This is a genomic window from Roseibium album, assembly GCF_965233825.1.
GTDB lineage: Bacteria > Pseudomonadota > Alphaproteobacteria > Rhizobiales > Stappiaceae > Roseibium > Roseibium album.
This window is the reverse complement of sequence record NZ_OZ247583.1, coordinates 3,249,788-3,307,458: the sequence shown is the minus strand read 5'-3', so window position 1 is coordinate 3,307,458 and position 57,671 is coordinate 3,249,788. Positions and strand designations below refer to the sequence as shown.

Below are 57,671 nucleotides of genomic sequence, written 5' to 3'. Positions count from 1 at the left end.
GTGTCTGCAACCTCGGGCATTTCCGGAGGTTTCAGTTTCAGATCATGCCGGCCGATCAGATGGTACGTAAGCGCTTCTAAATGTTCACATTCGAAGAATACCGCCGGTGAAACCTCGATGCCGTAGGCCTGGCTGATGTCGTTTGCGAAACGCGCGAGGGAAATGGAATCGAAACCCAGGTCATGGAAGGTCTCGCGCGCTCCAATATCGGCGGCTGAAAACTTCAGGATTGCGGCGGCCTTTTCCCGTAAATCCCGTTGAAGCGTATCTGCGTGAGTTTCCGAAGGTCCCGCGTCAACATCAACATATGTTTGACCTGCCGCAGCCTGCTTTCGCGCGCCCAGGCGGATATCGGAGATGATCCCGACGACTGATCCGTCCGCGTTCAGAAAGTGAATATTTGGGAGGCCTGTGCGCCCGAGGCGGCAAAGTATGTATGCTATTTCACCAGCCGCTAGAAAGACATGTCCAAGGCCTCGCAATAGTGATTCAGCTTCAGCGGGAACCACAATGCGGAGCAACTCAAAAGCGGCGGCAAGCGCTGGAGCTGGACAGCAAATGTTTTTCTTGAAGAAATCCTGTTGCAGCGGCTCGTCCTTCAGGCGGCACAAGGCCCCGCCACCGGATAGTTCCCAAAGACCCTCCACACTCTCCAGATAGGGTGCAAAAGAGAGGCGCTGCTCTTTCAAGCGACCATAGAAATCTTTGACGTCGAGAAGGCGGGTGGAAGCATATTTCAAGGCCTCCAGGTCGAACCTGCTGTCACCTGTCGTGCCTCCACGCGCAGCGCTCGCTTCGGCCCACTTGACGCGTTTGCCATCCACCGTCGCCACGGTGATCTCGATAATGCAGCCGTCCGCTGATTGAGGCCTGACCTCAATCTGGAGTTCCTCTACTTCCGGCCACACCGGAGTGAACAGGAATTCGAGATTTGACAGTGTCGGCTCTTCGGCAACGCCAGAGATCTTTGCCACCGAGCAGGCGATCTCCGCGGCGGCGATTGGCAGGACCGTCTCCCGGCCCGCGTCGAGATAAACATAGTCCCGCAATTCTTTGAGGTGAAGCACTGTGCGGTAGCGCAATCCGGTCACATCCGACTGGTTTTCGCCAATAAAAGGGTGCAGTTTGAAGCGTGACCCGAGCGGATTGACGACCGACGGAGCATCGGCGTCCTGCTGATACCAGCACCGGACCTTTTCGAACGGATAGGCAGGCAGGGATATTCGGCGCACGTCTCTGCCGAGATTGAAGAGGTCCCAATCCATGGGTGCGCCATGGCACCAGGCTTTTGCGACCGTCTGCAAATGCCGCTCCGCGCAAGCTGTAGCCACATCCTCAAGATCGTCGGGCAGATCGGTTTCAAGAATATTCGGGACATACGTCATGCCCGATACGGGCGTATCCGATGTCAGAAAACTCTCAATGAGGGTGCGCGCATCTGAAATGCTTGTGGCGGCCACTGCCATCCGGCAGGAAAGTTCGTTTTTGCCGGTCTGCAGCGTATAGGCCACATCGGAAAGGCGGCAATCCGGCGTGCGTTCCAGAAAGGCGGCAAAGCGCTTCAAAACTTCTTTCAGTCTCTCCGGTGCCAGCGCCGAGAACACCAGAAGGTCAGGTTCACCCTGGTCTGCCGCGCGGACCGCCGCGCGGTGTTCTTCCAAAACAATATGGGAGTTCATCCCCCCGGCACCGATGGAGGTAACACCCGCCCGGCGCGGCAGCTCGACGCCGTTTTCATCAATCAGCCGGCGCCAGGGGGTCAATGCACGCTGGACAAAAAACGGGGTAGTCTGAAAGGGAATGTCCGGGTTCAGCGTCTCGGCGTGAAGCGAAGGCGCAAGCTGACCATGTCTGAACTGGGCCAGCACTTTGACCAGGCCGGCAAGTCCGGATGCGCCAAGAAGGTGAGCCACATTGCTCTTGACCGTTCCGATGGGGCAGGTTTGCACCGCATCGGTGTGTTTGCGGAACACATGCGTCAGGGCCTTTACCTCAATCGGATCCCCGAGAGCGGTTCCCGACCCGTGCCCTTCGATATAGCCAATCGTCTGCGGTCCGATACCGGCGTCCTCAAGCGCCCGCTCTATTGCTACCGCCTGCTGGTTGGGATTGGGTACGGTGAAACCGTTGCGGACACCTGCATTGCTTATGCCTGTGCCGGTGACGACGCCATAGACATGATCTCCATCGCGTTCGGCATCTGCAAGCGGCTTCAGAACCAGCGCACCGACGCCTTCGCCAAGGATCGTACCCTCCGCGCCGAGACCGTAGCCCCGAATGACATCGGCGGACTTGGTAGTGAAGTGCTCCTGCGACGTCGCGATCAGCTTTTGTGGATGAAGAAGCAGGCTGACGCCACCAGCCAGCGCCATTTTACACCGCCCTGCCCGCAGCATGTGAACGGCTTCATGGACACAGGTGGACGAGGCCGAGCACATTGTGTCCAGGAAATAAGAGGGACCGGTGAAACCGTAAAAATAGGACACCATATTTGGAACGGTCCCGGTGTAGCTGCCACTGGCGAGGGAGCCACGCATCAGCATGTTCTGAAAACCGTAGAGGTCGTATTCATTGGTCATCGAACCAACGATCACGGCAACGTCGCCATCATAGCGCCTGGCCATGGTTTCGCGCGAATAACCGGCATCTTCGAAGGCTTCGACGCTGGCCTGAAGGAAGAGCCGAACCTCTGGCGACATCAACTCCGCCTCCGCCTTTGAGATGCGGAAGTAACGCGGATCAAACTTGTCGATATCCTTGAGAAACGCACCGGTCTTGACGACGGTCTTGCCCAGAACATCCCGCTCTGCGTGATGAAGGGCGCCATTGTTCCAACGGTCCTTTGGAACCGGTTCAAACCCGTCGATGCCTTCCGAAAGCAATTTCCAGAAAGCGTCCTGATCGTCGGCTTTCGAAACATGCAGCGACAGGCCGACAATGGCAATGTCATGGCTGCCGGCCCGGGCGGGTTCCGGCCCGGCAGGATCGGTTTTGACCGGGATCGGCTGCGAACCAATCTGGTCACCGACACTGCTCCGTGCGGCAGCGGATTGTCTCGCCGGTGTCTCCTCTCCAAGAGCCTGTTGAAGCGCCGCGGCATGTTCTTCGATGAGATGGCTTGCAACGCCATCCACGTCTACAAATTCAAAGAAGAGCGTTTTCGACAAAGGGCCGATCGCCTCTTCCAAACGACTGGTGCTTTCAACAATCGCAATCGAATCCAGACCGTATTCTTCCAGCTTGCGGTTGGCTTTGATCCGGGAAACATCCATTTCCAGAACATCAGCGAGAATTCCGCACACGAACTCGATGGTTTTTCGTTTGAGGGCCTCCGTGTCGGTGACTGGTTCTGCAATTGTCGGCGCGCGCGCATTCTTGGCTATGCTTGCGTCAACATCCTCCGGTGTCTGGCCATACTCGGCCAGAACATCGTCGATCCGCTCCAGATCGCCGTGTAGAACGGTGCAACGTGGTGTGCCCTGCCCCGAGAGGATCGTTTCAAGCGCTTTTAGCCCGGCTTCGCGAGGCAATGGCGTCAGGCCAAGGCGTTTTTTCACAGCGCCCAGCGTTGCCTTGTCGACGGACATGCCACCATCGGCCCAAAGAGGCCAGGCGATTGCGACCACCTTGCCTTTCCGCCCGCCTGCCAGAACATCATTTGCGCGACGTTCTGCAAAGGCATCCAGAAAGGCATTCGCTGCACCATAGGCGGCTTGACCGGCATTTCCGAAAACCGACGCAATGGAGGAGCACAAGACAAAGAAGTCCAGGTCGATGTCTTTTGTGACCTTGTCCATGTTGACGGTCCCGGTGACCTTGGGTGCAAAGACGTCCTCAGCCGCCTTCGGATCCTGAAGCCGGATAAACCCGTCATTCAGGACACCGGCCGCTTGAATGATCCCTTTCAAAGGACCTATTTCCCGGTCAGCGCGTATGGAGATACGTTCCACATCCGACAAATCGGAAATGTCACAAGGCCAGTAATGTACTTGTGCGCCTTTCTTGCGGAGACCTGACATCCACAGTTCTGCATGACCGGGCGGCGTGTCGCTGCGACCGGTCAGGAGCAGCTTCCGCGCTCCCCTGGAAAACAGCCAGTCGGCAAAAATGCGCCCCAAACCACCCAATCCGCCCGTGATCCAGTATACGCCTTTCGAATTGGCGTGAAAGGGTTCAGATTCTCCAAGGACGGCGTTTGATACCGGAAGCCAGGCGCTTCGGTTCCCGCTCGCGTCGTGCCGTATTTCAGCCAATTCGTCGCTAGCGGCGTGTTCTGCTCCCGCAATGGCGCGCAACCGGCCAATGGAGATGTCTCCAGCTATTGAAACAAGACGTCCCCGGACCCTGGGGCTTTCGATCATCGCGGTTTTCAAAAGACCAACGAGCGGCGCAGTTACAACCGCCGGAACGTCTTCCGCCGCCAGCACGAGAATGTCGACAAGTTTTTCGGCTCGATTTTCAAGGCACTGCCGAACAGCCGAAAAGCCTGCGGCATAAAGGACTTGAACTGCTTCCGCATCTTCAAGTCCCCCCACATCCGGCAGACTCTCAACGCTCCAACCCGTCGCATTGACAAGCTCGGCTGCAACGACCTCATCAATCCCGATCAAAAGGAGCCGAAGCCGCCGGTCACCGACATCGCTAGCGCGGACTTCTAACGGAAGACTTTGCCATCCACCGTCAGTCACGATCAGCGGCAAGTCCTCATCTGCGCCGGAAACCGGCTCCAGCAGATGGTCGTGATCGATGACCCGCAACACCAGACCCTTGAATTTGACTTTGCGCGCGCCGCTGCGATCTAGCAAATCGATATCCAGTTGCCGAACCGGTGCGTCCTGCGCGCCATCACGCATCCGAACATGCGCCCACATCACCATCTCGCAGGCACCATGGACTTCAATCTGCTGACATGAAAACGGGACACCGGCTCCCGTTGGCGGCGCGTTTCCGGAAGCAACCCACGCCTGTATTGCAGCATCCAGCAATACCGGGTGCAGCGGCATCGCCTCAAGAGAAGCCATCAGACGACGGGGCAACTTTATCTGGGCGAGAACTTCCTGATCACTTCGGTTTACCCTGGACAACGCTCGGAATGCAGGTCCGTGATCAACGCCGCTCTGGCGAAGCCAGTCGTAACAGACGTCCGTCTCAACAGGATCCGCAATGCGGCGTATCAATTCTTCGAGGTCCTCGACCTCCTGATCTGCAAAGTCACGAATGCAAAGGGTGCCGGTTACATTGGCCTCGTTCTTTGCGCTCCCCGGTGCGGCTATCTGAAAATTGATTTTCTCCTGATCTTGCCGTTCCAGACGTGTTTCAATGGTTAGTGCCTGCCTGTTCTCAAGTTGGACTGGACGGCGCCAAATCACATCTTGAATTAGACACCCCCCGGAATTCAACACGCCAGCCAGATCCGAAGCCCCTCTGGCCATTTCGAGAGCCGCGACGCCGGGCAGAATCTGCTTGCCGCCGACATGATGGTCCTCAAGAACAAATTCACTGCCTGTCAAACAGGTTTCATAGCTGCATCTGTCAAAGCCGGATGTGTTGGTGTGCAGCAGCGGATGAAGCGGTCCCTGTTGGCTTTTCGCTCCCAGGGACAGATCCATCCAGTGCCGCTTTCTGTCGAAGGGATAACCTGGCGCGTGCGTTCGCCGCCCTTTGCCGATCCTCCTCGCCGACGCCCAATCGACAGATTGGCCTTGCAACCACTCGTTCGCAAGGCGCCTGATTTTGGATGATTTTTCGGAAGTCTTGCCGGAACTGTCTTTCGGCAGGACAATTTGCCCGTCAGCACCCAAGACCAGAAACTCCCGCAAGGCACAGGCAAGTTCAGTTAAATCCGAAACAAGAAAGACACAGCGGACATCCATTGGTTCGCGGGCCATCTGGTAGGTGCGCGCGATGTCGGCGAGCGTAACAGTGTCTGGATTGATCTCTTCAACAAACCCTAGCAGCCGTGCCGCGTATTCTGCCAAACGCTCGGTACTTGTTGCAGACAAGGGAACAGCGGCGATCGATCTTCGCATCTGCCTGACGCTTTGACCCGGGGCCTCTTCCAGCAAGACATGCCCGTTGCTGCCGCCAAATCCGAACGAACTGACACACGCCCTGCGTGGACGGTCTCCACCTTCCGGCCACTCGGTTTGCTCCTTTTGAATCCGGAAGGAGGATCCGCCAAGATCAATCAGGCGGTTTTCCTCCCTGAAACCGGAATTTGCCGGTAACCGACCATGTTTGAGCGCGGCCAGCACCTTGACGACACCGGCCACACCGGCAGCTCCCTCCAGATGACCGATGTTTGTCTTGACGGATCCTATGCCGCATGCCCCAGCCGTCAGGCTCACCTTGTTTTCGGCAGCCAACTCGGAAAAAGCTGCTTTCAGCCCGGCAATTTCAATCGGGTCACCAAGTGGCGTGCCTGGGCCGTGAGCTTCGACAAAATCGACGGTATCAGGTGAAACACCCGCCTCGCGATGCACCTGCTTGATCAGCTCTGCTTGCGCGTCCGGACTGGTGACGGTCAGCGAGTTTGTCCGACCGCCATGGTTTATTCCAATGCCCTTGATGACACCATGAATTGGATCTGCATCTGCAAGCGCATGTGACAAGGGTTTGAGCAGCAGAACGGCACCGCCTTCCCCGCGCACATAGCCATTCGCGGCATCATCAAACGCCTTGCTCTTGCCGTCTTTGGACAACATGCCCGCTTTGGAAAAGGCTACGAAATGATTGGGGGACCAAATCAAATTGACCCCGCCGGCGAGAGCCAGATCACATGTTCCGTCCTGGAGCGCCCGCACGGCCTCATATATGGATGTCATGGAGGCCGCGCACGCCGTATCGTTGGTGATGCTGGGGCCATGAAAATCGAAAAAATGAGAAACCCGGTTGGCTATGATCGAAAATGCAATGCCTGTCGGTAGATAGGCATCGACAACCGTCAGGTGTTTTTCCAGAAGTTCCGCGTAGTCCCAGTGGCACACGCCCATGAACACGCCCGTACGGCTGCCTGCCAGGTCAGACGCCCGGTATCCGCCGTCTTCGATGGCCTGCCACGACATTTCCAAGGCAAAACGCTGCTGCGGATCCATCCACGCCGCTTCACGAGGCGAAATTCCGAAAAATTCCGCATCGAAACAATCCGCGTCTTCGACAAAACCACCCCAGATGCTATTGGTCTTGTTGCCCTTTGCCGGATTTCCATAGACCGCCTTTGCATCCCATCGTTCCGCAGGCACTTCCGTGATCAAAGAGCGCTCAGCAGTCAAATGCTCCCAGAAGCCGTCCAAGGTCTCAGCACCGGGCAAACGCAAACCCAGCCCAATGATCGCGACCGGTTCTTTCTGACTGTTTCCCCCCATAACAGCCCCTATCCAGTAAATACCGACAAGCGGCGGTTCAACAGATCCGCTGTCTGCTCCAGCAAATGAAGCCCGATGGCATCTGCATGCCGGTTTTGCCAAGCCTCAAGGGATGACCCTGCCACCCATTGATTGAAGGCCCCCTGCGCAGGTCCGCAATGAACCTGGAAGTCAACCTTGCGCTCGGTCATCCCCTTCAGAGCCCAATCTGTCGTATCGCGGTAATAACGTTTGAAAACCAGCGCCATCTTGTGCTTGGGCATACGTTGCGCCCGCTCGATTTCTTCTGCCGGATAGGCTTTTGCAATCTGTTCAAAAACCTCACCGAAACTGCGGCCCAAATACCTGTCCTCGATCTGACTGCGCAGTTTTGTCTCGATGGTTTCGAGACTGTCATGCTGGCGGTAGGTCGCAACCAGCTTTTCTGCGCGCGAGGGAAAAAAGACCCCTTTCTTCAGCACCTGTATCTTTGAACCCAATTCAAACATTTCTCCGGACGGTGCATAGGCGGTGTCATAGACATTCACATCTGCAAGCATGTCCTTCACGGCAGCGCTGGTACCGGCCTCGACGGTGCATTGATTAATCGATCCGGTGATGATGAAATCGGCACCCAGGATCAGGACCGCCGCGGCCGCCTCCGGAGTTCCAATTCCTCCGGCTGCTCCGACAAAAATTCTTCCCGAAAGATCAAACGCCTCTTCCGCAGCCTCTCTCAGTTTCAGCACAGGCGGGATCAGGGCAAACGGCATACCCTGATCAGTATGTCCGCCGGAGTCGGCCTCTACACAAATCGCATCAGCCATAGGCACGCGCCGAAGCAGGTCCGCTTCTTCTTCGGTGATCGCTTTTTCGTGCAAGAGATTTTTGATTATTGGTTCGGGAGCCGAGCGGAGAAACTGGCTGGCAACGTCGGGACGCGAGACTTTGGCTATTACCCTGTTATCAGCCTGAACTCTGCCACTTTCTGATCGCAGGCCCTTGGCCCGGTACCGGACAAGCGCCTGCGTTACGTCCATAAAAGCGGACGCTTCAATCACGGAAACGCCTTCGGCAAGAAGCAGGTCCGTCAACTCGTCTTCAAGGTGAGGTCGATTGAGATGGGCAATGAAGTTGACGCCAAACGGCCGGCCCGCAGGAATGTTCGACCGGATCCTGGCAATCGCTGCCTTGATCTGCGGGATCGGCAGTCCTGCAGCCCCGAAGATCCCGAGCAAACCGGCATTTGCCATTCGAATGACGAGGTCAGCGGACGCGATGCCCTGATACATGGCGCCGCTGCCATAAGGATACCGGACCCCAAAGGCCTCACAGAACGCTCGAGAACCGATGTTTTCCATCGAAAAATGACTGAATTTGACGGCCGAGCCGTTCATTTCAATCGGCTTGCCCAAGCCTCGGGTGTGGCTGTCGCCCTGTTTTTCAATCTTGGGACGCTCCATCAGCGGAGGAAGTTCCGCCGCCAGTTCCGCACTATCCAAAGGGCCGGCCTCAAGTTCGGTTCGTTTGAACATTGGCCGGACGATTGGTGGGCCTTCCGGACCGACTTCATGAATATCAGAAAATGAAACTCCCTTTGCGAGCAAATAGCGAAGACTATCGCTCCAGCGGACCGGCGAAGTCACCTGCTCGATCATGCGCGCGGCAATATCAGCATCCACATGCGGCCTGGCGGTAACATTCGAGATGACGGGGATATTCTGACTTTCGAATTCGAAACAGGATATGAATTCAGCAAACCTCCGGCACGCCTTCTCCATGAAAGGTGTGTGAAATGCACCGCTGACCTGCAGGACCTTGTAGTGCGACGCGCCCGCATCGACGAACTGCCGTTCGGCGCCGATTACTGACTGTTTTATGCCCGACAAAACGATCTGTTTGGGCGTGTTGTAATTCGCGGCAAAAACGTCGTGGATACCCTCGGATCTGAGGATCTCTTCAATCTCATTTGCTTTCAGGCCAAGAACCGCAGCCATCCCGCCGCCTTGCGCCTCCGACATGAGTTCACCGCGCTTCACAACGATTTTCAAACCCGTTGCGAAATCCAGTACGCCAGCTGCAAACAGGGCGGCATATTCCGACACGCTATGCCCGAGCAAATATTCCGGCGTGCGACCGCCGTCTTCCAGATATTTCAGATATTGCAGGCTGTTAACGGCGTATAGCGCCGGTTGAGTATATTCGGTCTGGCTGAGTTTTTCGATCGGCCCATCTTTGCAAAGTCTGGCCAGATCATAACCAAGAATATCGTCCGCCTGTTCTTTCAAGTCCTTGAAACGGACGAAGATGTCTTGCCCCATTCCCAGGCGCTGAGCGCCTTGTCCGGGAAACATGCAGACGCTCATTCTGCCTCCAACTCGGCCTTACTCTTTACCCACTCGATTTTGCCTAGATCCAGTTTGACCACTCGGTCTGCGACTTTCCAGTACTTTTCATCATGGGTTGTGACTATGACAGTTTTCCCCTGCCTGCGAAGCTCGGGAAGAATGCCATTGTAAAAATGGTCGCGGAACTGGACATCCTGTTCAGCCGACCATTCGTCGAACACATAAACCGGCCTGTTTTCGAGAATGGCCGCGATCAACGCCAGGCGCTTTCTCTGTCCCGTCGACAACTGAAGCCGATTGAAACGCCCATCTTCAAATGTAACCTTCCCGGAAAGCTCCATCTCGGCAAGCAATTGATTGACCTGTCCCGGATCGATGCCTTCCAGACCATACAGCCGGTCGAAAAGATGAAAGTCGACAAAGACCGAAGAGAAAAGTTCGCGATATCCGGCGACCGCCTTGCCCGTGACTGTCTTGTCGTCGACACCGATCCAGCCCGACTGCAAGGGAAGGAGACCGGTCATCATTCGCAATGCGGTCGACTTGCCGCTCCCATTGCCGCCAACCAGAAAGATGATTTCTGCCCGTGACACGGTGAGGTTCAACGGACCAACGACATATGCCTCCTCATCCATGGGATCGTAGCTGAAACGGATGCCGTTGAACGTTATCTTTGAAAAATCGAGATATTCCTTGCCGAGCGAGCGGGCCTGCTCCGGCGAAATGCTGGAACCGGACGAAAGTTCCCGGTCAATGGACAGGATCGACTGCAAACCGACTTCCGCGCGGATAAACATGGGCGACTGAGTAACGGTCTTTGCCAAGGTTCCCATGCAGAAAAGCAGGACCGGAACCAATTGAAAGATCGTCGCGTTGTGCCCTGCTATGTATTTTGGAAATGCAAAAGCGACGACGCCCAGCATCGTGAACATGGTCACGCTACCGAGCATGATCAAGGATACCCAATGCTCGACTGAACGGACCAGCAGGCGCTCCAGAAGCGTGGAGCGTTTGCGGTAGGCCTTGCCAAGCGCATCGCTCCGATCAGCGCTGAGCCGCAGCTCCTTGCTGCCGCTGATAGTGTCGAGGATGGCATCAAGCATTTCTGCCTGCATCCGCTCCACCAACTTCAAGATCTGACGGTACCGGCTGTCGATCACCTTGAAACCGATAACGCCGGCCCCGACGGTCGCCCCAAAGACAAAAAAGGCGGCAGGTGAGAGGTAAAGAAGATAAAGCACCGCCACGAACAGCAGGACGACCTGCTGGACCGCATCAACGATAAGCGGGAACGTTACCGAAAGATGGTTGGTTTCCTTCGCCACCAGATTGTAAAGCCGCCCCCGATCAAGCCGGTCGACGACAGGCAGCTCTGACTTCCGCAATTTGTCGGCAACCTTCAGCCTCAACTGGTTCAGCAGATCTTCAATGATCGCCATGGACCGAACAAGCGCGAACTGATTGGCCAGGTAGTAGAGCCCGAAAGCACCGAGAAAGGACATCCAGGCGACCAGATCGGGACGCTCCGCGTTGGCAACGGATTTTGCAACATTTGTTATGACCACAATGAGGGCGGCATTGGCGCAGCCGGCGATGACGGTCAGCAGGATCATCCATCTGAGCTGATTGCGGTTCGCCCCTTTTACAAAATCAATCAGGACCATGACCTAACGCTCTCCATCCGGAAGGATCATGCCGAGATCCAGAACAATGCGTCGGTCGCAAAGGTGCCAATAGTGGTCGTCGTGGGTAACGGCCAGAACCGTCTTTCCGCGCGCTTTGAAATCGGGAAGAATTTCGGAATAGAACTTTTCCCGGAAATGGGCGTCCTGATCAGCAGCCCATTCATCAAAGATGTAGACTTCCCGATCTTCCAGCATGCCGACGATCATGGCCAGACGCTTGCGCTGACCGGTCGACAGGTCCCGCGTCGTAAAGCGGTCATTTTCAAATCCGACCTTGCCGCCAAGCTGCATACGCTCGATCAAGCGCTCCACTTCTTCCGGTTCAACATCTCCGATCCCGTAAAGACGGTCGAACAAGTGGAAGTCCGTGAAGACGCATGAGAAGATCTCCCGATATTCCTGCCGGTTGGCATCTTCGACAGGGATGCCGTCACACAGGATTTGGCCGGCATCCGGCGTGTACAGCCCCGTCAGCAATTTCAGCGCCGTGGATTTTCCGGATCCGTTCCCGCCTGTCAGAAAAACGACTTCTCCGCGATTCAGAGTCAAATCGAGAGGTCCCGCCTTGAAGGACACGCTTCCATCCAGATCTGCATATTTGAACTCGACGCCTGCCAGTTCAATCTTGGAAAAGCCACGGAAGGCGGACCGTTGCCTCGGCCTGGGCTCGATTGGCAGTGATGCCCCATGATCAAGCTTCTTTTCAAGCGCGTAGACATGCCCCAACCCTGCCTCCGCACGGCCTATGAGACGGACAACCGAAAAGATTGCCGCTATAGGGCCCAATGCAAACACGGAGGCTGCCGTGATCTTGTAGATGCTATCGTCGTAGCCGTCGAAAAAAACAGGGAGGACAAAGACGACGATGCCGACCAGCAGGAAGATAAAGGCGTTGCTGAATTGCAGGAGCGTTACCCAACGGCCCCCGAGCTCGGTGACCACATCTTTGAGCCGGTCCGTAACGCCGGAGAAATGATTGAATAACGCTTCATTCTTGTCTGCGTTCAGCCGGATTTCCTGAAACCCAAGCGTAAAATGCATCAGGCTGTCGAGCATTTCAGCTTCCCGATGATGGACTTCCGCCAGGGACGCCGTCAAAGCCCGTTGCCGCGCCATAAAGACTCGCGCGCCAAAGAACGAAAAGGCTGCAATGACAAAGAAAGAAATCAGCGAAATCGACGCAATATAGAAAAACAGGAACAGGACCAGCAGAGCACTTTGAGCCGCGCCAATCAACAAAGGCAGCGTTTGCGAAAGATGGTCGGTTTCCTGAGCGACCGTGACGTAGATGTCGCCTTTTCCAAGCCGCTCCAGTGTCCGGAGATCCGCCATCCGGATTTTGCGAACGATCCGACGCCGGGTGGCCTCCAGACGCGATTGCACGAACCGGTTCGCCTGTTTCAGCGCAGAACGATTGGAGATAAGGAAAAACAGCAGTGTCAGGACATAAACGACAAGCAGGCGTGGTTCGACATCGAGGCCGAAGAGCGACTGCTCGGCCGCCTCGTTGACGAGACCGACCAGACCGGCATTTCCAAGCCCGGTCAAACCGGCAAAAACAAAGATCATTCGGCGGCTGGCGGGTGGGCCATCCCTGAGCAGGCGGAAGATATTCATACCAAACCTGCCATGATGGTTTGCCCCTCTCACACCCGGGCTCGCCGGACATTTTGATTCGGCTCGCTGCCATTGAAACCGGCAGGATCGCCGTACCCCTGCAAAAGTCAGTATTCACAACTAGCGTTGCGTTGCCTAGAGGGCAAAAGCACAATTTTTTCAATCTCTAATGCTCTTTTCCCCAAGGAGAAGCGCCGTAGCTGCAGCACCGATTGAGGGCGACCCGGCGAAAGACACAGCGAACTCCGCCCGCATTTGGGCACATAACATCCGGTTTCCTGACATTGGGCGTGGATGAAGTACGCTTCTGCAAGTTTTTCCGGCTTTATTTCTTGTCGGTTTTCAATTTACTGTAGCTGATGATTGCTGTTGTTATCTGGTCGCTCTGCCGATCCATTTCGAACAGAATCCACTGTGCAACAAAGCCGAAACGGCCCAAGACTGCTGTTTGCGACCCTCTTTGAAGGCGTACACTCAACATGCAACAAATTCGCGACTTTATTGAAGATCAATTTTTAATTGAGTTCGACGAATCTTTCCCTGAAACCTCGGATCTTTTTAAAGAAGGTGTGATGGATTCGTTTGGATACATCCAGCTCATCCGCTTTTTGGAAAAGGAATTCGACATCAAGTTCTCCGAGCAGGAGATGACAGCGAATGTTATGGTCAGTTTGAGCCTGATCGAGAAAACTGTCAGTCGAAAATTGTCAGAATCAATCACTGATTGACCTTGGACAGGCGGAAGTTTCATGTGCGGTATTGCCGGTATTATCGACCCCTCTCGCGTCGCCGACACGCTTGTCAATGATGTCCAGAATATGCTCGCCCAGATCGGGCACCGGGGACCGGACGGAGCAGGCTGTGTGGTCGATAACGGTTTTGCCCTGGGCAGCGTCCGGCTGGCCATTTTGGATCCCGCTGCCGGACAGCAACCGTTTTCAGATCCTTCGAACCGCTATTGGCTCAGTTACAACGGTGAAATCTACAATTACCTGGAGCTGAAATCCGAGCTGGAAGCCATGGGCTGCCGATTTCAGACCAACTGCGATACCGAAGTCGTTCTGAACGCCTGGATAACCTGGGGGCCTGATTGCCTGCGCCGCTTCAATGGCTGTTTCTCATTTGCTGTTTACGACTGCAAGACAGAAAGCCTGTATCTCGCACGTGATCGCTTCGGCAAACGGCCGCTTTTCTATGTCCGCCAAGGAAATGCTTTCTATTTTGCCTCCGAAATGAAGGCGTTCCTGGCTATTCCGTCTATCTCTTTTGAACAGGATGCCGGTCAGCTTGCGTCGATCCTGTGTGTCTGGACGCCCCTTCCCGACCAAACGGGCTTTAAGGAGATCAAGAGCCTTCCGATGGGCCAATGGCTCACATTGAAAAACGGTGATTTGACAACTGAAAGCTATGCCGAACTTCGTTTCGACGAAGAGCCTCAGCCCGATGACGAACATGCGGCTCAAGAACTCATTCGGGAGCGAATGAACCGCAGCGTTGAGCTGCGTCTGCGCAGCGATGTTGAAGTCGGGGTATATCTCAGCGGTGGCATCGACTCCTCGATCGTCGCGCTGCTTGCGAAAGACTTCTCGGCAAAACCCCTGTCAACGTTTTCCGTCGAATTTGATGACGCGGAATTCGATGAATCATCTGATCAGCAGCTGATCTCTGAATATCTCGGAACTCGGCACTGTGCTGAACGAATCTCTTATCAGGACATTTGCGATCAAACCCCTGCAGCCGTGTATCACGCTGAAGTTCCGGCATTTCGAAGCGCATTTGTTCCAATGTATATTCTCTCCGACCGGACCCGCCGCGAGGGTGTCAAGGTTGTGCTGAGCGGTGAAGGAGCCGACGAAGCGTTCCTTGGCTACGACCTTTTCAAGGAAACACTGTTACGCACCTCCTGGAACCAGCTTTCCGGGGAGGTGCGCCGGTCCCGGATCCAGGAACTTTACCCGCATCTCGCGCATTATGGCCCCGAAGACACAGCTGCGATGACAGGCCTTTATCAGCAATTTTCCAAGGAACGCATGCCGGGCCTGTTTTCGCACGAGCTGCGATTTCAGAACGGGCAGTTTTCAACGCGGCTTTTGAAGGACAAGAACACTCCGCTTGCAGCGATAACTGACCTGATATCGTCCACTCCGGACTACGATGCACTCTCTCCGGTCGAGAAAGCCCAGTGGCTGGAATACAAAACCTTGTTGCCCGGCTACCTGCTTTCGACACAGGGCGAAAGGATGAGCCTTGCGCATGGTGTGGAGAACCGCTGTCCGTTTCTGGATCCGGGCGTTTTTTCCCTGGCAACGGCCATCAATCTGAAGTTCGACGACGGTTTACGGGAAAAACGGCTTTTGCGGGAGGCTTTCCGCAACCGCCTTCCAGACAAGATCATCGAAAAGCGCAAGTTCCCCTATCGGGCTCCGGACGCGGCCGCCTTTGCAAAGCACCAACCCGACTACCTGGATCTTGTCTTGAGTGATGCGGAGCTTGCCAAACTGCCATTCCTGAATGCCGCATTTGCCAAACGTCTTGCCAACAAGGTGCTGACCAAACCAGCCAGCGACATCAGCACAAAGGAAAACCAGACGTTTCTTTATCTGCTTTCAATCAGTCTGTTGCATCGCTCATTTGTGCGCCGGGAAACCCTGCCGCTCGCAACATTGCCTCCGCTGGAAAAGGTTATCAATCTCCAGCGGGAAACTGCCGCATAGGAACGGCCTTACCTTTCCCACGGGAATTTAAGCTCGCTGACATAGCGCCGAATTCCAGCCAGCACGCCCGGATCTGAAAACATATCCCGGTTTGCAACCAAGGCGGCCGCCTTGTCCTCCTCCGGGTTTCCGCTGCAGGCAGCCAAATAGGCTTTGTAGCGAGCGATCGCAGGCTTCTGAAGGTGGGCCAATCGCACGAGATGTTGCCTGAGCGCGGCCTCGGTATTTTCGGTCAGGACATCCACAAGTCCAACCTCACGGGCTTTTTGCGCATCGACCGGCTTTGTCATCAACGTCATGTAATGTGCAGCTTGACGGCCAACGCGCCTGATCAGGAACGGAAGAACACACGCCGGAAACAGTCCAAACAACAACTCAGAAAGCGCGAAACTCGCACTCTTGTCGGCAATGACGACATCCGATGCAGCCACGAAACCAACACCTCCGGCGTTAACCCTCCCCCGCACCAGGCAGATAGACACATAAGGACCGCGGGACAGTTTCGACCACACATCATAGAGAGGTTCCGGATCGCCGGCAGACCCTGTGTTCGAAATTGCCTCGAAATCGCCCCCGGCGCAAAACACATCACCCTGGCCCTCTAGCACCACCACGGTTACCGGCTCTGAGGCAGGCCCCTGCTCTTCCGTGCACCTGGTCAAGACCTCAGACATCTCTTCGACCATGCGGGCATTAATCGCATTTCCGGCCTCCGGCCGATTCAAGCAAATGCGGCATATGTTTTGTTGAAAGGTAACGTTCAACGTGTCGTAAGCCATGCGGGCCTCCAGAAGGTTACGGCGCCGCGATTACCAATGCCGTATTGATGCCGCCAAAACCGAAAGAGAACTTCAGGGCGTGACGGATTTCGTGCGAAACCGGTTCTGCCTTGATCCAATCAAAGCTTTCATCGATTGGATTTTCCAGGTTCCGTGTGGGGTGAAGCCGACCTTCCTTTATCTGCAACAAGACGGCCGCCAATTCCAGTGCGCCGGCAGCGCTCATGCCGTGACCAACGATGGATTTGGTTGCGTTGATCCGTGCATGGTGCAGTTCGAGAGAGTGATAGGTCCTGCACTCTTCTAAGTCTCCCTGCGGAGTTCCCGTTGCGTGCCCATTTACGAAATCAATCTGTTTGGCGGTCAAGCCGGCTTGCGCCAGAGCATTCAAAGCCGCGCGCACTTGTCCCTCGGAATTCGGTTCCGGGCCTCGGCTTCCATCGGCAATATGTCCGGCACCGATGAGATCACCATAGGATTTGTGAGACATGGAAAGGTCCTTGCGCATCAAAACCAGCGCAGCACTGGCTTCGCCATAGATAAAACCGTTGTGCGCAAGGTCCATCGGGCGGCAGGCTTCTCCGGGCCGTGCCGCATGATCAGCACCGCCCATGACACCCAGTGACCGCATGGCATGCAGATCATAGCCTGAAAGATCCTGAAGCGCTCCAAGTGCGATACAGACATCCACCCTGCCGGAACGCACAGCGTCCATCGCCTGAATCACCGCCACCGATCCGCTGGCTGATGCCGCATCCACGCTCTGGGAAAAACCGCGGATTGGGAGGACGGAGGTGCAAAGACCGGCAATATCAGAGTTCAGAAACATGTGGCCGTGGCGCGGCGGTACAAATTCCAGCTTGTCTGCATATCTTTGTGCGGCCAGCGCCTGTTCGCGCGACATGGGGCTGCTGCTTCCGACTACAAGTCCGATCCGCTCGGGATCGACCTGATCAAGTCCCGCATCATGCCAGGCTTCCTGTAACACGGCCATGGCAACACGGCTGCTCAGCGTGGCGGTACGGGCCAAACGTGCAGGTAGTACATTTGGCGGCTCGTCCAACTCGACACCAACAAAGGGCTGTTCTCCGCCGGCCGGTTCACGCCCGTGCCGGGTCAATTCGGAAAATACACCGCGAGCTTCAAACAGTCCTTGCAGAAATGCGGCCTTACCGTATCCAAGGCCGCTGGCAACACCTATCCCCGTTACCGCAATCCTCACCCTGTCATCCGGCGCTTTTGACAAGGAGCAAATCCGCCAGTTCCTGAATGTCTTTGGGCCCATGTAACTGAACCATCGGAATTTTCAGGTCCAACCGTTCCATTGCCGCCAAAATGACTTCGCTGCGCTCGATGGAGTTTACGCCCAGGTCCACCATGGAATCGCTTGCGGAAATCGGTTGACCTTCCAACTCGGGAACAGTCTCCCGAATTTCTTCAATCAGGATATTGATGATTTCGGTGTTATCCAATGGGCTCCCCATCCTCCGGTTAGATCCATTTGTAGTTCCGCTGGTAGTTCACCAGATTATCGAGAACAAGCAAATCCCCGTTGCCGGACACAGGCCAGGCAGACGGGATGATCTGATGATCCAACTCGGCATCTTTCGTACCAAACCTGACAACTGACTTTCCCGAAAGCAACATTTCATATTCTTCGATCGAAAGCCGGTATCGTCTGTCCAGTTTTTCCGCGATCCGCATTTCCTTTAGCAAACTCTGGCTCTTTGATGTCGCCACACCGCTGAAAAATTCCGAGCAACAACCTGAGCCATAGGAAAACAGGCCAATGCGGATGGGCTCATTGACCTCACCGGCATCCAGCGTTCCGGCAAGGGCAACAAATACAGAGCCGCCCGCCGTGTTTCCAACCCTTTGTCCAAATGTCAGGCTCGGGCTCAGCCTCTGTTCAAAATCCTCCTGGATTTCCTCAGGTTTCGCCTTATGGAGTTTTCGCATCAACTGCCTGTGCGCCCCTTTGACCATGCCGCCAAAAGGTGTGTGAAAGCAAAGCTGCGAAAAGGTCGATTTGAAATCAGCGCCCTGAACCCGATCGGAATAGTCCTTGAATGCTCCTGCACAGCAATCGAGATAAGCCATTAGAGAGAGATCTGCATCCCCTGCTTCCGTATCCGGACCAGGCCGGCAGGTATCCATGACCTCGAAGGCGTAATTGCCATAAGCGCCGACATCGAGTTGCAGGATTTCCGGCATGTCCGAGACCAGCATCGCAACAGCACCGGCGCCTGAACTGGGCTCAGAGTAAGCCCATTCCTGCACGGCGTTGGCATCGGCCAGCGCAAAGCGGGAAATGTCGGTGGTTATCACCAGTGCCAGCGCGCCGGGAGACGTCTGCGACAATATGAAATTCACCGCCATCTGCAGGCCAGCAGCACCTGAGTAACAGGCTTGTTTTATCTCAAACAGGCGACAATTTGGCTGCAAATCCAGAAGTTTGTGAACATGAGTACTGAGCGATTTTCCGAAATCCAGACCGGATTCGGTGCAGGTAATAACCATCTCAATGCGCGAGCGTTCCTGCTCACTGAGTTGATCGACTATCGGTTTGGCCGCATTTACGGCGAATGTGACCGGGTCCTCATAGGGTAACGCTACGGTCTTCTCCTGCATGAGCAGATTCTCGAACCGGGGAGTATCGAGACCCCGGTGAATGCAAAGCTCCCGAACATCCAGACACGCCATGCCGCCGAAGACGTTGATGGCTTGAATTCCGGCAAGTCCGCTCATGCCGCGGCTTTTACTTTGACCGGCAAGCGGCCCAGGCCGCGCGCATTCATCCGGTCCAGCCGCCACTCCGGTTCTCCGGCCAGCTCAATCTGTGGATATTTTTCCAAGAATCTGGAAAAGGCGATCTGTGCTTCCAGCCGGGCCAATGGTGCGCCGATGCAGAAATGCGCCCCTCCGCCAAAAGTGAACTGTGCGTTCGCCGGGCGGGCAATATCAAGCACGTCCGCGTTTTCAAAGCGGCCCGGATCCCTGTTGATTGCACCGATCAACCCGATGACCGGCGCGCCCTTCGGGATGGTCACTCCTTCGACGTCGAAATCCTCGCGCGCGACCCGCAAGATCATGTTCCCCCCCGGTTCCATGCGCAAAAACTCCTCGATCGCGGTTCTTGTCAATCCGGGATCTGATCGCAATCTGGCCAATTCGTCCGGATTGGACAAGAGGAGCAGCATGCCATTGCCGATCAAAGTCACTGTTGTTTCGTGCCCTGCCACCAGCATAGACACCAGATTGGTCAGAGTTTCCTCCTCATCAAGCGTACCGTTCTTTTGTGCCTGAATGGCAAGGCCCATAAGATTGTCTTCGTTGTTGTTTTCCCGCTCCTTGATCTGCTGACGCAAAAAATCCTTGAACTCCGCCAGAGCTTCCATCGCCTCCGATTTCTGTTCCGGCGTCATCAGGATATCTCCTATCCGGATAAGAGACGCGCTCCAGCGGCTGATCGTGTCATCAAGGCTTTCCGGAATATCAAAAAGCTCGCACAGCACACGAAGCGGCAGAGGGGCCGCAAATGCCTCGATGAAATCAATTTCTCCCTTGTCAGGCATTGCCGCCAACAGCCTGGATGCCTGATCAGCAATCAACGGTTCCAGCCGGGACATGGCCTGCGCTCGAAACGCCGGTTCATAGACCTTGCGCATGCGCTTGTGTTCTTCGCCGTCGGAATTGATCATCTGGGGCTGAAATTCACTGAACAGCATGTAGCCGACCGGGTCATGTTGCCGGTAGTCCTCGGAGTTCCAACCTCCGGTCCAGTTCCGCGTGTCGCGCCCCATAGCCGAGGATTTCGAAACACGCGCGAACGCCTTGTGACCGAGTACGAAATATATGCCGTTCTTCCGATCAAAATGCACTGGACCTTTGGCCTGCAAGCGGCGAAGTTCCGAATATGGATTTTCCAAGAACGTCTTGTCCGAGAGGATCGACCACCAATCAATGGCATCATCGCAATTGCTGTCGCTTTCCGTCTCCGGAAGGATCCCATCCAACGGGCTATCTTCAGCCATTCCTGCTCTCTGCTGGGAGTAATAAGAAGACGGGTTTTTGTGTCTTATGCGGGAAGTGTTTCGTATTTGCACCTAATCGTCAAGGAAGTAAGAGACTATCTCAGACAACATGAAACTCAGAGCAATAAGCGACCTCCATCTGGCAAGTCCGTCCAATCGCGAGGCGCTCGATGAACTGCAGACGGCGCCCGACGACTGGCTTATCGTTGCGGGCGACATCGCGGAACGGTTTGAACACATCAAATTCGCATTTGAGGTTTTTGAACGGAAATTTGCCAAGGTATTCTGGGTTCCCGGCAATCACGATCTTTGGGCGATCCCGGAAGAGAAAGACCAGCCTGCGCTTGCAGGAGAAGCAAGATATCTGGCGCTGGTCGAGCTCGCGCGCCAATATGGCATCCATACGCCTGAAGACCCTTATGAGACTTGGAATGGCCCGGGAGGTGCGCATGTGGTCGCGCCGCTGTTTCTCCTGTACGACTACAGTTTCCGGCCACAGGATATCAAGCGGGACGATGTTGTCGCCTGGGCGCGCGCGCAAAACTCGGTGTGTGCGGACGAAACTTTTCTCGATCCGGCCCCCTGGGACAGCCGGGAGGATTGGTGCGCCAGCCGGTGTAGGGAAACCGAATTGCGCCTTCAGGAAGTCCCCGACGGGATGCCGACAATTCTGATCAACCACTATCCGCTCCGCCGGGACCTGATCCATATTCCCCGGATACCGCGGTTTACACCCTGGTGCGGGACTGTCAGAACGGAAGACTGGCATCAGCGGTTTAATGCCAAAGTGGTCGTTTCGGGCCATTTGCATACACGTCGGACAGATTGGCGTGACGACACCCGCTTTGAAGAGGTTTCGCTCGGCTATCCGAAACAATGGGACAGACGGCTCGGTATCGAAGCCTATTTGCGTGATATTCTGCCTGTTGATTAGTCAGGCTTGAGCGAGGTTCCGAAGAAACTCCATCGGAGCCGGTCCTGCTTCTACCCTGAGATTTGCCTTTGCAGGGTGGCGGATCGCCAGAGCCATCAAATGATCCGGACCGGGCTGGTAGCGCTCAAAGTGCCAATGGTCCGGATCGTCTGCCGACCGGTCCAAAAAGGTGATATTGAGGCCATTCAGATCAAACTCAAACGCATCAAGCGGTTGAGAAAGGCCTTTTCCGATCGCTTTCACGTAGGCTTCTTTCAGCGTCCAGTAGGCCAAAAAAATGTCGAGCTTTTTCTCCTTGCACGCGCGCTGAACGTCCCGGCGTTCGCTTTCTGCAAACATGCGTTGCGCAAGTTCATCAACCATGGCATCGCGATGGCGCCATTCAACGTCGACGCCGATATCGTGTTCGCTGGTCAATGCGACTGCTGCCAGCCCTCTCGTGTGAGATATGTTAACGCGGATCCTCGGGCCACCTGCCGGGGATATCAGCTCCGGCTTGCCGTGATCTTCAATGGAAAAGCGCCAGTTCTTGGCGGGTTGACCCAGATGGTAGCTCAGGAGACCGCGGCAAATCCCGTGAGCGGCGATGTAGATTTGCCGATCCCGTTCGAAATGAAACCGTTCGGCCCTGGCCAACTCTTCATCGACCAGCAATGCCTCCAGCATTTCCAGATCGCCCTCGGTGAGGTGTTCCAGCAGCAACCACCATGCGGCGACCCCGTCTTTGCTCACCAGTGCATTGCCATCTCTCACAGCACCATGCGACAAGAAGCCTTCGCTAGGTTGTCTGCCTCCCAGGGTCTTCCGCATGCTCTCAAGTTCCTCTTCCTTGCCCGTCGCATTCTGTTTTGCCGGGCAAGGTTCTCAATACTTCCATATGGCGGCGGCCTTCCTGAAGACCTATCCGGTCTTCAGGCAGTGGATGGATATCGGTGACCGGATCGTCCAAAATGCGCAAGGGTTTTCTGTTCTGGATATCATCTATTCCGACGAACACGGCATCAGCGATCCCTTTGACCGTCTGGAACATTCCCATCCCGCGCTCTTTATCACCCAGTTTGCAGTGGCAAAACTTTTGCAGAACCAGGGCATCAGGCCCGATCTTCTGCTTGGGGCCAGCCTGGGCGAATTTGTTGCCATGAGCGTTTCCGGCATGTTGCCGTTTGAAACGGCCTTGAGAGCTGTAGCATGCCAACCTGCGCTCTTTGAAAAGTCCGCTCCCAAAGGCGCCCTGATCGGAACCCTGGCATCGGCAAGTGTACGATCGCAGTCAAAGATATTGGCAGAAAGCACAGAGATTGCCGGCAAAAACGGCGCCAGCCACTGTGTTCTGGCGTGCCGGAAAGCTGATCTGGAAACGGTTCTTGGAGAGCTGCGGAGGTTGGACATCTCCTTTCAGACACTTCCCGTCCCTTTTGCCTTTCATTCGCGCTGGATCGAACCAGCCAAACAGGACTTCCTGAATACGGTCTCCGGCTTGCACTTTGAAACGCCCTTTTGGCCGGTCTGGTCTTCCTGTCTTTGCCGCGACGTGCAACAGGCCGACGGCAGGCAGCTCTGGGATATTGTCAGGCAGCCCATGCAGTTGCAGGCAACGCTGCATGCCATCGAGGCCAGGGGCGGTGCCCGATACATCGACCTCAGTCCCACAGGAACGCTGGCGGCCGTATTCCGACAAGAGTTGTCTGAAAAAAGTGCATCAGAGGTGGTGCCGCTCATGTCGCCCTATGGGGGAGATCTGAAACGCATCGAGGCCCTCTTTCCCGCCAGTCCGTAGCGGCCGGAACGCTGCCTAGCTGCGACTGAACCGCAGCGGCAGGGTCTGCAATCCGCGCTGATTGGTCCGGTCCGTCCACCAGACCGGTTCTCCTGCCAATTCGATTTTTGAGAAATTTCGTATCAATTCGCTGAATGCCACTTCGACCTCGAGCCGCGCCAATGCTGCACCGATGCAAACATGCGGCCCGCCGCCAAAAATGGATTGCGCATTTGGCCGCCGCGCAACGTCAAATGTTTCAGCCTTGGCAAAGCGGGCTGGATCCCTGTTAATCGCACCAACCAGGCCAAGCACCAGGGATCCTGACGGTATTGACACACCGTGACTTTCGAAATCCTCGATTGCCACGCGCAGGATGAAATTTATAGCCGGTTCAAAGCGGAGGATTTCCTCAATCGCCGTTCGCATCAGATCCGGTTGTGTGCGCAGGCGGTCGAATTGATCCGGGTGGTTCAAGAGCGTCAATAGACCGTTGCCGAGAACGTTGACCGTTGTCTCATTGCCAGACACGAGCCCCTTGAGATTGTTCAGGGTTTCGTCCTGATCCATGACTCCGGCATCCCATGCTTCGATCGCCAGGCTGATCAACCGATTGTCCGGGTTGTCGCGCTGATCCTCCAAATGAGACTTCAGGAACCGCTTGTAGCCCTTAAGCGCTTTCAAGGCGTCTTGCTTTTGATCCTGTGACATCATGATGTCACCGATCTTGATCAGCGAGGCATTCCACTCCGCGAGCTGGGGGTCCATTTCCGGTGAGATATGAAACAGATTGCGGACCACCCGAAGCGGAAAAAGGTTCGCAAAGACCGTCATGAAATCGACCGGAGTTTCCTCGGGGATGTCCTCGAGCAGCAAACACGCTTCCTTTTCGATCATGGGCCGAAGCGGCGGAATGTCAGCAGGGCGGAACGCTTTTTCATATACATCGCGCATCCGCCGGTGATCCGGCTGGTCCGAATTCACCATCTGGCGCTGAAATTCACTGAAGAGTTCGTAGCTCAGCGGATCTCGCTGCTTGCTTTCCGGTCTGCTCCAACCGTTTTTCCAAAGCCTCGTATCGCGGCCCATTCTTGATGAGCGGACCATGGAATTGAATTCTTCATGTCCGAGAACGAAATAGATATCCGACGGCGCATCATAGTGAATCGGCCCGAGTTCCCGAATGCGCCGCAAATGCGGATGCGGATCAACGAGATATCCCGGATCGGTTAGCATGCCCCACCAGTCAATCTGCTCGCTCGCGTCCTGATACATCAAGCGTTTCCCAAGGTTATCGGCAAGGCATCCAGCCCATGCTGGTCGGCCCTGTGCTTCCACCACTCGGGCTCCCCGGCCAGCTCGATCCTGCCGAAGCGATCCATCAAAGCGTTGAACAGCACCCGGGCAGTCAAACGGACAAGTGCCTTGCCGATGCAAATATGTGCTCCGACTCCAAAAACGACGTGCGGGTTCGGGTACCGTGTCACATCGAAACGATCAGGATCCTTGTAGGTTCTGGGGTCCCGTCCGATTGCTGTGACCAGGCCGATCGCCAACGCTCCTTGCGGTATCAAAACATCACCACACTGGTAGTCGTCAATGGCCACGCGCAGGATGAAACTGCACCCGGGTTCAAAGCGCAGCATTTCCTCGATGGCCGTTTCCATCAGCTCGGGATTGCGACGCAGCAGTTCGAATTGGTCCGGGTGACGCAAAAGGGTCAAAAGCCCGTTTCCAAGCAGTGTGGCCGTTGCGATACCGCCTGAAATCAGTGTCATGAGGTTGTTGAGGCACTCATCTTCATCCATGACGCCGTCGGAGTACGCTTTGATCGTTGCACCAAAAAATCCGTCATTCGGGTCGTCAATTCCGGAAGCCATTCGCTCCCTGACGTAATTCCTGAACTCGGTAAGTGCTTTCAGGGCATCCTGTTTTTGCTGCGGAGTGATGATTACGTTGCCGATCACGCTCAGAGCATCGACCCAGCGCGCAAGATCCGCATCCATGGATTTTGGAATATTGAAGATACGTTTTGAGATGTTCCGTGACAACGGATCTGCAACCGTCTGCATGAAGTTGAATGATTGCTCAAACGGCAAGGTGTCCAGGATTTTGCGGCATTCATCCTCGATCATCGGGATCAAGGCCTGAATATCTGTCCTTCGAAAGGCTTTTTCGTAAACATCCCGCATGCGGCGATGGTGCGGTGCATTCGCATTGGTCATCTGGGGCTGGATTGTGTTGTACAATTCGTAACCGACCGGATCGGCTTTCTTGTTTTCCGGATTGTACCAGCCGCCTGTCCACAAACGCGTGTCACGGCCCATATCCGTAGACAGGGCCATTTTCTTGTATTCCGGGTAGCCTAAAACAAAATAGATCCCTGAAACGGGATCAAATTGCACCGGCGCTTTTTCACGAATTACACTCAGTTTTTCATAAGGACTGGCCAGAAATGCATCGTCTGCAAACATTTCCCACCAGTCGATATCGGGGCTATTCAGAGCAGCGATGCCATCAGCACTGATTTCCAGATTAGAACCGTCGGACACACACCCCACCCCCAATGATTGATAGAATTCTCACTACACCATAGAAGCGAATTCTTTTCCAACGAATATGCTTGTCAGGCCGGCGTCAATTTCAGGGGCAGTGAACTCAATCCGCGTTGATCACTCCGGTCAGTCCACCATGTTGCATCGCCCGCCAGCTCAATCCTGCTGTAGCGGTCCATCAGAGCATTAAATGCCACTTCCGTCGTCATGCGCGCCAACGCCTTGCCGATGCAGATATGAGGGCCACCGCCAAAAGCGGAGTGATGGTTCGGCTTGCGCGTGATGTTGAACGTGTCCGGATCGTCAAAGCGCGCCGGATCGCGATTGATAGCCCCAACAAGGCCAATCGCCAGCGCCCCGGCAGGAATGCACACATCTCCACACTGGAAATCTTCCACCCCGGCCCTCGGAATGATGCTGCTTCCCGATTCATAACGCAGCATTTCCTCGATTGCCCTTGGCATCAAGCTCCGGTCCGCCCGTAATTTCTCCATCTGGTCAGGGTGCTTCAAAAGCGTCAGCAAACCATTTCCCAGGAGCGTGAGCGAGGTTTTGCTACCGGCAATCAACATCACCACGTTGTTGAGGGTTTCCTCCTCATCCATGGTACCGTCGTCCGCAGCTGCCAGGGCCATTCCGACGAAACCATCGCCGGGATTCTTCCTCAGGCCTTCCAAGTGCTCCTTGACGAACTGCTTGAATTCCTGATTTGACTTCTTGACGTTCCGCTTCTGCTCCGGTGTCATCACGATGTTGCCCAACCAGCTCAGGTCGGAAATCCACTTACCGATCTGAGCTTCCATTTCCTCTGGAATATCGAACAGTTTCAAAGAGATCCGGTTCGGCAGCGGGTTGCCGAACAGATCCATGTATTCGAACGCCTCGCTTTCCGGCAATCCGTCCAGAAGCTTGCAGCACTCGTCCTTGATCATCGGCAGATAGCGCATCATGTCGCGCGGACGGAACGCCTTGTCGAACACACCCCGCATCCTGCGGTGATCGGGCTGGTTCGCATTGATCATCTGCGGCTGAAAATCAACAAACAGCTCGTAGGTTTCCGGGTCATTCTGCCGGTTTTCAGGACTGCTCCAGCCATTTCTCCAGTAGGTCGTGTCCCGGCCCATACTGGAGGTCTTGGCCATCAGGCCAAATTCCTTGTGCCCGAGAACGAAATATATCCCCGACTGGGGGTCGAACTGGACAGGCGCCAGCTCGCGTATCCGCTTCAACTCAGGGTAGGGATTTTTTAAAAACTCCGGGTCGGTCAACATCGTCCACCAGTCGATGTCGAAACATGGAGCCGTCGAAGCCCCGGCCCCTTTGTCGTCACCGGCATCGGGTGAAGGACTGTTTTCCACGTGGACTTCAGACATTTAATTGGCTCCGGCACTCACTCGAACGAAGGGTGTTAAGGCGTGCAATCACTCACAGACCGGGCCACTAACGTTCGGCTCGATACTGCCTGCGGTCCCGACAGGGCGCAAGACTGAACCGGACGGTCCGGCAGCCCGTTCACTAAAGAAATCCGGTTGAGAACCGCTCTGGGAACAGAAGACCGGTTTTGGATCCAGGTCATGAACGACGCGCATAAATGTGGAACACCGGCGCTCCGCCCTGGGCCATCGGGTGATCCTCGACTGTTGTTTTGTAACCGCGTTCTTCAAGCTCGCCCCTGATCGTCGTCAGTTCGTCCGCGCCCCGGTGCACTTCGACGAGAAGCTGGCGTATCCTCGGCCACAGAACTTCGCCGATTCCGTCAAGCACAGGGCGTTCCTGCCCCTCCGTGTCGATCTTGAGCAAGTCAATCCGGTCCAGCCCGAACCGGGTGGCGACGCTGTCCAGCGTGTCGACTTCCACGGTCACTGTTTCCTTCTTGAACAGCCTTTCGATGAAGGCGTCGTCATCCAGGCGCTCATGCGCTCCCGTGCTGTCGATGATCGCGCGAATATCTTCGCTCGCGCCTTGGCCGAACAACAGCTTCTTCAGTCCATCAGCCAGCTTTTCACCGACGGAGGAATCGCCCGTGGAAAGTGCGGAAAGCGCGGGGTAATGATCGAATTGAGCGGTTCCGGTCTTGTCCCCTAAAGCCAGGCATGACGCCTGGATGGCACCACCGATTTTTTCGGTGTTGCTCCTCAGTGCGCCAAAGGCGGCGGGCATTGGTTCGAAGGCAAATATCCTGGCATCGGGACACAGGTCCCTGAGGCGCAAGCAGAACAATCCGATATTGGCGCCAACATCCAGATAGGTTCCGTCGGCTGGCAGATCCAACCCGCGTTCGATCAGATCGTCCGAGACAATTTCATGCCAACCGAAACCAACTTCATAATCGTTCACGCAATGAATTTCACGGCCATCCGGAAGCTCTGCCATTGAAAGGCTCATGATACTCTTCCCGCCACTTTTGCACTTCATCCACTTCACAAGCATGAAGCGGTAACAGCCGCACTTCAACAACTTTAACGTACTCTGGCAGCTCGCCGCGCAGCCGTAAACCCCGCTCACGAAAATCGGCCTGGACAGTGCGATCCCGCTCAAAAAAACCGCCACGATCGGCTTTCCCTCGTTGCAGACGAGGGGAGCGGAGCTTCGAATCATCTCACTCCGGCCAATTTCCTTCTCTTTGACCAAATTGATTTCAAAGCGTTTTTCGCGTTGGCGAGGATCATGCCGTGCATCTGGAATGATTGGGCCAATGCTTCAGGTTGGTTTTTTCGGCAAAGGCCGTTCCGGTTGTCAAGACGACGGTTCAGGCATCTGAGTGTCAGATGTCCGCTTGTGCCCTCAAACTGGTCGTTCGACTGGTCTCCGCTTGCACCCGAATGCCGACATTCGTTGCAGGTGCAGTGAGCTTGCAGGTCAGGCGGAAAGCAGACTTTTGTTGCGGCCAAAACGAACGGAAGCAACGCGGACAAAGCCACCTTAAGTATTGTCCCTAAACATCACGTCACTGCGCAACACATATTTTTCGCCGCTATTGATTGGATCACCTCTGTGGGAAAGTGGGTGGTGGAATATCAGTGCCTTTCCTGTAGCTGGTTCGATTGTGAAGTCTGCGAACACATGCGGCGAAAACACATCTGCAAAAGAGGTTCCTCCCCCGTCCGCTCCGTCATTGAGATAGATCATCAGCGTGAACTTGCTGACAGCCCCGTCAGGTCGGATGTATTCACCGTCCTGATGCCAATCAAAGAACTGCCCCGGCACGTATCGGTAAACACGGAAGCGTTCATTTATGCCGATCGCTGTCCAGCCTTTGAATGGGTGCCGGAAGTTAGGAGAGACGCGAATCCATAATTCGTTAGCAAATTCAACATCATCAAATATCACACGGTCGTTGTTTCTAATTTCTGGCGTAACCGAAGTTCCGCTTTCAGAGGTGATGGTAGCGGGCTGAAACCCGAGATCATTTGCTCGATCAATAACCCGATTGCAAAAACCTGCATCGGCAAACTCAGAAATTTCGAAAACAAGGTGCTCAAGCACCGAGGGAATAGGCATGCTTCATCTCCAGCAAACATTTCAACACGTAAGTAATCAGGCCGAGTGCAGAGCGCTCAGCGATACCACGCCCGAAGGAGTGTCGAATGGTTTGTCAACTAAGATGAGAAGGACTGTGTAGCCATGGATGTTTAATGTTCCATGATGTGGGCGAAATCAAGACTGCTACATCCGAAAAGGTATGTTGCGAAATCGTTAACAAGGGCTCGTTCCAGTCATTCGCTGCAATCGACACGAACGACAGTTCAGGGCCGGGAGTGCCAAGTGGGCCGTTGTTCACAACGCGTAATCCGGGCGGAATGCAGACTTTCACGGCGGACAGGAGGCAGTTGCGGAAATTCGGCAAAAGCGGACCTTGATCGTCTGCATGGCGTCAAACTCGCGAGTTCCGGTCCAATAGCGGGAATCGGAAGTTCGCAGCAAGTGCCGGGTTACAACCAATGCCGTTGACCGTCCTGCATAGTCTTGCCTTTCGCTTCGATATGCACAGGTCATTGTGAGTTTGTACCTTGATCGCCAAATATCAGAATCGTGCATAGGGTGACAGGCGATACCGGGCGGATTGCAATCCGGTTTCAGCAACATCCGCGCACGGAAATTTTGCTCTATGGAAGCGTCGTTGTCAGGGTTGCGCAGTCCACCAATGTAGTGCCTGCGCCCAGGATATCCGCCATCAGGTTTCGACCAGGATTTATGACAAACCCGGTATCCGCTGAAAGACCACGAGCCAAATACAGGTCTGTCGCCTTATCTGCGGAATTGGATGTGACGCGCACCCTGTCGCTGACCAGATCACGCCCTGCCAGCAGGTCGCGCATGACCTTCGGGGCGGTGATGACAATTCGGATCGAGCCTGTTCGCCCCACATCAATGCGTTGGCCGGAAAAGTCGCCCGCGACAAAACGGACAGGCATGGTTTGACATGTCCTGTTGACCCGAAACGTGGCGGTGCCATTCCCTGCAAGGCCACGCAGCATCAGCAGGTTTCCTTCCCGTGGATGCGGAATATCGATAACAGCGACATCCTGTTTTGTGTCCGTATTCGATTCAGCCTGTGCGGCGTCGACAGAAGAAACTGCGATCAACGTCGTAAAGAGGGCCAAACCAATGACCGCCAGCTGATCTCCAAGGTCTTCGATGTTCACGACATTTCCTTTCTCGGTTGCTTTCCCGTGCATGCGGGTTCTGCAAGCATGAAAGGCGAGAAGCGCTTGAGCCGCGCCCAGATCTACGTATTTGAACGTTTGAGATCGCGATTGCGGACGTTCTTGTTGCCGGAACCTTGCCGTCTTTGACAGGACGGCGTTTGACCGGTGAGGCGGCGAAACTCGGTGTTAAAGCTGGATTTGCTTTGGAATCCAGCCTCCAACATGATGTCCGTCACAGGCAAATCGGTGGTTTTCAGAAGCATCGCGGCATGGCGCACGCGAAACCCATTGATGTAGCGCGAGATATTCTCGCCATGGATGCGATTGACCGCTTTCGACACACTTCGTGCGGGGCAGTGCAGCCTCCGACCCAACCGCGCGAGCGTCAGGTCCGGGTCAGTGAACATCTTGTGTTCGATCATCAGCCTGTCAAGCTTGCGCAACAGGTCCTGATCCTCTTCAAGCGTTTCCTGCCTCGGCGCTTCTCGGGAAACGTCTCGCGTCCGGGGTCCAAGAACAAGTGGCAGGCCAACAAGCGCGCAGAGCAGGACCACCGCAACAACCACGCCGGATGCGCCGGTCAGGAGACGCATTACCCCTGCATTGCCCGCAGAGAGCATCGCAGCAAGGATCGTGGCATCGGCTGCAACGATCAGGGCGATAAAGAGGATTGCGAATAGCAATGCAATTCTGACCAAGCGAAATTTGTTTGGTGCGACCTGAACAAATGCGTCCGGCGGCTGGCGCAGCATCGCCGTCAGCAAAATGGCATAGACGGCATTTGTTCCGATCACGATCACATCAGCGGACCAGGCCGTCGGTACGAGAAGCGCGAGTTCCGCCAAGGTCAGTCCCGTGGCTGCGATCTGAAGCGCCTGACGTGTCGGGGACCCGGTCGTTGACGCTAGTGATTGAAAACCTAGCCAGAGCGTCGGGGCAATCAGTATCGCGATATGAGGCTGTACCCTGCCAAGCACCTCAAAACCATATTCCACTCTTAGCCCCACAAACGCGGTGACCACCGCAATGAGGCCAAGTCCAAGGCCAAACAGAACGCGCGCTGCAATCGGTAGAAGCGGTCTGCTTACAACCGCCGCTGCAATGAACACAGCGAGAATCGAAATGATCCAGGACGTTGGAACCGTGTTCACAGTCGTATTCCTCAAGCCAGGTTCCCAAGCGCGCAACCGCATAGATGTCCCGCAACGATTCAGGAACCGCGCAAATGCGATGCCCGACATGCAAGACTATGATGGCACGGAACTTGATGCCACACGGATCAGCACTCTGGTTGCGGTCTGCAGTTCTAGATCGCGTTTCAGAACTATTTTCAGCCTGAAAAGTGTTCTGTGTCCCGCGCCGTGTGAATTCGCAGAGTGGCATGTCCGGTCCGGGCATGCATCTGACCAGGCGCTTGCTGGCAGACCCCAATATTGTTGGCGATGTCATCGGTAGACCACGCAAGACTTCACGAAACCGCTTCAGGGTCGCTATTTTTAAAAGCAGGGAGTTACTGACAGAGCTCAGATGACATATATTGGTTTGGCAAAGTGAGTGACCTAAACAGATACCGGAGACTGATGTGTCACCAAGTAAGGGCCGCGTCGAAAGACTGATTGATACGATTGCTTCAGAGTTCCAGTCTCATCTCATCGACTTGTGGAACACCTCCACAGTCCTCGATATCCAGGACGGCGCCGTTCAAAAAATGATCTCAAGCGAAGCACCATTTGGTGTCATCGGGATCAAGATCCTGATGCGCAATCCGGGAGACGCAGATCGTCTTTTTGAGCATCAGTGGAATTTCAGCATCGGGATCACCGGATGTGAATTCACGCTTTTGGATGTCGATTACCAGAACGACGTTTGGATCGGTGATGCGAATTCCGCCGCATTCGCTGGGCACGAACACATTGCCTACAAATCGGTTGAACACATGATTGCCTTTCATGGCGACGATTTCGGCGTCGGAAAGGTCTTCATCGAAAAAATTGGAGCTCTCTGCCCCAGCCTGCTTGAAAAGCCACCATTGTTCTTTCGACTGCCGCGCAGGGCGCCACCCGCCTACAGATTTACGGCAGCCCCCCAGGCCATTCGCGAGGAGATAGGCCTTTCATCTGATGACCGCGTGGTTCTGATTGAGACGATGATCAAAGAACACGGGATTGACCCATACAAGATCCTTCTGTCCTTCCATTCTGATGAAAACTTCTGGCTGGTTGATCTCCCCGAAGCGCTTGTCGACCGTTACCAGCATGGCCTGATTGATCCAAGCCTTGGTGAACACCATTCAAATCTTGAGGTCGGGGTATCCATTACGGCAGAGGCTCTGAGGAACAGAATCCGGCAGAAGTCAAACAGCGCTGAGCGCGATAACGACGTCTTTTTCTCCATGTCTGGAAGCGGTTCCGCGTCAGGTTATTTGAACCGATTGAATTGAGTTTACGTTGGCTGGTGTCATTTTTTTGCTGCGAGAAAGCGCGCAATTCCTGACCGTCTCCTCCCGGATTCAAAACCGACCTTCGCTGCGAGCGTATTGAGTTACAACAATGCGCCTCAGGGTCGGACGTTTGCGGATTTTCGGCCAGGTTTGAAAAGTTGCCATTCACGGTAAGGCAACCGAAAGTGTATTGAGGGCGGAGAACGGACGTTCGCTGCATAATGCATCAAGGTCGGCAATGCAGACGAAGCGTTCATTTGCTTCCAGCGGTTAGAAATGATTTACCTTCTCGCGAGGTCCGCGACACGCGCGGCCCTTAAAAACCAGCGTGAGCAGGTGTCTGGAGCCCAGTGGATGGGCGGCATGACGGCCAGGATAAACCTGCAAAACTGGGGAGAAAAACGATGTTCAAGCGTATCATGGCGCCGGTTGATCTGGCACATGTTGAAAAACTGAGGGCCGCACTCGAATGCGCCGCAGATCTTGCCAAACACTACAGCGCACCTGTTGTGTATGTGGGCGTCACCTCATCCCAACCCAGCGAATTGGCACATAATCCAGAAGAATTCGCACAAAAACTTGGCATATTTGCAGCGGCAGAAGCTGCCAGGTTCGGCATAGAAACTGTGGCATATGCCACTATCGCGCACGATCCGACGATCGAGGTTGACGATGCACTGATGCGCGCAATCAAAGAAACTGGCGCCGATCTCGTCGTCATGGCAAGCCATGTGCCGAATGTCATGGACCATATCTGGCCGTCTAACGGGGGAAAACTTGCCGCGTACGCGAAATGCTCAGTGATGGTTGTGCGCACTTAGACACCACAAGACAACGCACGAGTAGCCCACAGATGGTCGACGAAACTACAGTTGAGCCCAAGGGTGAAAAATCTCGAGGCCCATAGTTGGCAGACGCTCGACAGGGCCGGGGCAAGTTGAGAGCCGGCATTGCCTTTCCACGTGTAAAAACCGGCAGTCCTCAAACGACCCCAATTCAGTTGCTACTCGACCAACACCAACCTTATTGCCTCATCCGCAACAACTCCGCATTCGCCCCGAAGACAAATTCCATCACAGCCCCTGCCCTCCAGCTTATGTCGCTTCATTCTCGAAAATGGTTCACATCCGTTGCCGAAGAGATTGTTCATGATTTCTGGCGCTCGATTGACTTTATGCCTAAGCATCCCGCCGGTGCCGTGAGGTCCAGACTTTCAGGTCTGCGAAGGCTTTCAGGAATGCCGCAAGTACCAGCCCGCAGAGCGCCACCTTTGTCACAGTTTCCATCGTGCCTTCGATCAGAAGAGCATGAATCACGCTACCTGCGACAATCACGAGGGCAAGCGAAGTGTGTGCCAGACGCCATGTGCGCAGTCTCAGTTGCAGGCGGCGGCGAATCGCAGCCAGCAGCGCTGCGGCAAAGACGGCCCACATGGCAATCACGCCCCATACGGAAAACGGTGTCGGCGAGCGGAACAGAAGCGCATCAATCACATCCGGCGGACTGGTGATCCAGAGCCCCGCGACGTGAACGATCACGGCCAGAACGAGAACACCGCCAACCCATCGATGATGCCTGCGTCCGCGTTGCCTCGCCAGTCCGGGCAGATAACCACCGGCCAGCAAAGGCTGAACGAGAAGGAGTGCCATCGCGATGATCCCCGCGAAGCCGGCCGCGATGTAAACCGGTTGGCGCCATTGCAACAAGGGACTGGCTGCGGCGGCTGCAACCGGAATCAGTAAAACAGCCGCAAGGAAACCCCAGATCAGGATCGCTCGTGTCCTGCCCATTTAATTACGAACCGGCCCGGTCAAGCAGGTTGAAGAACGAAATGCACCTCCAGGGTGGTGTCCCTGGCGCTGCTCATGACCGGACGCAGGAACACGGTTTCGAATTCTCCGCTGTCATAGGCAAGGTGGCCATGCGGCTGTCCGAAGGCCGGTACAATTTGCGGCATCTCCAGCCGGAACACTCCGTTGGCGTCGGTGAGCGTTGCACCGTGACTGCGCTCGTCGCGTTCGTGTCCTTCGGTCGTATGTGCCCAGACCTGGATGCGCTGACCTTCGAGGGGAGCGCCGTCGCCCGCGCGGCGGACGGTTCCCGTCATCCAGAAGCCGCCGCCGCCGATGCGGTCGACGATCGGGGCACCGGGACGGTAATTGTTGGATCCACCGCGCATCGAACGCGTCGGTGCCAGATCCTGTGCACGGGCAGGAACAAGCAGCCCGGACATCCCGGCTACCGCAACGGCGCCACCGGCAGCCAGAAGATTTCGGCGGGTGAACAGGTCGGTCGTCATTCAAAATTCTCCTATCGGACAAGGCGCATCCGGCCTTCTGTCTGGCCAATGTAACTGCCGATCTGAAATTATAGGGCGATTGTGTCGATTTCCGAGTTTTCGAGGACGGTACAATCGCCGATTTTGCTCACGGTTTCGTGAACTCGCCTGGTCCGGGTTTGCCGGCGACAGTCTTTCCCGTTGTTTCGGTTCTCGTGACAGACCAGCTTCATCCAGTTTGAGATCACGACGTCAGATCCAGGTCGCTGATGACTGTTTGAACGGCAAGCAGGAAGATCTGGACCTCGGCACTTTGCTGGGTGTCCGGCCGCGTCATGAGGCCGACTGGCCCCTTGGTGATGTCGCTGTCAAATGGCAGCCGAACCAGGGTGCCGTCCTCGGTCTCGGTCTGAACAACGCCCGATGATATGATCCAGACTGCGTCGGTCTGGCGGGTATAGAGCCGTCCGAACGCACCTGAAACGCTTTCAATGCGGTGGGGGATCTCGCCGACGCCATTGGCAATCATGAAACGCTCGACCAGCGGCCTGATCGCCGACCCTTCCGGCGGATAAATGACGGGCCAGTCGACGATGCGTTTGACATCCGGGTCCTTCAGCAACGGATGTCCCCTTCGTACGACCAGGTCGACGCGCTCTGAGTAAAGCTGCGTGAAGGAAACACCTTCCATGGAATCCGGGCGTCCGAGCCGACCGATCACAAGATCGAGCTCTCCCAGTTTCAGGCGCTCGATCAGATAGCCATGCGGTCCATCCATGATTTTGACAAGGACACTGGGTGACAGTTCGGCAAACTCCCTCACCACCGGCGGAATGAAGCTTGCCGCGACGCTCGGAAGCGCGCCGACCTTGAGTGTCGCCCGGGCATGGTCGCCTTCCTTTTCAACGCCGTCCAGGCCCTGCTGCAGGCTGGCAAGCGAAATCTGGGCGAAGTGCAGGAAGACCTTGCCCTGTTTCGTCAGGGCGATCCCTGCCCTGTTGCGGGTCATCAGGGTCGCACCGATGATGTCCTCGAGTTCCTTCAGCGTCTTGGAAATCGCCGGTTGGGTGAGTGACAGCTTATCGGCGGCAAGTTTGAGGCTGCGCTCGTGTGCGATTTCAACAAAACACTGGATGTGGCGGAATTTGATACGGCGGTCGATCATTTAGTTTCCCATTCCAGCAACAAAAAAGCTCATTATCTCATTTTACTTCTCATTTTTGGACATTCAATATAGTGCCAACAGAGGAGGAAAACATGCGTACTCAGGTTGTCATTGTGGGCGGCGGGCCTTCGGGACTGTTGCTGGGGCAACTGCTTCACCGCAAGGGCATCGAGACGATCATTCTCGAACGCAAGACGCGTGACTATGTACTCGGACGGATCCGCGCCGGCATTCTGGAAACAGGTCTTGTCGACATGATGCGCGAAGCCGGTGTCTCGGACCGGATGGACAAGGAATGCTTCATCCACCACGGCACCTGTATCTCCTATGAAAACGAGATGTTCGACATCAATTTTCAGGAGCTGATCGGTCAGAACGTGATCGTCTACGGCCAGACGGAAGTCACCCGCGATCTCTACGACGCAAGGGACGCTTGCGGTGGCAGGACACTCTTCGAAGTCGAAGACGTCGAAATCCGCGATGCGGAAACAGACAGCCCCCATGTCACCTTCACAATCGATGGCAGTGCAAAGCGCATAGACTGCGATTTTGTCGCTGGATGCGACGGTTTTCACGGCGTCAGCCGCAAGACGATCCCCGACACGGTGCGCAAGGATTACGAAAAGGTCTTCCCGTTCGGCTGGCTCGGGGTCCTGTCCGAAACACCGCCTGTGCATGACGAGCTTGTCTATGCCAATTCAGCGCGTGGATTTGCGTTGTGTTCCATGCGCAATGAACATCTTTCGCGGTACTATGTGCAGTGTGATCTCGACGACGATGTCTTCGAATGGAGCGACGACAGGTTCTGGGACGAGCTGAAACGCCGGCTGTCCGAGTCCGTCGCCGACAAACTCGTCACGGGTCCTTCCATCGAAAAATCGATTGCCCCACTTCGGTCTTTCGTCTGTGAGCCGATGCGTTGGGGCAGGCTGTTCCTGTGCGGTGACGCGGCCCATATCGTTCCGCCGACCGGCGCCAAGGGCCTGAACACCGCCGCATCCGACGTCCATTACCTGTTCGAAGGCCTGGTTCAATATTACCAGGACAACGACACAAACGGCATCGACCGTTACTCGGAGCGCGCGCTGGCGCGGATCTGGAAAGCGGAACGCTTCAGTTGGGCCACCACGAACATGCTGCATCGTTTCCCTGACCAATCGGAGTTCGACCTGAAGATGCAGCGCGCTGAAATCGAATCCCTTCACTACAATGAAATCGCGCAGAAGTGGTTTGCGCAGAATTATGTGGGGTTGCCGTACTGATGCAGATCGCACGCCTCAAAACCGTCGACCTTCACTGGAGCGAGGATGGTGACCGGGACGGCATCGCGGTCGTCTTTGCCAATTCCCTTGGTACTGATCTCCGTCTCTGGGACAAGGTCATTCCACTCCTGCCGCAAAAGGGATTACGCCTGATCCGTTTCGACAAGAGGGGCCACGGCCTATCATCGTGTCCCTCTTCGCCTTACACGATCGACGCACTGACGGATGACACAGAACAGCTTTTGGACCGGCTCCGGGTCAAGACCTGTATATTTGTCGGACTTTCGATCGGCGGCATTATCGCTCAACTTCTGGCCAGTCGCCGGCCGGAACTGGTCAAGGGTCTGGTTCTTTCGAACACGGCTGCCAAACTCGGCACAGCAGACATGTGGCAGGAAAGAATTGACCGCATCCGGAAAGACGGCATCGAGGCGATGGCCGATGCCATCCTGGAGCGCTGGTTCGGTGAAGAATTCCGCCGAAGCGACGAGGCCGTGGCCTGGCGCAACATGCTGACGCGGACACCGGTAGAGGGATATATCGGCTGCAGCGAAGCCATAGCGGCAAACGACCTGACAGCTTCGACATCGAAACTGAAGCTGCCGGTGCTCGGAATTGGCGGCGAACACGACCTGGCCAGCCCTCCGGATCTTGTCCGGGCGACGACGGATCTGATTGACGGCAGCCGGTATGTCGAAATCGGGAATGCAGGCCACCTGCCCTGTGTCGAGCAGCCGGACATCTATGCCGGCCATCTCGTTAGATTTTTCAAGGAGGACCTCAATGTCGGAGCGATATGAGCGCGGCATGGCCGTTCGCCGGGCGGTGCTCGGCGACGATCACGTAGACCGGGCCGAGAATGGCAAGACGGATCTCGACGGACCGTTCCAGACTCTGATCACCGAGGGCGCCTGGGGAACGGTCTGGTCGTCGGAGGGCATCAGCGCGCGCGAGCGGTCAATGCTGACACTTGCGCTGCTGGCAGCACTCGGTAACTTCGAGGAAATCGCGATGCACATCCGGGCAACGGCCCGCACCGGCGCCAGCAAGCAGGACGTGCTGGAAGCGTTCCAGCATGTCGCGGTTTATGCCGGCGTTCCGCGCGCCAACCAGGCCTTGAAGATCGCCAGGGAAACCTACGCCGAGATGGAACAGGGTAATCAGCAGGCATGAGCTGACCGGGCTGCCAGAGGGAGAAAACAACGATGAAACCAGGTCCGTATTATCAACGCGACCGGCAGTGGCAACCAGCGGCGCTGACGCCGGACTACAAGACCAGCGTGTCCCGCTCGCCGCAATATTCGATGATCAGTCTGGAAACGACGGTCAGCGAGGTCACGGGCCCCGTTTTCGGTCACAATGACATTGATCCGCTCGACAGGGATCTCTTGAACAACTTTGCCAAGCCCGGTGAAAGCCCGATCGGAGAACGCATCATCTTGCATGGGCGCGTGCTCGATGAAAATGCGAAACCGGTTCCCAACACGCTGGTCGAGATCTGGCAGGCCAACGCAGGCGGCCGCTACCGGCACAGGAAAGACACTTACCTCGCCCCGATCGACCCCAATTTCGGCGGTTGCGGCCGAACACTCACGGACGAGGACGGCCACTACCACTTCAGGACGGTCAAACCCGGTGCGTATCCCTGGCGCAACTGGGTCAACAGCTGGCGTCCGGCCCATGTTCACATATCGGTTTTCGGTTCAGCATTTGCACAGCGCCTGATTACACAATGCTACTTCGAGGGTGATCCGCTTATCGCAAAATGTCCCATCGTCAATACGATCCCCGACAAAGACGCGATCGAACAGTTGATTGCCCGGCTCGATCTCAACGCAACCCTTCCGCTGGACACGATCGCATACAAACTCGACATCGTGCTGCGGGGGCGCCGGTCGACCCTTTTCGAAAACCGGCCGGAGGGCAACTGACATGCGCCAGCATCTTGACTACCTGAAGGAAACCCCGTCACAGACAGCAGGTCCCTACGTTCATATCGGCCTTGCGCCTGGTGCGGCGGGATTTGAAATCTACAATCAGGAACTCGGCTGGGACATTGCCGGACCCAATGCAGCCGGTGAGCGCATCCGCGTCGAAGGACGGGTCATCGACGGGATGGGTTCTCCGATCAAGGACGTGCTTCTGGAAGCATGGCAGGCCAATGCAAACGGCATTTACGCGCATCCGGAGAGCGAAGGTGATGTTGAAGACGGTTTCCGCGGCTGGGGGCGTGTGATCACGAATTTCGAGACCGGCGAATGGGGGTTCGACACGGTCAAGCCCGGCAGCGTGACAGACGGCAACTCACGCGTGATGGCACCCCATATCAGCCTCTGGATCGTGGCGCGCGGTATCAATATCGGCTTGCACACGAGACTATACTTCGAAGACGAAAGGGATGCGAATGCCGGGGATCCGGTGCTGAATCTGATCGAATGGGAGCACCGCCGGGCAACATTGTATGCGAAAAGAGGTGAACGGGACGGCAAAACCGTCTACCGGTTTGACATAAAGTTACAAGGGGAAGATGAGACCGTCTTTTTCGACATCTGAGTGAAACACATGACAAAACCCTGCATCATCTGCGTCGCAATCACAGGTTCGGTGGCGACCAAGCAAAACAATCCGGCGGTGCCGATCACGGTCGCCGAACAGCTTGAAAGCACCCAAGAAGCCTTCGAAGCAGGCGCTGCCATCGTGCATGCCCACGTGAGAAACGACGACCAGTCGCCGACGTCGGATCCGGAAAGGTTCGCCCGTCTTAAGGAAGGCCTTGAGAAACACTGCCCGGGAATGATCATCCAGTTTTCAACCGGTGGGCGTTCCGGAGCCGGTGAAGCGCGCGGCGGCATGTTGCCGCTGAAGCCGGACATGGCCTCGCTTTCCGTCGGCTCCAACAACTTCCCGACACGGGTCTATGAAAACCCGCCCGACCTGGTCAACTGGCTGGCCGGTGAGATGCGGACCTATGCCGTCAAACCCGAAATCGAAGCCTTCGACCTGAGCCATATCCACCAGGCCGCCGCGATGAACAAGGACGGGCGCATCCCGGGCAGGCTCTACGTTCAATTCGTCATGGGTGTCAAAAACGCCATGCCGGTCGATCGGGATGTATTCGACTATTACATCAAGACCGTTCAGAGGCTTGTGCCGGATGCGGAATGGTGTGCAGCCGGTATCGGCAGGTATCAGCTGACCGTCAACGAGTGGTGCATTGCGGCCGGCGGGCACACAAGGACCGGCCTTGAAGACAATGTGCGCTTTGACAGGGAAACGCTTGCGCCTTCCAATGCTGCACTGGTGAGGCGAGCCGCGGAGCTTTGTGAAAAACACGAGCGCCCGGTTGCGACCTGGCAGCAAGCCCGCGATATCCTGGAGCTTCCACTCGAAGCGGCTTGACGTTGATGAATGCCTGGCTCTCAATTGAGGGCGAAACCCGATAGTTGAGAGCCATGCCTGTTTCCCTGTTTTCCAGCCAAGTCCACGCCGGGCTCTTCGCCGACGACAGCCTTCTGCCGATACTTGACGATGCAGGAGACGTACGGCACATGGTTCGTTTCGAACAGGCGCTGGCTGTTGTTCAGGGGCGTCTCGGCATTATCCCCGCGGAAGCCGCCAGGACGATTGAGCAAGGCCTTGAAGACACCTTGCCGGATCCGGCGAGCCTGAGCAGGGGAACGGCATCGGCAGGTGTTCCTGTACCGGCACTTGTCGCCGCCTTGCGAAAAATGGTCGGTGAAGAAGCGGGAAAATGGCTGCATTGGGGGGCAACCAGTCAGGATGTGATGGATACGGCGCAAATGCTGCAATCCAAAGCCTGCCTGGAAATCCTGGAACCCCGCCTGTTCCGGCTGATCGATACCCTTGAAACACGAAGCAACGAGACTGCCGAACAGCTTCTGGCCGGGCGGACACGCAGTCAGGTTTCGACGCCGGTCACGCTCGGGTACCGGGTCGCCCAATGGGCGCATCCCCTGATCGATGCCGGAAACGATCTGGCGGCACTGAGAGCCTCGGCACTCAGGGTGCAGTTCGGCGGCGCTTCCGGTGTCAACAGCGCGATTGCGCCGGACGGAACGGGGATCGCTGATGCTCTTGCAGTCGAACTAGATCTGCAGAACGCTCCCTCCTGGCACGTGAACAGGACACCTTTGCTGGCGTTGTCTGCCTGGCTGCAACGGATCTGTGCGGCCCTTGCCAAGATGGCCGGTGATCTCATCGTGATGGGCAGGACGGATATCGCAGAACTCGCCAGTGGAACGGGTGGCGGCTCATCGACAATGCCGCAGAAATCAAACCCGGTTCAGGCGGAGACGATCCAGGTTCTTTTCCAGATCGCCAATCACTCCCATGGAGTACTGGCGAGCGCCGCAGATCCTCTGGAAGAGCGGGACGGTGCGAAGTGGCCTCTTGAGTGGATGATGCTGCCGCAGATGTTTCTGGCGGCAGGATCTGCGCTACGTCATGCGCAGGCTCTTGCAGACAATCTGAGACCCGACGCTGCTCGCCTGGATGCGGTGCTTGCTTCCAATCCGGAAGTCATGGCCGAAACCGCCAGCTTCGTGCTTGCGAAAGCCGGGGTTCCGCGAGCTGACGCAAAGGACCTCGTCGCTCGTGCAGTCTCCGACAAGGCGCCCTTTGCCGACGCTCTGGCAAATCTCAGTCCAGTACAGATCAACTGGCAGACGGCGCTTGATCCCCAACTTGTCATCGAACCCTGCCGGCAAATGTCCGGGAGGATCTTTGCACGCCGGGTTCGCAAATAGGCCTTTTCATCGGAGGATTTCCGGCAGCCAGAGCGCAATCGCCGGGAAGCTTACCAGCAGGATTACGCGGATGACCTCGGCCCCGAAGAAGGGCGCAACACCCTTGAATGTCTCAATCATCGGCGTGTCGCGGGCAAGCGAGGAAATCACGAAGACATTCATCCCGACCGGTGGCGTGATCAGGCCGAGTTCCACGACAATCAGCGCCAGGATCCCGAACCAGATCTTGAGGTCCTCTGTGCTCATGCCGAAACCGGCCCCGTCAGCCCCCTGATAGATGCCGCCATTGATGTCGACCAGCACCGGCCAGAAAAACGGAATGACAAGGAGGATCATGGAGAGACTGTCCATCAGGCAGCCGAGAATGATGAGGGCGACAAGCAGGATGATCAGGACTGTCATCGGCTCCAGGCCGGAATTCGAAATCCAGGCAGCGGTTTCCTGAGGCAACCCAACGCGAGACATGAAGATCTTCAGGAGTTCCGCACCGAGGATAATCAGGTAGATCATCCCGGACGTCGCGGCTGTTTCCTTGAGCGCAGAGACAAAGTCGGAGCGCGACAGGTTCTTCTGGACGACACCGAAAAACAGCACCAGGAACACACCGACAGCCGCGGCTGGTGTCGGATTGTATAGGCCGCCATAAATTCCGCCGATAACCAGTCCGAAGATGACGAGGACCGGGATCATGCCGATCGTCGCCTCGACAAACTCGCCTCGATCCGCCACGCCGCCCTTCGGGCCCGAAGAAGGATTGATGGCGACATAGATCGCGATCGTCAGAAGAAACAGGATAACCGCCAGGAGACCGGGCAGAAACGCGGCCATGAACATGGTGACGATATTCGCCTCGACGATGACGGCGTAGATGATCAGGACCACAGAAGGTGGAATGAGAATGCCCAGAACACCCCCGGCCGCGAGTGTCCCGGTGGCGAGCGCTCCCGAGTAGTTGTAGCGGCGCAGTTCGGGAAGCGCGACCTTGCCCATCGTTGAAGCTGTTGCAAGCGATGATCCGCAAACGGCTCCAAACCCGGCGCATCCGGCAATCGCGGCCATGGCTGTGCCGCCGCGCATCCAACCAAGCCAGGCATTGGCGCCCCGGAACAAGGCCTGACTGAGGCCTGTTTTGGAGGCAATTGCGCCCATCAGGACGAACATGGGAACGACCGACAGATCGTAGATCGAGAATTGCCCATAAGCCAGGGTCTTGAGCTGGCTGAGAACCAGCGCGGGACCGTTCAGCATCATTGTGCCGACGCCGCCCACAAGGATCATGGCATAGGCGATCGGTATGCGGATTGCGATCAGGAAGACCAGCACGGCGAGAGCGCCCAGGCCGAGCACGAGTGCATCTGTCATGTGCAGGTTATCCTTTCGACAGAATGCTTGCGTCGTGCAGCAGCGTAAGCAACGCTGCAACTGCCAGCAGCGCCAACGAAATCAGAATCGGGATGAACGCGATCCAATGCGGTATCTGAAGGATCGTCGTCGTGTAGTCGTATTCTTTCTGATCGAGCATGCCGAAATACATGCGCCAGATCAGAAGAATCGCGAAGCCGAGAGCGACCAGAGACCCAAGCAGCGTGAAAAACGCGATCATCCTCCTGGAGGCGCCTGAGGTAAAAATATCGGCAGACACATTCGCACCTACCAGCTGGCAATAGGGCAGGAACGAAAAGACAGCGACCGCCACACCCATTTCGGTCAGCTCGAAATCTCCAGGAAAGGGCTCACCGAAGAAGTTCGACCCGATGATGGAGACCATGTTCACGGTGACGACAAGAAGCAGCAGCAAGCCGCCCAACAGTGCCCAGCCCGTTATCAGCCGGCCGGCAGTTCCGGCGAAACCGGAACTGCCTGCTTGCATTTCAGTGGTCATCAATTGGACGCGTTCCTGGCAACTGCGGCCCTGGCTTTTTCAACCAGTGCGTTGCCATCAATTCCTTTTTCCGAAACTTCGTCCACCCAGCGACCGACGACAGGTGCCAGCGCCTCGTTGAAAGCTGCTGTTTCTTCAGGTGTCAACGTGATGTGCGTATTACCGGCCTTGGTGGCCAGACCAATACCGAAATCATCGGCACCGGCCCAGATATTGCCGACTTCCTCTGACCAGGTTGCATCGGAAGCGTCCCGGAATGCCTTTTTCACATCGTCCGGCAATGCGTCCCAGCGTGCCTTGTTCATGGAAACCTGGAACACCGTCGTTCCGAAGCGCTCCTTGTCGGCACCTTCGATCTGATATTCGGTCTGTTCCTGGATCTTGAGCGGCGGAATGATCTCCCAGGGGATCATGGCGCCGTCAATGACGCCCTTTTGCAGCGCTGTCGGCAATTCGGGAACCGGCATTGCAACAGGCGAAGCGCCGAGCGCTTCGATCACCCAGGCTCCGGTGCGTGTCGGGATGCGAATTTTCTTGCCTTCAAGATCGGCAGGAGAGCGGACTTCCGTGTCTGTCATGTGAATGCCCTGCCCTGCATGTACATGCAGGAACATGACTTCCACACCCTTGTAGTCGTCTTTCAGATCGCTTTCGAACAGTTCCTTGAGCGCGAGGTTCGTTGCCGCGGTATCATTTTTATGGACACCGGGAAGCTCGAAAACCTCGGAGCGCGGAAACAGGCCAGGCGTGTAACCGTTCACGGTCCATACAAGATCGACAACACCGTCGCGGACCTGGTTGATCAGCTCCGGCGGGCGTCCGCCAAGCGTCATCGCCGGATAGATTTCAATCGAGACCTTGCCGCCGGAATTCTCTTCAACGCGCTTTGCCCAAGGCACCAGCATCTGCGCATGCGCCGGAGCCTTTTCTCCAATGAAGTGATGCAGCTTGAATTCATGGTCCGCCGCCACCACCGGTGTTGCACCAAATGCAAACAGGGCGGCCCCCAGAACCGCATTCTTGAAATTGCTCATGTTTCCTCCTCCAGTCGGCTTCCGTGTCCGGTTGTCTTGATTGCGTCTTCCAAAACGGACTTTTTCGACCTTTGCCAACACCTTATCGGTTCAATCGGCAATCGTCGCGCCTTTCCGCCTATTTGAATCCGTTCGACCGGGCACGGCAGCCTCCGGAAAATCAAAGGCCGCTCTCCGGTCACCAGATCATATTCATTAATTAGTTTGGGAATGTAAATTGAGATATCCGGCCATATACTTTCCGTTTTCGGAAACAATAACCGCCCTACGGTCGCCTGAACAAGGTACCGGCGCATGCCGTTTCTGGCGCTTCGGCGTTCGCAAAGCTGGACTTGACGGATCTCGCAGGTGAAGCGAACAACACGCGAATCGCACAGCGGTCTCTTCTCTACTTCGGCATTTCCCTACTTCGGCATTACAACGCCACGATCCACCCAATCGTCGAAGATCGTCAATACGGCTTCATCGAATTCAGGATCGTTTATGTGGGCATCGATCTCGGTCATCGGAATTCGTCCTGGCAGCACGATACGAGCCTCTTCCACAAAGGCGGACAGCCCTTCCGGATCATGTGCTTCCTTTCCGGGCCGATCCCATTCTTCTATTCCACCGGTCGGAAGCAGGAAGTGCACTTCACCCTCAGCACCTTCGAGCCGGTCGCCAAGTTCGTGAACCCAGCGGCGGCGCTCGTCTGAATTGAAAACCGAACTTTTGATAAGCCTGTTATGTTCATGGAAGGGCCGGTCGGCATATTGTTCCGGGATCTCTTGCCAGCCCGCAAAGTCGACGAGATCGAGCGCTCCGGGCGCAACAATCTGCGGAATTCCGCTCTTGCCTGCGCTGGTCAGCCGGTCACTGCCGCTACTGACCAGGGACCCGGCCAACAGGTTGCCGAATTCCTGCAGGCAGAAATCCATGACGCAACAGAAAGCGCCGCTTTTTGCCAGGCTTTCAAATGCCATGCCACCCATCCCTGTCGAGTGAAATACCGCGACCTCAAATCCGCGTTCTTCCAACTCCGGTTTCAGGGATTTCATGTATTTCAGACAGCTTGATCCGAGTGACGTCATGCCGATCAGTGGCTTTGCGTTGTCTGGCGGCTGTGCCGCCCTTGCGGCTCCAAGAACGGCTCCGGCAGCCTGGGCAAGCGAGGATTTGCAGATCGAGTTCAGACCGTAAAGGCCGCCCGCCCACAAGATCATCTGTATGTCCGGAGCGAGCCGCTCCGGCGGGATGAGTGGAGAAAAGCTCACTGTAGATACGATATATTTGGGAACACCAAGCGGCAGGGCCTGTGCACAGTCGAGGGCCAGGTCAGTTCCCATGGTGCCTCCAAGCGCGATCATGCCGTCGGCACGTCCCTGGCGCCAGGTCTCTGCCGCAAGTTTGGCCGCGCCGTCGGACATGACCCTGAAGGCCTGGTTTTCGTCGCCGAGCGCAATCACCTCGTCAATGGTCATACCCCCGGCGCGGGCAACTTCGTGTTTTGAAATCGCAGTTGGTTGCGCAGGGTCACCAAGAACGCTCACATCCATCGTCAGCACCTTGCCACCCTGCTCCTCAATGCAGGCCTGAATGAATTCCAGTTCCGCATTCTTGGTGTCATAGGTGCCGATGGAGAGGATTGTCTTGGTCATGGCGATACCTCAAGATTCGGGAGGGGTGAGACCCGGGAAGTGGACAGAAAAGCTTCGGCAAGCGTCGTTGCCTCTGAAATCATGCGCTTGTTGCGGACCAGGCCACCATCTTCTTCCAGTCTGGGTATGATCCAGCCGACATAGGTCACGGCTCGCAAAGCCAAAAACAGATCAAGCGCCGAGGTGTCTATCGGACGTTCCTCGCGATACGCCCGCAGCATCGCTTCTCGAAGTTCGGGATAGTCCGGCTCGTGCCTGTTCTTGATCAGCGCTGTTGCGATATCGAACAAACGAAAACCAAATCCGCCATCATCAAAATCAATCAGATGAAGAGTTTCGCCTTCAACCATGACGTTTTCGCGGACAAGATCAGCGTGGATCAGGCCGGTGTCCAAGCCTGTTTCAAGTTCTTTCAAAGCCAGGTCGGCTCGGGTCCGAAATTGCAGCAGCAATTCCCTTTCCGCATTGTCCAGGTCCGGGTTTTCCCAGAATCTTCCCCAGAGCGGATCGGGACCAACCAGTGCTTTCCGGCCCCAGGTGGCGCGTGTGAATCCTGCTGGCAGGCTCCAGCGATCTGAAACGGCATGGACCCTGGCCATCAATTGCCCCAGTTTGCGAAAGATGCCTTTTCGGTTCGGGTGCTCGAGGGGTTTTCCGGTCCTGCCAAGCGGACTGCCGGACATCCACGACAGCATGCTCACCTGCTGCCCGTTCGTTTCCCGCAGATATTCGCCGTTGTCGGACGTAACGGGAGACGGAACACTGATCCCGACCCGGCTGAGTTCCGCCATCCATGCGAGCTCTGATTGGAGTTCTTTGCTCGATCTCAGTCCCCTGCGATGCAATCGCAAAGCGGTCGTGCGCGCGCCATCATACACCTTGAAGACTTGATTTTCACGGGCGGCAACCAGTGACACCTGTGCGTTTTCCATCCCCCAGGGCGCCAGCAGATCTGCAAGGTCTTCATGCATGGCGGAGTGGCGTCGATGTCAGAACATCGTCCAGAGTTTCAAACAAGAGATCGACATGTTCGGCCGCAAACGGCATAGGCGGCCTGATCTTGAGCGTGTTCTTGTGACGGCCGAGCTTGCTCAGGATGATGCCACGCTGTCGCATCTCATTCACGATGCGGTCTGCATAGACGCCAGCCGGTTCCTTCGTGCCACGATCAACCACGAATTCAGCGCCGAAAACCATGCCGCTCTGGCGCACGGTACCAATTACCGGGTGCTTTTCCGCCAGGTTTGAAAGCCGTTCGGCCGCCAGCGCTCCCATGCGGGCGGCATTCGACCGCAAGTCCTTTTCTTCAAGTTCCTCCAGCACCGCCATGGCAGCAGCGCATGAAACGGGATTTCCGCCGAACGTGTTGAAATAGCGGAAAGCATGGCGAAAGCGGGCCATGATTTCGGATGTGGTAACCAGGCCCGCGACCGGATGACCATTGCCCATGGGCTTGCCCATGGTCACGATATCAGGGACGACGCCCTGCTTCTGATGCGCCCAGAAGTGACTGCCGCATCGGCCGAAACCCGACTGCACCTCATCGCAGATCAGCAGGCCGCCCGCCTTGCGGACCGCATCGGCGGCTTGCCTGAGCCACCCTTCAGCCTGCGTGGGGAAACCTTCATTGAGGAAGAGCGGGCACACGATCAGCGCTGCAAAGCCGGTCCCGTGGTCTTCAAGTTCGTCGATGGATGCCTGAACATGCGCTGCAAAGCGCTCACCGTCCGGATCGTCGATCCGGTAACTGTCCGGCGCTTCCACGTGACGGATATAGTCTGCGAGACCGAAACCAACTTCCGGCACGTTGCTTTTGGAAAGGTGGCTGACCAGTGTCGTATTGCCGTGATAAGTCGCGTCTGTTGCGATAATCCCGCGCTTGCCGGTCATCGCCTCGGCCATCCTGAGCGCGATGTCGTTCGCCTCGGAACCTGCACAGGTCAGGATCGCCGTTGACAACGCGTCATCAAAAGTACCCGTAAGCCTCTCAACGTAATCAAGAATACCTTCGTGCAGGTATCTGGTATGCGTGTTCAGCCGAGAAGCCTGACGAGAGACAGCCTCGACGACGCGGGGATTGCAATGTCCGACATGCGGCACATTGTTATAGCAGTCCAGATATCTGCGCCCATCCGCATCCCAGAGCCAGACGTCTTCACCCCTCACGAAATGAATCGGCTCATCATAGAAGGTTGACACATTGGGCCCCAGCAGGCGCCTGCGGCGTTCAAGCAGTTCTGCCGTCTTTGGTGGCATTGGAGCGGTCATGACATGAGATTCCGTCACAGCTGGATCCAGGCGGTCTTGAGGTCATGATACTTGTCCATGGCATGAAGGGACTTGTCATGGCCGTTGCCGGATTGCTTTACTCCGCCCAGCGGCACGGTCAGGTCGGCACCACCATAGGTGTTGACGTGGATGACACCGGAGCGAATAGCGGCGATCATGCGGTGCGCACGGCCGAGATTTTCCGTCCAGACACCGGACGCCAGACCGAATTCCGTGCTGTTGGCAATCCGGATCGCATCATCTTCGTCCTTGAAGGGCGTCACCGCCAGAACCGGGCCGAAAACTTCCCTTTGAGCAATCGTATCGGTCGGCTTCACATTGGTCATGACGGTCGGCTGCATGTAATAGCCGCCCGTTTCTTCCAGGATCCGTTGCCCCCCCGTACGCAGGTCAGCACCTTCAGCCTCAGCCGTCTCGACAAAGCCAAGATCCGCTTCCAATTGCGTCAGGCTGTGCACTGCGCCGATCTGTGATTTCAGATCCAGTGGATCGCCGACCCGGAATGCCCGGGCATGGGCACAAAGGGCGCTCACGAAGTCGTCGTGAATGTCCTCCTGGACGAGTAATCGTGACCCGGCGACACAGACCTGGCCGGAGTTTCTGAATATGCCTGCGGCGGACACCCTGGCTGCTTCTTCCAGGTCCGGTGCGTCATTGAAGACGATGTTCGGTGATTTGCCACCCAGTTCCAGATAGCAACGCTTGAGGTTGGACGCCGCAGAGTAGTTCAGGAGCCTGCGGCCTGTCGCGCCTGAGCCGGTAAACACGAGCACATCGACATCCATAGACAGCGCAAGCGCTTCGCCGACGACGGCGCCGGGGCCGGTGACGACATTGAACACACCGTCTGGAACCCCTGCTTCGGCAGCCAGCGCGGCAATCCTGAGAAGGGACAGCGATGCAGATTCAGCAGGCTTCAGAACCAGTGAATTTCCCGCTGCAAGTGCCGGGGCGATTTTCCAGGAACCGATCATCAACGGAAAGTTCCAGGGTACAATGGCTCCGACAACACCGACCGGCGCATGATGCACAAGCGCGAGAATGTTCTGTGCCGTGGGTGCAATTTCGCCATACACCTTGTCGATTACTTCAGCGTAGTACCGAAAGGTCCCGGCGGCAGACAGGGCTTCGGCCTTGTAGGCCATGTTGATTTCCGTGCCGTTGTCCCGGACACCGAGCACGGTCAGCTCCAGGGCGTCACGCTCGATCAGGTCGGCAAGCCTGTGCAGGACTTTCTTGCGATGCGCCGGCGCCGTCTTCGACCAGCGGCCATCCTCGAATGCTGCTCGCGCGGAACGGACTGCCCGGTTCATGTCAGCGGCACTGCCGGATGCCAGACCGCAAAGGCGGGCCCCGTCAATCGGGGAAACAACATCAAGCACTTCACCAGTTTCCGCGGGCGACTGCCGGCCATCGATGTGATGACCCTGATCGGGAACCGGGATTGCGCGAAGAGCATCTATTGCGCCCTGTTCCAACATTGGTTTTTACCCTTGTTGTGTTGAGGTATCTGAATTGCTTGACGTTTCCTGCAAGCGTTTGGACTTGTGCTCCCGAATGACCGTCCGCACGTGCAGGATCAAAATGAGCAGGATCATGACGAACAGGACAGCCGCAATCGGCCGGTCGACAAAATCGAGTGGCGATTTCACCCGCGCCATGGCGCTGCGCAGCTTCACTTCCATGATACCGCCCAGAACCATCCCGAGAATTATGGGAACGATCGGCAGGTTGAGCCGTTTCAGGATAAGGCCGAAGACACCGAACGCGGACGCGATGGCGCAGTCGGTGATCGAGTTGCGCAGCGAATAGACGCCGACAAACGACAAGGTCAGGATCATCACTCCCAGGAACCGTGTGGGGATCTGGATGATTTTCAAAAGCAGGTTCGTGGACGAGAGCAGGAAAGCCAGCACGATGACATTGAGCAGGATCAGCGCGATGTAGATCGCGATCACGAAGTCCAGCTGCCCCTGAAACAACTGCGGACCGGGAATGACATTGTGAACATAGAAGACCGACAACATCATGGCCGTCAGTGCTTCACCCGGTATGCCGAGCGCCAGGAGCGGTATCATCGCGGCGCCCGGAACAGCATTGTTCGCCGCCTCCGACGCGATCAGACCTTCGGGAGCGCCATTGCCGAATTCATCGGGTGTCTTCGAGGTTTTCTGTGCGTAGGTATAGGACAGGAACTGGGCCGTGAATTCGCCGACACCCGGGATCATTCCCATCAGGACTCCGAGGCTGGAAGACACCGAAGCGACGCGCTTGAAGCGGAACAATTCGCTCAACCCGGAAAAGAGATTGCCTTCCACCCGGGCCTCACCGGCCTTGTGATCCTTGTCGACCAGAAGCAGAAGCGCTTGCGAAATTGCAAACAGCCCGAGCACGACGACGATCAGGTTTATGCCCGACGTCAGCCAGGTCATGTCGAATGTGAAACGCTTGGTGTATTTGACCGGCTCCAGCCCGATCGTGCTCAGAAATATGCCGAATGAGGCCAGCATACCAGCGGCAAAGACCTGACCGCGATGGGCGAGCACGACGAGGATGATGCCGAGCAACGCTGCAAGGAAAATCTCCCGGCTGCCAAAATGCGGGGCGATCATGGCAAGCAGAGGCGAGAGCAGGATCAGGCAGACAACGGAGAAGATGCCGCCAAAAAAGGATGCGGAATAGGCGAGCGAGAGCGCGCGATGGCCCTCGCCGCGCTTGGTCATCGGGTAACCGTCATAGGTTGTCAGTGCATTGACGGCCGTTCCGGGCGTATTGATCAGGATCGCCGGAATCGCACCGCCATACATGGACGAGCCGTAGACGCCGAGCATCAGGGTCAGACCGACGATCGGTTCAAATGCGAAGGTTGCCGGCAGGAGAATGGCAATGGCGACCGCCGCGCCCACTCCCGGCAATGCGCCAATAATCACACCGCCGATCGACCCGAGCAGAAGAGCGACCAGAACCTGCCACTGGGACAGAATGGCAATGCTTGAAAGAAGTGTTTCCATTACCGCCTCACAAATAGGTCAAGGCAAAAGCCCGGAGTGGTTCAGGAAATGCTTCATAGATCTGTCCTGCGGGAATTTTCACTTGCAGGATCGACCTGAAGATCACCGCGACACAGACCGCGAACAAAGCAGCAAATCCAATGAAACGAGGGGTGGCCAGACCGACGCGAACCGTCAGAAGACAAGTGAACAACACTGTTGTCGGCAGATAGCCAAGCAGGGGTACGACCGCGACGTAGAGCAGAAAATAGAGAACGAACTCCAGCGACCGAAGCCAGAAAACGACCTCGAGCCACCTGCCAAGAATACGCGGCGAGCACAGGGAACCGACGAAGTGGAAAATCGCGAACAGCGTCATCGCGATCAGCGAGGCGGCCGGCCAGAACCGGGGCTGTGCGAACCACTTCGTTCGCTTGACCCATGATGTTTCCCCATAGATCTGCGTAAGCAGGAAAACGGAGATAGCCAGGAAAAGGATCGCAAAAACAATATCGCCGGGACGCCTGTGCCGCCGGAACAGTTCCTGAAGTGTCTTGATATGTGCCATCAGCCCGACCTTTTGCACTGCACAGGCCGGACGGTTGCGTCACGCAGACCGTCCGGCCGAACGAGAGGCTTATTCGCCGAGCAGTTCGGAGATCTTGCCGTTGACCGCCTTGTCGGAAGCGATCTGGGCGTTGGATGCGTCCGCATCCTGCCAGTAGATCAACACTCCTGTTTCGCCGATCAGATTCCGGGCCTCGGGCTTTTCAAGGGCGGCCTTGGCGGCAGCTTCGATCTTTTCGCGCGCATCCGCAGGAACATCCTTGTGCACGAAGAGACCATTCCAGAGCGCAACATCGAGATCCGGGTTGATTTCAGACACCCTAGGCACGTCCGGAATGATGGAAATCCGCTCGGTACCGATGCTTGCGAGGATCTTCAGATCGTCCTTGCACGGAAAAATCTGCTGCAGGGTGGTGTTGATCACGTCCACGTCGCCAGATGCAAGCGTGTTGCAGTTGAGTTCGTCAAACGCTGCTTCGCTGGCGAAATCGAAATCGGACGAAGCTGCCAGCGCGAACGTAATCCGGGTTGGCGGCAGCACGGAGCCGAAATGGCCAAGTGCCACGTCATTTTCCTTCGCATATGCCACCAACTCCTCCCAGGTGGAGTATGGCGCATCGGCGCCGGCAGCGATCACAAAGGGGTAAGTCATGAAAATGCCAACCGGCTCAAACGGGTTGGGTGTCAATTCGGGAATTCCGATGAGTTCACCGGCTATCGGTACGGCGGGAACGAAGGACCCGATTGTGTAACCGTCCGCCGGCGCGGTCGCGACCTCCACGGCACCAGGGAACGGACCACCGCCACCGCCCGGCTTGTTCACGACCGCAGCCGGAACGCCATACATGTTTTGAAATTCATCCGCGATCATCCGCGTCAGAACATCTTCCAAATCGCCCGGAGGCCAGGGAACGATGAAGGAAACGGGCTTTTCCGGATAGTCCGCCAAAGCAGCCGTTACACTCATCAAGCTTGCCGCAGTTATGGCAATTGCATGCTTCCTCATAATCACGTCCCTCATCTGGTGGTTATCTGCCTGCCTTGTTCGGCCGGTCTGAGTAATTTTTTATTTGCGTTGTTAAAGGTTGTCATATTAAATAACTAACTGTCAACCTCCAATCAAACGGCGGATTGCACAATGTCATTCTCGAAGATGGTTCAAATAATGAACCCTCGGTCGCAAATAAATATTGTTTCAAATGCAACTATCTGTCAAGATCAATGTGAAGCGACGCTCGCGGCCACGTTGCCGGGAGACACAAAACGGCAATTGACACGGACCGGATATTCGATGGGTACGATCACTAAGGCGCTCAATCTGCTGAACCACTTTTCTCCGAACCATCCGGAAATCGGTCTGACGGAATTCCGTAAACTGTCCGGTCAGGACAAGGCGACGGTTCACCGGCACCTGATCGAACTCACTTCAAACGGCTTCCTTGAGCAAAATCCCGTAACCCGCGGTTATCGGCTCGGGCCCGCGATCCTTCGGCTCGCTGCCGTCCGCGAACGCCTGTTTCCGGCAAGAACGATCGTTGCCCCTCTGGTGGAAGCCCTGGCATCCGAACTTGGCGAACTGGTGCATGTCTCGCTTCGTGAAGGCAATCACATGTCACCGTTATTTCATCATGACGCCCTGATCCACGGTACGCGGGTCTATTTCGATGAGGCGGAACTGCTTCCCCTGCATGCAACGGCATCGGGTCTGGCAATGCTGGCCTTCGGTCCGGAAAACCTGCTGCCCGACCTGCTCAAAACGCCCCTGCCAGCTGCCACCGAACACACCATAACCGATCACAATCTCCTGAGATCGACGGTCGAAAAGGTGCGCGAGGCGGGGATCGCCTTCGTCGACCAGGGATTCGAAGCACACGTTTCCTCATTTGCGGCCCCCCTGTTCGGCGACCAGCCGGAAGCTATCGGAACAATCGCGGTGGCCCTTCCAACCGTCCGGGTGACCGATGACATGAGGCGCAGAATAAAGGCCGCCCTTCCCCGAACCGCCAATGAAGTCACCGAAAAGCTCGGCGGCACGGTCCCGGTTGATCTCAGAAGGATCTGGACCAATGCCGCTTGAAGCCGACGCTCTTGTCCTGGACTTCGGCGGGGTCGTCACCCGCACCCTCTTCGAGACCCATGATCTCACCGAACGCGCACTTGGCCTGGAACCGGGAACCTTGACGTGGCAGGGGCCGTTCGAGCCCGGTTCGGATCCCCTTTGGCGATCCATGCAGGCAGACGAAATTTCCGAACGTGACTACTGGCGCCGGAGAACCGAGGATGTCGCTGCCCTGACCGGCAGGCCGTGGTCGGAGATGGCCGATTTCGTGAAAGCGGCGCGTGGCGCGGATCCGGAGGCCGTCATGCGCCCGGAGGCGCTTCAGGCTATCGAGACCACACACAAGGCCGGCAAGAAACTCGCAATCCTCTCCAATGAACTCGATCTCTTTTACGGGTCGGACTTCAAAATGAAACTGCCGTTCCTGCAAGGCTTCGACACCATTGTCGACGCCACCTACACAAAAATCCTGAAACCCGACCCAAGGGCCTACGAACTCTGCCTGAGCGAACTCGACCTGCCTGCGGAGGCCTGTGTTTTCGTCGATGACCAGCTCCGCAACATCAGGGGCGCGGAAGCGGTCGGCATGCACTCTGTCCACTTCGACGTTCTCGACCCGGCAGCTTCCTATTCGGAAGCCCTTGGCCTGCTCGGCCTGTCATCCAGTTAAAGGAGATCCGAAATGAAGGAAGCAAACTTCCTTAAGGAAAACAATGCCCGGCACGTGTGGCATCCCATGGCGCATACAGCTGACAGCCTGGCAAATCCACCCGACATTATCGTCGGTGGTGACGGGGTCGAGATCACCGACGTCGACGGCAACAGGGTTGTCGACGCCGTTGGCGGTCTCTGGAACGTCAATCTCGGATATTCCTGCGAACCGGTGAAGCGGGCCATTTCGGATCAGCTCGACAAGCTGCCCTACTACTCGATCTTTCGCGGCACGACCAACGATGCGGTGATAGAGTTGAGCACGATGCTCCGGGATTTCTTTGAACCGGACGGTCTGAGCCGCGCCTTCTTCACCTCGGGCGGTTCCGACAGTGTCGAGGTTGCCCTCCGCCTTGCCCGTCAGTATCACAAGATTCGTGGCGAATCTGGCCGGATCAAGTTTCTCAGCCTGAAGAAGGGCTACCACGGAACCCATACCTTGGGCGCGTCGGTAAACGGCAATGCCAATTTCAGAACAGCCTATGAACCGCTCATGCCGGGCTGTTACCATATTCCCGCGCCTTACACCTACCGCAATCCATTCAACGAAACGGATCCGCAGAAACTGGCTCAGCTCTGCCTGTCGGCCCTGGAAGACGAAATCAGGTTCCAGGATCCGAGCACCATTGCCGCTTTCATCATGGAGCCCGTACTGGGCGCCGGGGGTGTCATTCCGCCACATGAAAGCTTCATGCCGGGTGTCCGGGAGATCTGCTCCAAACACGGCATTCTGCTTGTTTCCGACGAAGTCATAACCGCCTTCGGCCGCACGGGCAGCTGGACAGGTGCCCGGCACTGGGGCGTTCAACCTGATCTTTTGTGTTGTGCCAAGGCGATCACCAACGGCTATTTTCCGTTCGGGGCCGTCATGGTCGCAGAAGGCGTTGCAGAAGTGTTCGAGAAGGATGAAACCGGCAAGGGATCGATCGGTTCCGGCTATACCTATTCGGGCCACCCGGTCGGCGCAGCGGCAGCTATCGCCTGTCTTCACGAAACCGAACGGCTGAACGTGAAGGACAATGCCGCGGCAAGGGGCAAGCAACTGCACGAAGGCCTTCGCAAGCTTTTCATGAAACATGAACTGATCGGAGACGTTCGCGGCGGCCACGGCCTGATGTGCGCACTGGAACTTGTTGCCGACCGCGCAACAAAAGCGCCGATCGACAAGGCAACCATCGGCAAGGTGCACCGGACGGCCTACGACAACGGCACGATGGTACGGGTCTCCGGCAACAACATCATCCTGTCGCCACCACTGGTGCTGACCGAGGGACATGTGGATACCATCCTGAACGCCCTTGATGCAGGCCTGGTGGCGGCAGGCTGACCAGCGCAAAATGTGACGCTCGATAAGTGGTCAACGTTTTTCGAGTCGGCAGGTTTTCAGAGCTTCTGGAAATCCTCCAGGATATCCAGAAGCTCTGCCAGCCGCTTCTTGCCGATGACCTCTTCGATGCGGGTGGCGATGGCCTGTGCCTGGTCCAGCTTGTCGTGGATGATTGCCTGACCGGCCCCGGTGATGGCGACCGTCTGCTTGCGCCGGTCCGTCTCGTCCGCCTGGCGGGTCACAAGGCCCTTTTCCAGGAGCGTCTGCACGATCCGGGTCTGGCTCGGCAAAAGCAGGCAGGCCCGCTCGGCCAGTGATGACGCGTCCTGCGGCCCGAACTCCTCAAGAACCCTGAGGATCCGCCACTGCTGCTCGGTGATGCCGCAATCCGACAGCATCTCGCGGATCGGCCCCATGACCTTCTCCCGCGCCCGGATCAGCGCAATCGGAACGGAGCGTTTCGTCGAAGGCAGCGCAGGGGCGCCAGTGGTATTCAGGTCGTCGGTCATTGTCGGCTCATAGCGAATTGTGGTGCGGTTGGACACAAAAAGTTTGACATCGTCATCTCAATATATTTAACATAGCAAATATTGTGCTGTTAAGGAAAATGTCATGCCGCACATTACCCTCGAATATTCCGCGAACCTCGAACAGCGCATCACTGTTCAGGATCTGTGTGAGCACCTGCGCGTGGAAGCCGCCCGGATCGACGCCTTCCCGATGCCGGGTATCCGCGTGCGTGCCCTGAAGGCGGAGCACTACAGCATTGCCGACGGCAATCCGGAACACGCCTTCATCGATATTTCCGTGCGCCTGCGTGCCGGACGACCGATGGACGTCAAGAAGGACG

General features: G+C 56.3%; 48 protein-coding genes (2 of these 48 running past the window's edge). 17 read left to right on the top strand and 31 right to left on the bottom strand.

Annotated features, from left to right (window positions below; genetic code table 11):
* The 4 genes in view from ACO6TI_RS15210 to ACO6TI_RS15195 are tightly spaced (at most 8 nt apart) and all read right to left on the bottom strand, a layout consistent with a single transcriptional unit that may run on beyond the window.
* Positions 1 to 7,364 carry the 5' portion of an SDR family NAD(P)-dependent oxidoreductase gene (locus ACO6TI_RS15210; protein ID WP_422385228.1) on the bottom strand. Its footprint begins 13,321 nt before the window's first position, so only the first 7,364 of its 20,685 coding nucleotides appear in the window; the start codon lies at positions 7,362 to 7,364; its stop codon lies beyond the left edge, outside the window.
* Between the two features lie 8 nt (positions 7,365 to 7,372).
* Positions 7,373 to 9,709 (bottom strand): ACP S-malonyltransferase, encoded by a 2,337-nt coding sequence (gene fabD, locus ACO6TI_RS15205; protein ID WP_422385227.1) that lies wholly within the window; start codon positions 9,707 to 9,709, stop codon positions 7,373 to 7,375.
* Complete coding sequence (locus tag ACO6TI_RS15200) at positions 9,706 to 11,355, bottom strand: cyclic peptide export ABC transporter (RefSeq protein ID WP_055112027.1); 1,650 nt, start codon at positions 11,353 to 11,355, stop codon at positions 9,706 to 9,708. The genes fabD and ACO6TI_RS15200 overlap by 4 nt, the downstream gene beginning before the upstream one ends.
* Before the next feature lie 3 nt (positions 11,356 to 11,358).
* Positions 11,359 to 12,993: a cyclic peptide export ABC transporter gene (locus tag ACO6TI_RS15195; protein WP_422385226.1), complete on the bottom strand. Its 1,635-nt coding sequence runs from the start codon at positions 12,991 to 12,993 to the stop codon at positions 11,359 to 11,361.
* Positions 12,994 to 13,472: 479 nt separating this feature from the next.
* On the opposite strand from ACO6TI_RS15195, the gene ACO6TI_RS15190 reads away from it, so the two are divergent.
* Positions 13,473 to 13,721, top strand: a complete 249-nt coding sequence (locus ACO6TI_RS15190) for an acyl carrier protein (RefSeq protein ID WP_029061352.1) — start codon at positions 13,473 to 13,475, stop codon at positions 13,719 to 13,721.
* A gap of 21 nt (positions 13,722 to 13,742) precedes the next feature.
* On the top strand, positions 13,743 to 15,707 hold the full coding sequence (asnB, locus tag ACO6TI_RS15185; protein ID WP_422385225.1) for an asparagine synthase (glutamine-hydrolyzing): 1,965 nt from the start codon (positions 13,743 to 13,745) through the stop codon (positions 15,705 to 15,707).
* Between the two features lie 8 nt (positions 15,708 to 15,715).
* Here asnB and ACO6TI_RS15180 read toward each other — a convergent pair whose 3' ends face one another.
* The 5 genes from ACO6TI_RS15180 to ACO6TI_RS15160 are packed head-to-tail and all read right to left on the bottom strand — an operon-like array spanning position 15,716 to position 20,520.
* A complete protein-coding gene (locus ACO6TI_RS15180; RefSeq protein ID WP_108873027.1) occupies positions 15,716 to 16,486 on the bottom strand; it encodes an enoyl-CoA hydratase/isomerase in 771 nt (256 codons plus the stop codon).
* A 16-nt stretch (positions 16,487 to 16,502) separates the two neighbouring features.
* A complete protein-coding gene (locus ACO6TI_RS15175; protein ID WP_422385224.1) occupies positions 16,503 to 17,732 on the bottom strand; it encodes a beta-ketoacyl synthase N-terminal-like domain-containing protein in 1,230 nt (409 codons plus the stop codon).
* Positions 17,713 to 17,958, bottom strand: a complete 246-nt coding sequence (locus ACO6TI_RS15170; protein ID WP_055112018.1) for an acyl carrier protein — start codon at positions 17,956 to 17,958, stop codon at positions 17,713 to 17,715. The genes ACO6TI_RS15175 and ACO6TI_RS15170 overlap by 20 nt, the downstream gene beginning before the upstream one ends.
* 19 nt (positions 17,959 to 17,977) lie before the next feature.
* A complete protein-coding gene (locus ACO6TI_RS15165) occupies positions 17,978 to 19,234 on the bottom strand; it encodes a hydroxymethylglutaryl-CoA synthase family protein (RefSeq protein ID WP_350183703.1) in 1,257 nt (418 codons plus the stop codon).
* The gene (locus ACO6TI_RS15160) at positions 19,231 to 20,520 is read right to left on the bottom strand and encodes a cytochrome P450 (protein ID WP_158705445.1); all 1,290 of its coding nucleotides are present in this window, start codon (positions 20,518 to 20,520) and stop codon (positions 19,231 to 19,233) included. The genes ACO6TI_RS15165 and ACO6TI_RS15160 overlap by 4 nt, the downstream gene beginning before the upstream one ends.
* Before the next feature lie 109 nt (positions 20,521 to 20,629).
* On the opposite strand from ACO6TI_RS15160, the gene ACO6TI_RS15155 reads away from it, so the two are divergent.
* Positions 20,630 to 21,454, top strand: coding sequence for a metallophosphoesterase family protein (locus tag ACO6TI_RS15155; RefSeq protein WP_422385223.1), 825 nt, complete (start codon positions 20,630 to 20,632; stop codon positions 21,452 to 21,454).
* On the opposite strand, the gene ACO6TI_RS15150 is transcribed toward ACO6TI_RS15155, so the two are convergent.
* Positions 21,455 to 22,264 (bottom strand): 4'-phosphopantetheinyl transferase family protein, encoded by an 810-nt coding sequence (locus ACO6TI_RS15150; RefSeq protein WP_281927764.1) that lies wholly within the window; start codon positions 22,262 to 22,264, stop codon positions 21,455 to 21,457.
* Here ACO6TI_RS15150 and ACO6TI_RS15145 point away from each other — a divergent pair.
* On the top strand, positions 22,263 to 23,231 hold the full coding sequence (locus ACO6TI_RS15145; RefSeq protein ID WP_082442754.1) for an acyltransferase domain-containing protein: 969 nt from the start codon (positions 22,263 to 22,265) through the stop codon (positions 23,229 to 23,231). The two genes, ACO6TI_RS15150 and ACO6TI_RS15145, sit on opposite strands and share 2 nt — an antisense overlap.
* 15 nt (positions 23,232 to 23,246) lie before the next feature.
* Here ACO6TI_RS15145 and ACO6TI_RS15140 read toward each other — a convergent pair whose 3' ends face one another.
* The 7 genes from ACO6TI_RS15140 to ACO6TI_RS15110 all read right to left on the bottom strand — a co-directional run bounded on the left by ACO6TI_RS15140 (position 23,247) and on the right by ACO6TI_RS15110 (position 31,580).
* Positions 23,247 to 24,485: a cytochrome P450 gene (locus ACO6TI_RS15140; RefSeq protein ID WP_422385222.1), complete on the bottom strand. Its 1,239-nt coding sequence runs from the start codon at positions 24,483 to 24,485 to the stop codon at positions 23,247 to 23,249.
* The gene (locus ACO6TI_RS15135) at positions 24,485 to 25,762 is read right to left on the bottom strand and encodes a cytochrome P450 (protein ID WP_422385221.1); all 1,278 of its coding nucleotides are present in this window, start codon (positions 25,760 to 25,762) and stop codon (positions 24,485 to 24,487) included. The genes ACO6TI_RS15140 and ACO6TI_RS15135 overlap by 1 nt, the downstream gene beginning before the upstream one ends.
* A 74-nt stretch (positions 25,763 to 25,836) precedes the next feature.
* Entirely contained in the window at positions 25,837 to 27,138 is a 1,302-nt protein-coding gene (locus ACO6TI_RS15130) for a cytochrome P450 (protein ID WP_422385220.1), read from the bottom strand.
* A gap of 199 nt (positions 27,139 to 27,337) precedes the next feature.
* Complete coding sequence (locus tag ACO6TI_RS15125; protein ID WP_422385219.1) at positions 27,338 to 28,150, bottom strand: FkbM family methyltransferase; 813 nt, start codon at positions 28,148 to 28,150, stop codon at positions 27,338 to 27,340.
* A gap of 537 nt (positions 28,151 to 28,687) precedes the next feature.
* Positions 28,688 to 29,266, bottom strand: a complete 579-nt coding sequence (locus ACO6TI_RS15120) for a 2OG-Fe(II) oxygenase (RefSeq protein WP_422385218.1) — start codon at positions 29,264 to 29,266, stop codon at positions 28,688 to 28,690.
* Between the two features lie 605 nt (positions 29,267 to 29,871).
* Complete coding sequence (locus ACO6TI_RS15115; protein ID WP_422385217.1) at positions 29,872 to 30,411, bottom strand: hypothetical protein; 540 nt, start codon at positions 30,409 to 30,411, stop codon at positions 29,872 to 29,874.
* 83 nt (positions 30,412 to 30,494) lie between these two features.
* Positions 30,495 to 31,580, bottom strand: a complete 1,086-nt coding sequence (locus ACO6TI_RS15110; RefSeq protein ID WP_422385216.1) for a helix-turn-helix domain-containing protein — start codon at positions 31,578 to 31,580, stop codon at positions 30,495 to 30,497.
* 416 nt (positions 31,581 to 31,996) lie between these two features.
* Between ACO6TI_RS15110 and ACO6TI_RS15105 the strand changes: the two genes are divergently transcribed.
* Together ACO6TI_RS15105 and ACO6TI_RS15100 are read left to right on the top strand one after the other, a co-directional pair.
* Complete coding sequence (locus tag ACO6TI_RS15105; RefSeq protein ID WP_158705441.1) at positions 31,997 to 32,854, top strand: hypothetical protein; 858 nt, start codon at positions 31,997 to 31,999, stop codon at positions 32,852 to 32,854.
* A 404-nt stretch (positions 32,855 to 33,258) separates the two neighbouring features.
* On the top strand, positions 33,259 to 33,675 hold the full coding sequence (locus tag ACO6TI_RS15100) for a universal stress protein (RefSeq protein WP_196878439.1): 417 nt from the start codon (positions 33,259 to 33,261) through the stop codon (positions 33,673 to 33,675).
* A 357-nt stretch (positions 33,676 to 34,032) separates the two neighbouring features.
* On the opposite strand, the gene ACO6TI_RS15095 is transcribed toward ACO6TI_RS15100, so the two are convergent.
* The 3 genes from ACO6TI_RS15095 to pcaQ all read right to left on the bottom strand — a co-directional run bounded on the left by ACO6TI_RS15095 (position 34,033) and on the right by pcaQ (position 36,297).
* Positions 34,033 to 34,644 carry a ferric reductase-like transmembrane domain-containing protein gene (locus ACO6TI_RS15095; RefSeq protein ID WP_422385215.1) on the bottom strand — a complete coding sequence of 204 codons (612 nt, stop codon included), beginning with the start codon at positions 34,642 to 34,644 and terminating at the stop codon, positions 34,033 to 34,035.
* A gap of 20 nt (positions 34,645 to 34,664) precedes the next feature.
* Positions 34,665 to 35,153, bottom strand: a complete 489-nt coding sequence (locus ACO6TI_RS15090) for a hypothetical protein (RefSeq protein WP_055111988.1) — start codon at positions 35,151 to 35,153, stop codon at positions 34,665 to 34,667.
* 223 nt (positions 35,154 to 35,376) lie between these two features.
* Entirely contained in the window at positions 35,377 to 36,297 is a 921-nt protein-coding gene (pcaQ, locus tag ACO6TI_RS15085) for a pca operon transcription factor PcaQ (RefSeq protein ID WP_196878442.1), read from the bottom strand.
* Positions 36,298 to 36,389: 92 nt separating this feature from the next.
* Between pcaQ and pobA the strand changes: the two genes are divergently transcribed.
* Genes pobA through ACO6TI_RS15050 form a run of 7 tightly spaced genes read left to right on the top strand, consistent with a single transcriptional unit; the run spans position 36,390 to position 42,325 of the window.
* Positions 36,390 to 37,559 carry a 4-hydroxybenzoate 3-monooxygenase gene (gene pobA, locus ACO6TI_RS15080; protein ID WP_422385214.1) on the top strand — a complete coding sequence of 390 codons (1,170 nt, stop codon included), beginning with the start codon at positions 36,390 to 36,392 and terminating at the stop codon, positions 37,557 to 37,559.
* Positions 37,559 to 38,359 carry a 3-oxoadipate enol-lactonase gene (gene pcaD, locus ACO6TI_RS15075; RefSeq protein ID WP_422385213.1) on the top strand — a complete coding sequence of 267 codons (801 nt, stop codon included), beginning with the start codon at positions 37,559 to 37,561 and terminating at the stop codon, positions 38,357 to 38,359. Before pobA ends, pcaD begins: the two co-directional genes overlap by 1 nt.
* Positions 38,343 to 38,732, top strand: a complete 390-nt coding sequence (gene pcaC / locus ACO6TI_RS15070; protein WP_055111980.1) for a 4-carboxymuconolactone decarboxylase — start codon at positions 38,343 to 38,345, stop codon at positions 38,730 to 38,732. Before pcaD ends, pcaC begins: the two co-directional genes overlap by 17 nt.
* A gap of 32 nt (positions 38,733 to 38,764) precedes the next feature.
* Complete coding sequence (pcaH, locus tag ACO6TI_RS15065; protein ID WP_196900767.1) at positions 38,765 to 39,490, top strand: protocatechuate 3,4-dioxygenase subunit beta; 726 nt, start codon at positions 38,765 to 38,767, stop codon at positions 39,488 to 39,490.
* A 1-nt stretch (position 39,491) separates the two neighbouring features.
* Positions 39,492 to 40,112, top strand: coding sequence for a protocatechuate 3,4-dioxygenase subunit alpha (gene pcaG / locus ACO6TI_RS15060; RefSeq protein WP_108873041.1), 621 nt, complete (start codon positions 39,492 to 39,494; stop codon positions 40,110 to 40,112).
* A 9-nt stretch (positions 40,113 to 40,121) separates the two neighbouring features.
* Positions 40,122 to 40,958: a 3-keto-5-aminohexanoate cleavage protein gene (locus ACO6TI_RS15055; RefSeq protein WP_422385212.1), complete on the top strand. Its 837-nt coding sequence runs from the start codon at positions 40,122 to 40,124 to the stop codon at positions 40,956 to 40,958.
* Between the two features lie 53 nt (positions 40,959 to 41,011).
* Complete coding sequence (locus tag ACO6TI_RS15050) at positions 41,012 to 42,325, top strand: lyase family protein (RefSeq protein WP_422385211.1); 1,314 nt, start codon at positions 41,012 to 41,014, stop codon at positions 42,323 to 42,325.
* Between the two features lie 6 nt (positions 42,326 to 42,331).
* On the opposite strand, the gene ACO6TI_RS15045 is transcribed toward ACO6TI_RS15050, so the two are convergent.
* The 10 genes from ACO6TI_RS15045 to ACO6TI_RS15000 form a co-directional block, all read right to left on the bottom strand.
* Entirely contained in the window at positions 42,332 to 43,687 is a 1,356-nt protein-coding gene (locus ACO6TI_RS15045; protein WP_055111970.1) for a TRAP transporter large permease, read from the bottom strand.
* Positions 43,688 to 43,694: 7 nt separating this feature from the next.
* A complete protein-coding gene (locus tag ACO6TI_RS15040; protein ID WP_104702896.1) occupies positions 43,695 to 44,207 on the bottom strand; it encodes a TRAP transporter small permease in 513 nt (170 codons plus the stop codon).
* Positions 44,207 to 45,241: a TRAP transporter substrate-binding protein gene (locus ACO6TI_RS15035; protein WP_108873163.1), complete on the bottom strand. Its 1,035-nt coding sequence runs from the start codon at positions 45,239 to 45,241 to the stop codon at positions 44,207 to 44,209. Before ACO6TI_RS15035 ends, ACO6TI_RS15040 begins: the two co-directional genes overlap by 1 nt.
* A 404-nt stretch (positions 45,242 to 45,645) precedes the next feature.
* Positions 45,646 to 46,878, bottom strand: coding sequence for a Tm-1-like ATP-binding domain-containing protein (locus tag ACO6TI_RS15030; protein ID WP_422385210.1), 1,233 nt, complete (start codon positions 46,876 to 46,878; stop codon positions 45,646 to 45,648).
* Positions 46,875 to 47,849 (bottom strand): phosphotransferase enzyme family protein, encoded by a 975-nt coding sequence (locus tag ACO6TI_RS15025; RefSeq protein ID WP_422385209.1) that lies wholly within the window; start codon positions 47,847 to 47,849, stop codon positions 46,875 to 46,877. Before ACO6TI_RS15025 ends, ACO6TI_RS15030 begins: the two co-directional genes overlap by 4 nt.
* Positions 47,842 to 49,146: an aspartate aminotransferase family protein gene (locus ACO6TI_RS15020; RefSeq protein WP_422385208.1), complete on the bottom strand. Its 1,305-nt coding sequence runs from the start codon at positions 49,144 to 49,146 to the stop codon at positions 47,842 to 47,844. Before ACO6TI_RS15020 ends, ACO6TI_RS15025 begins: the two co-directional genes overlap by 8 nt.
* Before the next feature lie 14 nt (positions 49,147 to 49,160).
* Positions 49,161 to 50,648 (bottom strand): aldehyde dehydrogenase, encoded by a 1,488-nt coding sequence (locus tag ACO6TI_RS15015; protein ID WP_422385207.1) that lies wholly within the window; start codon positions 50,646 to 50,648, stop codon positions 49,161 to 49,163.
* A gap of 6 nt (positions 50,649 to 50,654) precedes the next feature.
* Positions 50,655 to 52,178, bottom strand: a complete 1,524-nt coding sequence (locus tag ACO6TI_RS15010; RefSeq protein WP_422385206.1) for a tripartite tricarboxylate transporter permease — start codon at positions 52,176 to 52,178, stop codon at positions 50,655 to 50,657.
* Between the two features lie 7 nt (positions 52,179 to 52,185).
* Entirely contained in the window at positions 52,186 to 52,725 is a 540-nt protein-coding gene (locus ACO6TI_RS15005) for a tripartite tricarboxylate transporter TctB family protein (protein WP_422385205.1), read from the bottom strand.
* Between the two features lie 69 nt (positions 52,726 to 52,794).
* Positions 52,795 to 53,730 carry a tripartite tricarboxylate transporter substrate-binding protein gene (locus ACO6TI_RS15000; protein ID WP_208992532.1) on the bottom strand — a complete coding sequence of 312 codons (936 nt, stop codon included), beginning with the start codon at positions 53,728 to 53,730 and terminating at the stop codon, positions 52,795 to 52,797.
* Between the two features lie 285 nt (positions 53,731 to 54,015).
* Here ACO6TI_RS15000 and ACO6TI_RS14995 point away from each other — a divergent pair, with 285 nt between their 5' ends.
* Genes ACO6TI_RS14995 through ACO6TI_RS14985 form a run of 3 tightly spaced genes read left to right on the top strand, consistent with a single transcriptional unit; the run spans position 54,016 to position 56,821 of the window.
* Entirely contained in the window at positions 54,016 to 54,801 is a 786-nt protein-coding gene (locus ACO6TI_RS14995; protein WP_055111957.1) for an IclR family transcriptional regulator, read from the top strand.
* Positions 54,791 to 55,453 carry an HAD-IA family hydrolase gene (locus tag ACO6TI_RS14990; protein WP_422385204.1) on the top strand — a complete coding sequence of 221 codons (663 nt, stop codon included), beginning with the start codon at positions 54,791 to 54,793 and terminating at the stop codon, positions 55,451 to 55,453. The genes ACO6TI_RS14995 and ACO6TI_RS14990 overlap by 11 nt, the downstream gene beginning before the upstream one ends.
* Positions 55,454 to 55,465: 12 nt before the next feature.
* Positions 55,466 to 56,821, top strand: a complete 1,356-nt coding sequence (locus tag ACO6TI_RS14985) for an aminotransferase class III-fold pyridoxal phosphate-dependent enzyme (protein WP_422385203.1) — start codon at positions 55,466 to 55,468, stop codon at positions 56,819 to 56,821.
* A 56-nt stretch (positions 56,822 to 56,877) separates the two neighbouring features.
* Here ACO6TI_RS14985 and hpaR read toward each other — a convergent pair whose 3' ends face one another.
* A complete protein-coding gene (hpaR, locus tag ACO6TI_RS14980) occupies positions 56,878 to 57,330 on the bottom strand; it encodes a homoprotocatechuate degradation operon regulator HpaR (RefSeq protein ID WP_104701063.1) in 453 nt (150 codons plus the stop codon).
* Positions 57,331 to 57,433: 103 nt separating this feature from the next.
* On the opposite strand from hpaR, the gene ACO6TI_RS14975 reads away from it, so the two are divergent.
* Positions 57,434 to 57,671: the 5' portion of a 5-carboxymethyl-2-hydroxymuconate isomerase gene (locus ACO6TI_RS14975; protein ID WP_422385202.1), read on the top strand. It continues 149 nt past the right edge of the window; only the first 238 of its 387 coding nucleotides appear in the window; its start codon is at positions 57,434 to 57,436; the stop codon falls past the right edge of the window.

What these genes read in the sequence shown, in the direction of transcription:
- fabD (WP_422385227.1), bottom strand. Translation starts at nt 9,709, where the DNA reads ATGAGCGTCTGCATGTTTCCCGGACAAGGCGCTCAGCGCCTGGGAATG.
- ACO6TI_RS15200 (WP_055112027.1), bottom strand. Translation starts at nt 11,355, where the DNA reads ATGGTCCTGATTGATTTTGTAAAAGGGGCGAACCGCAATCAGCTCAGA.
- ACO6TI_RS15195 (WP_422385226.1), bottom strand. Translation starts at nt 12,993, where the DNA reads ATGAATATCTTCCGCCTGCTCAGGGATGGCCCACCCGCCAGCCGCCGA.
- ACO6TI_RS15190 (WP_029061352.1), top strand. Translation starts at nt 13,473, where the DNA reads ATGCAACAAATTCGCGACTTTATTGAAGATCAATTTTTAATTGAGTTC.
- asnB (WP_422385225.1), top strand. Translation starts at nt 13,743, where the DNA reads ATGTGCGGTATTGCCGGTATTATCGACCCCTCTCGCGTCGCCGACACG.
- ACO6TI_RS15180 (WP_108873027.1), bottom strand. Translation starts at nt 16,486, where the DNA reads ATGGCTTACGACACGTTGAACGTTACCTTTCAACAAAACATATGCCGC.
- ACO6TI_RS15165 (WP_350183703.1), bottom strand. Translation starts at nt 19,234, where the DNA reads ATGAGCGGACTTGCCGGAATTCAAGCCATCAACGTCTTCGGCGGCATG.
- ACO6TI_RS15160 (WP_158705445.1), bottom strand. Translation starts at nt 20,520, where the DNA reads ATGGCTGAAGATAGCCCGTTGGATGGGATCCTTCCGGAGACGGAAAGC.
- ACO6TI_RS15155 (WP_422385223.1), top strand. Translation starts at nt 20,630, where the DNA reads ATGAAACTCAGAGCAATAAGCGACCTCCATCTGGCAAGTCCGTCCAAT.
- ACO6TI_RS15145 (WP_082442754.1), top strand. Translation starts at nt 22,263, where the DNA reads ATGCTCTCAAGTTCCTCTTCCTTGCCCGTCGCATTCTGTTTTGCCGGG.
- ACO6TI_RS15150 (WP_281927764.1), bottom strand. Translation starts at nt 22,264, where the DNA reads ATGCGGAAGACCCTGGGAGGCAGACAACCTAGCGAAGGCTTCTTGTCG.
- ACO6TI_RS15140 (WP_422385222.1), bottom strand. Translation starts at nt 24,485, where the DNA reads ATGTATCAGGACGCGAGCGAGCAGATTGACTGGTGGGGCATGCTAACC.
- ACO6TI_RS15130 (WP_422385220.1), bottom strand. Translation starts at nt 27,138, where the DNA reads ATGTCTGAAGTCCACGTGGAAAACAGTCCTTCACCCGATGCCGGTGAC.
- ACO6TI_RS15125 (WP_422385219.1), bottom strand. Translation starts at nt 28,150, where the DNA reads ATGAGCCTTTCAATGGCAGAGCTTCCGGATGGCCGTGAAATTCATTGC.
- ACO6TI_RS15120 (WP_422385218.1), bottom strand. Translation starts at nt 29,266, where the DNA reads ATGCCTATTCCCTCGGTGCTTGAGCACCTTGTTTTCGAAATTTCTGAG.
- ACO6TI_RS15100 (WP_196878439.1), top strand. Translation starts at nt 33,259, where the DNA reads ATGTTCAAGCGTATCATGGCGCCGGTTGATCTGGCACATGTTGAAAAA.
- ACO6TI_RS15095 (WP_422385215.1), bottom strand. Translation starts at nt 34,644, where the DNA reads ATGGGCAGGACACGAGCGATCCTGATCTGGGGTTTCCTTGCGGCTGTT.
- ACO6TI_RS15090 (WP_055111988.1), bottom strand. Translation starts at nt 35,153, where the DNA reads ATGACGACCGACCTGTTCACCCGCCGAAATCTTCTGGCTGCCGGTGGC.
- pcaQ (WP_196878442.1), bottom strand. Translation starts at nt 36,297, where the DNA reads ATGATCGACCGCCGTATCAAATTCCGCCACATCCAGTGTTTTGTTGAA.
- pobA (WP_422385214.1), top strand. Translation starts at nt 36,390, where the DNA reads ATGCGTACTCAGGTTGTCATTGTGGGCGGCGGGCCTTCGGGACTGTTG.
- pcaD (WP_422385213.1), top strand. Translation starts at nt 37,559, where the DNA reads ATGCAGATCGCACGCCTCAAAACCGTCGACCTTCACTGGAGCGAGGAT.
- pcaC (WP_055111980.1), top strand. Translation starts at nt 38,343, where the DNA reads ATGTCGGAGCGATATGAGCGCGGCATGGCCGTTCGCCGGGCGGTGCTC.
- pcaH (WP_196900767.1), top strand. Translation starts at nt 38,765, where the DNA reads ATGAAACCAGGTCCGTATTATCAACGCGACCGGCAGTGGCAACCAGCG.
- pcaG (WP_108873041.1), top strand. Translation starts at nt 39,492, where the DNA reads ATGCGCCAGCATCTTGACTACCTGAAGGAAACCCCGTCACAGACAGCA.
- ACO6TI_RS15055 (WP_422385212.1), top strand. Translation starts at nt 40,122, where the DNA reads ATGACAAAACCCTGCATCATCTGCGTCGCAATCACAGGTTCGGTGGCG.
- ACO6TI_RS15050 (WP_422385211.1), top strand. Translation starts at nt 41,012, where the DNA reads ATGCCTGTTTCCCTGTTTTCCAGCCAAGTCCACGCCGGGCTCTTCGCC.
- ACO6TI_RS15045 (WP_055111970.1), bottom strand. Translation starts at nt 43,687, where the DNA reads ATGACAGATGCACTCGTGCTCGGCCTGGGCGCTCTCGCCGTGCTGGTC.
- ACO6TI_RS15040 (WP_104702896.1), bottom strand. Translation starts at nt 44,207, where the DNA reads ATGACCACTGAAATGCAAGCAGGCAGTTCCGGTTTCGCCGGAACTGCC.
- ACO6TI_RS15035 (WP_108873163.1), bottom strand. Translation starts at nt 45,241, where the DNA reads ATGAGCAATTTCAAGAATGCGGTTCTGGGGGCCGCCCTGTTTGCATTT.
- ACO6TI_RS15030 (WP_422385210.1), bottom strand. Translation starts at nt 46,878, where the DNA reads ATGACCAAGACAATCCTCTCCATCGGCACCTATGACACCAAGAATGCG.
- ACO6TI_RS15025 (WP_422385209.1), bottom strand. Translation starts at nt 47,849, where the DNA reads ATGCATGAAGACCTTGCAGATCTGCTGGCGCCCTGGGGGATGGAAAAC.
- ACO6TI_RS15020 (WP_422385208.1), bottom strand. Translation starts at nt 49,146, where the DNA reads ATGACCGCTCCAATGCCACCAAAGACGGCAGAACTGCTTGAACGCCGC.
- ACO6TI_RS15015 (WP_422385207.1), bottom strand. Translation starts at nt 50,648, where the DNA reads ATGTTGGAACAGGGCGCAATAGATGCTCTTCGCGCAATCCCGGTTCCC.
- ACO6TI_RS15010 (WP_422385206.1), bottom strand. Translation starts at nt 52,178, where the DNA reads ATGGAAACACTTCTTTCAAGCATTGCCATTCTGTCCCAGTGGCAGGTT.
- ACO6TI_RS15005 (WP_422385205.1), bottom strand. Translation starts at nt 52,725, where the DNA reads ATGGCACATATCAAGACACTTCAGGAACTGTTCCGGCGGCACAGGCGT.
- ACO6TI_RS15000 (WP_208992532.1), bottom strand. Translation starts at nt 53,730, where the DNA reads ATGAGGAAGCATGCAATTGCCATAACTGCGGCAAGCTTGATGAGTGTA.
- ACO6TI_RS14995 (WP_055111957.1), top strand. Translation starts at nt 54,016, where the DNA reads ATGGGTACGATCACTAAGGCGCTCAATCTGCTGAACCACTTTTCTCCG.
- ACO6TI_RS14990 (WP_422385204.1), top strand. Translation starts at nt 54,791, where the DNA reads ATGCCGCTTGAAGCCGACGCTCTTGTCCTGGACTTCGGCGGGGTCGTC.
- ACO6TI_RS14985 (WP_422385203.1), top strand. Translation starts at nt 55,466, where the DNA reads ATGAAGGAAGCAAACTTCCTTAAGGAAAACAATGCCCGGCACGTGTGG.
- hpaR (WP_104701063.1), bottom strand. Translation starts at nt 57,330, where the DNA reads ATGACCGACGACCTGAATACCACTGGCGCCCCTGCGCTGCCTTCGACG.